The sequence below is a fragment of the Rickettsia endosymbiont of Ixodes scapularis genome (assembly GCF_000160735.1).
Taxonomy (GTDB): domain Bacteria; phylum Pseudomonadota; class Alphaproteobacteria; order Rickettsiales; family Rickettsiaceae; genus Rickettsia; species Rickettsia tamurae.
This window is the reverse complement of sequence record NZ_CM000770.1, coordinates 685,619-743,289: the sequence shown is the minus strand read 5'-3', so window position 1 is coordinate 743,289 and position 57,671 is coordinate 685,619. Positions and strand designations below refer to the sequence as shown.

Below are 57,671 nucleotides of genomic sequence, written 5' to 3'. Positions count from 1 at the left end.
GATTGCAGTAAATTTATCTTCCACTCCTCATCAACAAAACCTGCAAGCTTAGGGTTTGCTCTCATTGCTTTGAAGCTCTCAGGATTTTGTTTCAAGATTACCTTATGCGATGAGTTCTCAAAAGCCTTTTCTGCTGCTGTTCCTTCTTCTCTGAAATAATCAGTTAATTGCTGAGTCGCAAGAGTGATTGAGCCATTATATTTTCTGGCAATTCTACCTGCTTCTTCAATAAATTCTCCTGATCTCTTGCCAGATAATAACTTCCATGCCTCATCAATCATGATTAGAAAGGGACGATCTCTATCACCTTTAACCATTGTTTGGTTAATATGCACAATCATAATTTGTACAATTACAGCAAGTAGAGCTAGGCTACTGCGTAAATGATCAGTTTCAATTACCACAATATCTGAGCTTAACGATAATTTTGCCTTATCGCTAAAAAACTTGCCATATTGCCCATCTCTGGTAAATGGAAATAACATATTACCGAGTTCTTGTGCGTAAGGCTCCTCTCTTTTAAGTAGCCAATCTGCTATGTCAGTAACTTCAGCTCTTGCTCCTTTGTCTTGCCACACAGCTATTAAGGCTTTTTGTAGCATTGGTTGTTGCAAATCATTAGTCCCATACCGCGGAGCTGCCATGGTCGCTAAAATCGATGGAAAACTTGCTAAAAAATCTGCTCTTGCTTCAATTGATTTTTCATTTGTCTCTTCTGGTACCTCAGAAAATGGATTAATTGAAATAGGATTTTTTACATCAAACTCTATATAATTACCACCCAGTAACAAACAAGTTCTTTTAAATGATCTCCCATAATCAAGAACAAATACCTTGCCACCAACTCCAAGCACTGACAGCATTAATTCCTGCATAAAAACTGATTTACCAGAGCCAGGAACTCCTGCTATACAAAGATTAAAATTCTCATTTGGCGTTGAGTTAGTATTGCGTCCTGATTTTGCTATCAAAGCACTACCAAAAGGTGACCAATACATAATCTGTCCTCTTTTGCCTACAAGTAGCATACCAGGAGATATTAAATCGCYTTTCCATTCACCAATAATGGGCAGTAATACTTTACTTTCTGCAGCAATAGTTTTTATGCCTCTACCAAGACTTGATAATGCTACCCCAACTCCTACTATTTTAGGTGATAATATGCCTTTAAATTTGTTGGTCCAAGAATTAGCTGTCACCTCAACTAACTGCATAGGTAAACTTGCAAGAACCACAGCTAAATGATCATATTTGCAAGGAACAAAATACCAACCACTTCTTCGCATATTTGAGCAAAACTGTGATGCTGCAGTCTTAGCTTTATCTGTACTTCCATACATAATAACATTGAAGTGGATGTTTACTACCCGATCACCACTTTGCAGACTTGCTACTGCTCCTGCTAAATCCTCTGCTTCATGTGCTAGATTTGGAAAAAATTTACCCATACCAGCATTAATATTTCTCTCTAAAGCTTCTCTTTTTGTAATTGCTGCTGTTTTAGCTATCATTTGATTAGCTGCTATTTGCAAACCAAAATGCATTAGAAAATTGGATCTAATATATTCATCTCGACGCATTTCATTACCTAAAAATAAATCCATGGCTGATAATCGCCACTATGATGGTCTTTTACTTGCCTCTAAAGATAGAAATATCTGATCGTTATTAAGACGAACAGAATTTTCCTCTTCAAACAAAGAAAAATCACTAGGTAAAATCTGCTGCGATAATATATCATAAGGATTAAGCTCGGGTTGCTCTGCTATATTCCAACCAAAAATTAAACGCATCAATTTTAATAATAATTTGGCATCTACATCTTCAGTTAACATGCCAATTGATTTAAATGTATCTTGCAGTACTTCTTTTCTGCGAATCATTTCATTAATATCAATCTTAAGCGTCGGAATAGTTACTGAAATTAATAAAACTATATCCTTGATACTTCCTTCTTCTGTAGCTTTATCTTGGAGAAACTTTGCTCTTTTATTACTTAACTCAGAAAAGATGCCACCCTTGCGATGTGATTGCCAATTATCTAAATATTCCTTTATATGATCACAGCCAATCATCAGCACTTGAAAACTACTACCTGCTGGTAAATTCTCATCACTTTTGATAAATTCAGCAATCTCACCTTGAGCTAGCAAGCTTGCTCCAACAATTGGTCCGCCAAGCAGTACAAATCCTACTGAAGCTCTATTAAAAAATAAACCGGAATCCTTATCATATGACTCATAAACAAAATGCTTAGAAAGGCTTATGCGAGAAAAATCTTTATGGATATTAGGCTTCATCTAATTACCTTTAAGTTTTTTATTCTTACCTAAACAACATATGTTATATTGTTTATCCGGATCGAATATACCAAGATCTGCCATTTTATTGACTTCATATAAAGATTTACACTTTATCCCTTCAGGAATAGGACAATCAAAGTCGCTACAATATGGCATTAATTTACAGCTGCTGATACTTATGGTGAGTAGTGATAACAATACAATCTTGGATAATCTATTCATTAAAATCCACCTTCTTGTTCTAGGATGTTATTATTGGTTGTAGATTCTTCATCTAATTGATGCTGCCAATTCTCATCATCTTTAAGAAATCGCTCTCTTAATTTTTGATTTGTTTTAGAAAAATTATTATTGCCAAAACTATTAATTCTGTTTGAGCCACTTGGATAATGATTATTATTCTGATGATTGCGATAATTTTCTTGCTGAGTAAAATTACCGCCATAGGCAATTAATTGCTGCTCTTCACCACTATCTATTAAATCAAAACCTTTTCTAAATACTACATCTACTACTCTACCTGATCCGACCACAATTACTGGACTCATGCTTTCTGCTCTCTTTATTGCAAAATCAGCTAATTTTTCTAAGGCATTGCCAGTGCCTGAGTATACTCCTGCTTTTAAACTGATTTTCATACCAGAAGAGACCCAATCTAAATAAAAACCTAAAATGATACCAATTGCTACAATTGCTCCAGCAAGTCGCAAATTTCCCTTTATTACCGCCCAAATGGCAGCTAAAATTGTTGCCCCTGATATTCCTATAGTTTTAAGTTTACCAGTAGAAAGAGTACCAATGCGATCTAACTGACCTTCTAAAGTATCTGCAAATACTATCTCTTGAAATAAGAAGCAGCAAAATGTGATAAATACTACGTAACCTAAATGCTGTTTATTAAATATCGTTCTTATTATTTTATTAAACATATCTCTATTTTTTTACTCCTTTATTCATTTTATATACATTATATGCTGGTAAGTTTTGATGCGTTGGAAGCTTACTAAACTGTGGTGTTTCTGCTGTTTTAAAATTATATTTTAATAATCTTATTGGACTTGGTTTATCTTTAGTAAAACTTAAAACTAAATCCTGCACTACGCCGCTTTCAGCAACTATGCTGACATAAACTTTATTTTTACCTTGTTGTGGCAAAACAAATATGCAGCCTGAATCATGCACTATTATTTCTGCTGCTTCCTTGGGATGGATCATAATATCGTTGATCTTGTCACCTTCGATAGTAATCCTAGTTGGAGAATTTTTTGCAATCTGCAACTCTAATACAGAATCATCATGTAACATATAACCTATAGCATAGCTATTATTAAAGCTTAACAGAGTACCAATGAATAATACCAAAATATGTAGTTTGTATTTAAACCTTATCATTAATTATTTGCCTCCTCTTCTTTAATACCAGTTAGTAATAACAAACGGTTAACTCCTAGTTTATAAGTTAAAAGATAGGTCTTATCAGCGGAGATATGTTTATTCTCAGAAAACCAATAACGAAATGTTCCACTAATTATTACTCCTTGCTCAGTGAGCTTTGTTTTCTTTCTTACTACATGACAATTTTTCATTTTATCATCTTTGGATATTGGAATATCAAGGACAACAGCTGTATCCAACGTACTAATTGAGTAGAAATATTATACAAGATATTAACCAATGTATCTAATCCAACACGAAATATACTATTTTGCCTATAACCATGTTTTTTAATAACTATTGGTTTATCTAAAACTATAATCTCTCCAGTTTGATAAGCTAGGCAAAATGCAATAGACAATATTTGCATCAATGTATCTAATCGTAAATCATTAGTAATATGAGTTGCTTCACAGTTGAATCCTGCTGATTTAAAAGCTTTGAACATTGTTTCAATTTGCCATCTTTGAGCATATAATCTCAGCAGGATTTTTGATCTCATCACTATGTATTAAGACTGCAAGTTCACTCTTCTTATTTCTGATCCCTACTACATTAAATATTTCACCTTTTGTACCAATTCTACGTTGTGACAAACTCACATGCGATCCTATGGCTAGAGGGCGAAATAACTCTTGTATTTTAACCATTTTTCCCCTTGCATTACTGATATATTGTCTATTTTCTCTAACTCGAAAAACGTATCTTATTTGATTTGTTCTAAGCCAAGAGAGCCATTCCTTACCTATAAATTCTCTATCAGCGGTTAATGCTTCAATGCGGTTTTTGTCAAAAACTTCTAAAAAACACTCCATCAGATCAATACGCTCAATATAATCAGAGTTACCACACTTTTTATCACTTAGAAAATTCCAAAAAGGGGGATCGCTATACCATGAAAACTGACAGCTAAATATAAAATATTTATATGTCGTTTACCAAATTTCCAATTCGTTCTATCTAAACACAATACCCATTTTTGCTCCTGCTCAAACCCAGTCATCATGACTAACATAACAGGTAATACTCTCCATGATATTGAGATTTCAGAGATAAATCTTTGCATCCTTCTATACCATGAAGCTGCTTTAATCCCAGACGGCATTCTATTGCATAACAATGACATGTTTACTGTCCTGCTGTTAAGCATTGAAATGATAAATAATCCTAAACATTTTGCTCTTGATAAATTAAGCGAAATATGTTTTTGTAATAATTCGACTAGAGGGGCGGAATGATCTTTCATATGTAAACCAAGTTCTTTCCCCGTTATCATCATGAATTATCAGCAAAATTCAATCCTTTAGTCCTTACATCTCTAAAAATTGTCATGTAGTAAGGTTTTCTTTAAAAAAAATACTGACGATACATTAGAGCCTTTAACAAATTGTAAATGTTCTTTAAAGAACTTATCTAGTTGCTCCGTATTACTAGATACTACTTTCAGATCAGCTATTTGACGCTCTACCTCTTCAGGTGAAGTGGTAAATAATTCTTTCATGACAAAAATAGCCCATTCTCTTAGGTAAGTCTCATGATAGCTTTTTGATGATACTATCATCCTTCTATCTGGCTCTATGGCTGGAATTAACAATAAACGCGAGTTTCGTATTCAAAAAGTCGCTGAATAGCTGATAGTAACTGGGTTACGTGGATCTTAATAATACTGTTTTTGTTATAAAGTGAGTACAAAATACAAATTGCTAATTAAAATATGGTATTTATAGTATTAGAAAAAAGTTTATAGGTTATTGAAAAAACTTTAAGAGCAATAACCTATGATAATGGATTTTACAGAAATATTTTGTTACGTCGATGATTTTTTTCAAGAATTAGACAAGCATACAAATTCAATTACTAACCATAACAACAAATCTGGTCCTAAAAGTCGACTGAACAGAAGTGAGGTAATAACAATTATAATAGGCTACTGGCAGTCATCTTATGATTGTTTTAAGAATTATTGTCTGAAGCAAATATGAATTCATCATCAAAAAGATTTTCAATTAGTAAGTTATAGTCAATTTATAAAAATAATAGGTCCACATTTACCACTATTAGTACTAATATTCAATTCTATTTTGGATCAGTGTGACGGACTCTCTTTTGTAGATTCAAGTAGTATAGAGGTATGTAAGAGATACCGTATTTCAATGAATAAAGTGTTCGCCGGCATAGCAGCAAGCAGTAAGACAACAAAAGGTTGGTTCTATGGACTTAAACTACATCTAATAATTAATAGAGCCGGTGGTATAGTTAAAGCATCTTTTAGCCCTGGCAATAAGGATGATAGAAAACAGCTGGAACTGATAATCAAAAATCTTTTTGGTAAAGTATTCGGAGATCGTGGTTATATTTCGCAACAATTATTTCTACAACTTTTAGAGCAAGGAATTTTTATGGTAACTAGGGTAAAGAAAAATATGAAAAATAAACTTATGTCTATGTTGGATAAAATATTATTGCTTAAAAAAGCATTAATAGAATCTGTGTTTAGTAAAATTAAACTATTGGGGAAGTTTGAGCATTCAAGGCATAGATCAGTTACAAATGCCTTTGTGCATATGGTTGCAGCACTGATAAATTATCAAATGTCTGATAATAAACCTTCTATTACATCTCTCTTGATATGCTAAATCCTATGCTATATTAATTCGAAACTCGCGTATATAAGATATACCACGAATGATTTCTAAATATATTGTTCTTATAACTTCCAATATGTCTTATCATGTTATGATGGTAATTTTACAATATTTTTATTCTTTCTAAATACTATAGATCTCTTATCTTAATAACGGAAGGAATTAATCTTGATTAGTAAGATTGTTATTGACATGTTCTCTAGATAGCCAATTTTGCAAATACTGTCCTGATACTATTGGATCATTGATAATAATTATATTTTCTGCATTCTTATAATCTGCATTTTTACTAAAATTAAAGCTACCAGTAATTACTGTATACTCATCAATAATCATAACTTTGTTATGAGCAATACCAGGCACGTTATCGATCAATACATCAATGCCTGCTGATTTAATTTTAGCCAGCTTAGAATATTTAGAGTATAGATTGCTTTTATCTAATAGGATTTTAACTTTTACACCTCGCTTATGGGCTGCAATTAAGGAATCTGCTATATCAACATCAGTAAAACCATATGCTTGAACATATATAGAGCTGCTCGCTTTATCTATTATCGCAGTAATAACTTTACTACAACCAGATGGGGGAGTAAAGCATGTATCAATTTTACTAGAAGGCATCAAAATTGCTTGTGCATCTTCTTGTATAATTTTACTTGGTATACTAATCTCATTTTTAGTAGAGTGAGCAGTTTGGACATCAGGACTAACTAATAGGTTTAATATAGTATGATCAATTGTTATACCTACAGTAACACCTATAATTAGTGAAATAACTATATTACGGATATTTCGAGATTTTTTAGCTAATTTTACTTTATTTGCAAACATAAAATCTATAATTCCTATGATTGTGTTACACTTTCGGAATCATTGAATCAATTGCCCTTTGCATATATTCTCGAGCAGTATCATTTGCAAGTCTAGTATAAACTGCAGTGGATCTTGGATCCATATGATTAAGTAATTGTCCAATTACATATTGATTTGCTCCAGTCATTGCCATCCAACTTGGAACTGTTCTTCTTAAATCATGAATCCTTAAATTTTTTATGCCTGCTTTTTCACAAATTCTACTCCATGCTTTTTTCGGTTCTTGCAAGTGACCACTGCCGCTGGTCTCACTTGGAAATACCCAACTGCTAGTAGAGTTCTCTTTTCGTGCTTTTAATATTTCTAATGCTTGATCTAATAAAGGTAAAGAATGAGGCTTGCCATTTTTAGTCTCTGGCAGATATAATTGTTTGTCAGTAAAACTTACTTGTTCCCATTTCATAGTAAGTAAATTATCTTTACGTACTGATGTATATAAAGCTATTAAGAAAAAATCCTTCATTACTTCGTTTTTCTCTTCTGCTATTGCTGCAAAAAACTGTGGTATTTCTTCTCTAGTTAAATAACGGTCTCTAGATTGTTCCTGATGCTTTGTTATCCCAATAGCTGGATTTACCTTAATCAATTCCCATTCTATTGCTTTATTAAATACAGGTCTTAATATTTCAAGAAACCTGTTGGCTCCATATTTACCAGTTTTCGTCAATTTATTAAATAATTCTTGAATATCTGCTTTTTGAATGGTTGATATTTTTCTATTATATAAATGTTTTGCATATCTATCTACAGAAGCAGCATAATCTTTCCATCTTTTATTATTAATTTTACTGTATTCATCAAGGTATCTATCATAAAACTCTTTAAAGGTAGGCTCCTTAGATAATCTAGCTTTTTCTTCTATAGGATTATATCCTTGGGCAATTTTCCCTTTTAACTCAGATGCTTTGAGTCTTGCATCAATAATAGATAGATAAGGAAAGACTCCTATTTTGATTCTATGATACTTTTTGCTAAGCACTACCCCTAAATAAAATATTTTACTACCACCGTATGAGACGATTAGCAATAATCCTTTTTCTTTAGTATCTTTATATATATCTCGCTTTGCTTCTGGAGCTTTTATTTCTTGCAGTATCTCTTTAGTAAACAGTAATGATCTAACTGGCATAATATTACCTACCATAGCTTAACTGGAATATATATTTAAAACTGTAGTATGTTTTAATTGTAATAGCAAATTCTATATCAAATATAATTACAATGAACTTGATTATTACTTTTACAATATAAACAACTAATAATTGTAATTATTGATTCATAAATTCAAATGGTCCAAGTAGGTTGCAAGGTAAAAATTGATAATAAAATTTGACTCGCTATATGCTCATTATATCCATATCCTATTTTAAAATTTCTAATATTTTTAAACATTGACAAATAATTGCAACTCTACTACAGTGAGGATAGAATTTAATTGGTATTGAAAAAGTACTATTAACATTAGGGTTATGAGCTATAAATTAGTATATAAGAAAAAAGCAAAAAAATAGGGCGAAATCGACTTTTACATTGACATCGTAAAGGTCAGAGGTTCAACCCCTCTATCGCCCACCAGCATACAGTCAAGCTTTTTGTAATCTACTAATTTTACCTCCCTACTCCATATGCTCACTATATGCTCATCGCATTTTTAAAAATGGTACTCTAATTCTCTTACTACCTTGACTAAACCTGATGTTTAAGTTGAGGTCTTATGCACACTATATGCTCATCACATTTTACTAATGATTGTGTAACACATGATCATGGTAATCAAAATTCAATCATTTTCTACAATTTTGTTGGTAATTTTATTCCTCCTGAATGGAGTAACCTATCCTCTAGTAATGGTAAAATTTTAAGTAAAACCTCAAGACAACTCCTATCTCTAATAGTCTTCCGCTTGCAAATCTACTATAACAATAGTATCGACGAACTTCAGGAAACCTATCATTTCTTTGAAGAACACTTAGGAGTTTGTCAAGAACGTGTCAGACAGTGCCTAATTGAATTAGAAAAGAGTGGTTTCATTAAGTTTTATAAAGCAACTATTATTAAATATGGTATTAAATGCCGCAATACTCCTTGTATTAAGCTGGCTAGAAATTTCCAGCCATTTTCTCAAAAAATTCTCAATGAAAATGAAAAAAATTTGGGCTTAACTCAAAATAAATTTGGGGTGAAACCCAAAGAAATTTTGCCTCAACCCCAAAAAAGTTTGGACCAGTACATATATATAGATAATAATAAAAATATATCTAATAAATCTAGATATAGCAAATCTATAATTTTTCAAAATGAACAAAATGAAACTGTTCAAAATCAACAATTACTACAATATTCACAACAACAAAAGCTTGCACAAGAGTTAAAATTCGCAACAACAAGATCGGCTAATAATCAGCAAGAGAGTGAAAATACCAAAACAGCCAAAAGTGATTTTATCGTTGGTCCATTACAGATTAATAAGGCATTGCAAGCAGTGCTTGATAAGGTGGATAAGGCAAGATGTAAGCAAATAGCATCACCAGCTAATAATGATTCAGCAGTAGAATCTGTAAAGAATAAAGGCTGGTTCAAAAGAAAAAAATTAATAGATTTCCATCCCTTAACTCAAGAAGAGGCCGATTTATTACAGGTAAAATCAAATCGAGAATTTAATCTTAATTTCATCAATAAGCTCTTATTGAAGCTAGCAGAACAATATCCAGAATATCATTTTGGTCATAAGAAAGTCCTACTGAACTATATGGCTAAAGCTTTAGCTCATGAGCTCAGAGAAACTACTAAAGCCAACAGCACTACATTTCAGTTTAAATCTAGCGATGTAAACAAAGCCAAAGACCGACATCTAGATAAGATAGAAAGTAGCCTTGATACTAGCAAGCAAGCTCAGCTAAAACGTAAAATTGTTGGTAGTTTTGATCCTGATACAGCTTATGAATTACTAAGTTCTTGCTACTTTATTGGGGTAGTAGGTAATAGCTATCAAATAAAATTGCTTAAAAACATTACGCTTTCAGAACATAGCCAAGATAAAATACTACAGCAAGTACGAATGATCTATGGCAGTAATATTGGGCAATTACAAATCATACCATTTGCTGAGCTTGAAGCTAAGCATAATAATACTGAAGATGAAAAACAAAATTACCTATTGCAGCTTAGCAAGCAATTAAATCCTAATTCAATATGGTACAGGGCACGGAAATTTCTTATTGAACGTTATAACCAATATATTGATTTTGGGGTATTAAGTAAATTAGTAGTGGTAGAGGAAGATATAGTCAACAACAAGGTAATCCTTAAATCAACAACGGCTTTTAATGATTACTATGTTAGAAATCGTCATATGCAAGATCTAGAAGAAGCTTTTAAGACTCAAGATTATTGCTTTGAATTAATCAAGTTTGAATATAACTAAGCTATTGTGGTAATTGATAATTTGTAATAACTACTTCATCAGATATTTTATTGTGCTCAGGCATAGAATATTTAACCTTAATAGTACTAATATTAAAATTTTTGTATAAGTTTCTAATAAAGGGAGTATTACTATTAGAAACCATTATTTTAACATTTTTATCATTGAGTTCTGTAGCAAAATCTTTAAGTCTCGTTTGCTCATTTTCATCAAAGGGTAATCTGGTATAAAACTTCTCACCTGATTTATGATAAGGAGGATCAAAATAAACAAAATCATTTTTTTGTGGTTCAATGAAAGAAAAATCTATAGCACAAATAGATGTGCCCGATAAAAGCTGACTACACTGTTTTAATCTAAAGGCAAGATCAGATTTACTATAATTCCTACCAGAGAAAGTTTGAGCTGGCTTTCCATCAATATTAATTCGGTAAATGCCTTTAAATGAATATCTATTAAGATAGATAAACCTTGCAGTAATTTTTGCTGGGTCATTACTGTCATTATTACTTCTAACTTGGTAATAATGCTCTTTAGAATGTTTTTCTTTATGAGAGTCTAATAGTTTACTGACCTGCTCTGGATTCTTCTTTATTGTGTTATAGGACGTTACTAGCTCTAGATTAATATCAGATAAATAGCATTGTTTAAATTTATCTCTAACTTGAAAAAATAAAGCCCCACCACCAAGGAATGGTTCATAGTAGTTATTCAGTGTTGATGGAAGAAACTTAATTAATTGATCGGCAATTTTTCTTTTACCACCAACCCATTGTAGGAATGGTTGTGATTTATCTGAGTTCTTTACTGACATGAAATTATTATTAAAATATTTATACTAAATTATAGTATAAAATAGGTTTAAATGCCAGCAAAATACTGTATTACAAGGGATTTTCAAGGAATTCTTGATGTTTTCTGTAACATCATTAATACTAGTTTTGATTTGTATGTAATAGACAAAGATCTGAGCTAACAAATAATAGTAATTTAGCTGTGTCTCATTTATGCAGCTCTTTATTAAATTGTGTAGAAATCTGTCAAAAAAGCTCTTAAATCCTCTGTACTTCATGGAATAGTTAGGATATCTGTCCTTGTTAAGAGCAGCCGTGGTGCAGTTCTAGTTCAGAGGTTAAATTAAAAACTACAAAATTTTAGCACTTTAACCTCTGAGCTGTTTTCTGAACTTTAACAGCAAGGAGATGCTATGACAATTAATAATCAAAATCAACCAAAAGATAATCATAATATTACTAAAACAAATTGGAATCTTCAATTATCTCCCATATCTGTCACATTAATACCATATCAGCAAGAAGAGAATATCATTAACTCGACGATCACAAATTATACTGATATAATTAAATATAAATTAGAGTTACAAGAAGCAAATAATAAATTGAAAGAATCTGAGTTATTTAAAAGAGATGTGGTGCAAAATATGGTACATGGATTAAAGATTCCATGTAATGGGATTTTTTCATTAGTAACAGCCCTTTATGAAATAGAGGATCATCCTGAAAAAAAGGATTATTTAGCTAGTGTGGTAAATTGTGCTGAAGAATTACTGGATTATTATAACAATATACTTAGTTATTTACAGAATAATTCAGGATTACCTCCTATAGTTTTTAATAAGTTTGATCCAAAACAGTTGGTAAATAAGATTATTGATAAAGCGATGCCAATAGCTCAACGTAAGGGATTAAATTTATCTTGTAATTTTCAGTATGATTTAACAAATGCTATAATTAGTGATACTTATCGAATAGGGGCAATATTAGAGCAGTTAATAGATAATTCTATTAACTTTACTAAAGAAGGTAAAGTTGTGGTAACAGTGAACATGTTTGCTATTAGTCCAGCCGTTTCAGAATCAGAACAACAAAACAGAGAAATGGTATTCCAATTTATGGTGCATGATAGTGGTGTTGGTTTGTCTAAAGAAATCAGGCAACATCTTCATGAAAAGATTGATAAATTTGATGTTGCTATGCAATATAATGGACTTGGATCAGGATTAAGTTTTGTAAAGCGTCTAATTAGTGAGCTAAATGGAGAGATTGAAGTAACAAGTGAAAAAGGTAAAAGTACTACTATTGTCTGTAATATACCAATTAAGTTACCTCTTCTTGATGATCTGATTTATGATACATAATGTTGATATTGATAAGGTTTTGATGATTATGTATTAACTAATAATGATGATTTTCTTGATTATTGTACTTCACTTGCTACACTTAAGTAAATTATAGTAAGGAAGGATATATGGCAAGAAGTCAAGAAAATCATCAAAAAACTATAGATCCTATTACAGGAAAGTTAAATTTACCTAAAGGTATAGATCTTGAGCTAGACAAAATAAAAATTACAGATCTATCAAATTGCCGATATAGTAAAAGGCTATTAACGAAGATCATGCTTATTAATAAGATGTCTAAGAACATGGTTGATCTTAATAAAATTAAAAAAGCAATTTATTTTGCTAAAAAGTATCATGGCAGGCAAAAGAGAGAAACAGGAGAATTCTATTACTCACATCCTTTAGAAGTAGCATACATGGTTTCTGATTATTTATTTAGAACAGATATCATAGTAACTAGCATATTGCACGATTGTATTGAAGATACATTACTTACTAAAGAAATGATAGTAAAAGAGTTTGGCTATAAAATCGCAGGTCAAGTTGAAGATTTAACACGAGTTAAAAAGGATAAAAAAATTAGTGCAGCAGAAGTGGTTAAAATATTATATCAGCAGAAGAAAAAAGAGTTGCTATTAATTAAGTTATTTGATCGGCTACATAATGTACAAACAATAGGAGCTAAAACCCATAAAAAAGAACAGAAAACAATTTTAGAAACTTTACAGGTCTTCTTAGCTCTTGCTACTTATCTCAAAATACCAAAAGTTGCAAGACAATTACACACACATTGTTTAAATATAACTACAAATTACAAAAAATTAAATTTATATAATAACACAGTCCCATTCTCTCCTCTTACTCCACAATAACGGTAAATTGTTATTATGCAATAAATATCTTTAATAGTCCGTCCGCCAAAACTCTACAAGCCTTGTAGGCAATAGGGTTGTAAGGCAAAAAGTAATAGTAAAATCCATAAAAAAATGAAGGGTTTTATATCAAAAGCTTATGGAAATAAGAAAAAATCGCAATGGGAAAATTGAGTGCGTTTTGGAAAATATGGTGTTTTTTTGATACAAAAATTTGAAATCAGCCATCAAAATCATAGTAATTTGCTCTAAAATCGCACTATTTTTGGGAATTAGTGCCTAAAGCGATATTTTCTTAAGTTTTAGCGGACGGACTTAATACTCTTTATTATACCTAATTGAATTTACTTAACTATAGAATGCTATTCAATTTTATTGCAGTGATGCTTTAATAGTTTTCTCTTGATTGTTAAGATAATTTAATTTATTGTTAAGATGTAATTTCTCTGCTTGTTGTTTAGCTTTACCACAATATTCCAAAGCTTTGTTGAAATCGCCTTTGCTAAAATAAGCATCTGAATAAGTTATATAAAAAAGCATTTTTATCATGTAATCAGATGTTTGCTCAATTAAGTTATTGTATTTATTAAACTCTATTATTACTTTATCCACTTGGTTAGTTAAAATAAGTAGTTGTCCATACAATCTAATTGATAATAAAAAACCTTTAGTTCTATTAGCTGCCTTAAATAAAATCATTGATTCTTGAATTGATTTAATAGCATTCTCTATTTCTAGTGTATTTATATTAGTTTTATCTGTTTTTTTACTTTTCTCTAAGACAAGATTGGCTTTATGATACACTAATCTTGCCTTCAATATTTTCATATCATTGTCTTTTTCTGAATTATTTATTTTTATATTATTGTACTCATCAAATGCTTTATTTAGTTTTTCTTCAGCCTCATGATAATTACCGATTTTATAAAAATATGCTGAATATAAGGCTAGCATTTCACATTTTAACATTTCTAAGCCGTCAATTTTCTGCAAATATGCATTAACCTGATCAAGTATCTTTAGAAAATCTGTATACTTTTCTTGATAATAGTAGATTGTAGCAACCATCAAATCCATTTTTATAAGATTTTCATTATATTTATCCTGAAATTGAGTTTTAAAGTGCTGACTAGTTTCAATAATTTGTTGAAAAGAATTAGTTAGTTTAAATTCTTGCTCATTATCTATAAAAAATTGTAATAGGGATTCAAACCACCTTAAATTTAAGGTAGGATACATATTATTGTTTTTATTTAGTATCTTATCGAACTGATGACGTAAAACTGTTTGTACTAGACGATGGAGGGAAATATTATTATCGTTATCATAATTGATCATGGAATATTGCCATAATAGAGCAATATGTTTATTTAATGTTAATTCTGGCGATGATAAATCAGGATGAGCAGTTTGCAGCCATGTAAGCAATAGTTTTCGAGAGATTTTGTCTGGTGCTAAGTAAGCACATACTATTAAAAGTTCAATAGCTATTGGTGGTTCATTGTTAATTCTAGTATCTCTAACAATTTCATCTAAGGTAATGTTCCAGGTTACTGCCACTGGGTAACTATAATTATTTGTCTCTTCTAAAAAAGAATTATCTGATAATAATTCTGATTCATACTTCTTGTAAAGGTCTAAATATTCTGGAATAGCAATATGTTTTTGCTTAATATAAGCACTAGCTTGTACTAGTGCTAAGGGTAAATATCCTAAAATTTCTACTAATTCCCTTATAGCATTTTCTTCTTCTAATGCCACATTTCGCTGTATTAAAGTCTTTATTGTTTTAATAGATTCTTCTTCTGTCATGACGTCAATGGGCAATATTGAAAATTTTGTTGGCCAATGACGTTGACGAGTTGTTAAAATTACATGTCCCCCAGTTTCTGGTAAAAATGGTGCAATTTCACGATAGTTATTTACGTTATCATAAATTAAAAGCCATCCTGGATTATCAACTAGCCATTGTTTAACATAAGCGATAATGTTTTCTTTTGTATAGATGTTTTCTGTATATCCTAATAGCTTAGCGAATTCAATATATTTATTATACAAATCATCAATGTTCTCTGCAGGAAACCAAGCTTTAAATGTATACGGATGTTTTGTGTGCGTGACATATTGCAAAGTTAATTGTGTTTTTCCAATTCCTCCAAGTCCAGCACATGCACTAATTGCCACATTACTTATTCCTTCTGGTGTATGATTCTGACGTAATTTATTGTGTAAATTATTCAATAATTTTTCTCTACCAACAAAAACGTTATCTTGTCTAGGTATATTCCAAGTAGTCACATTCTTAGGAAATATTATTGATTCTTGTGGTTTAAGGTAAGGCATTTCTGCTTTTTGACTTTTAACCGTTGTTCTAACAGCTGGGTCAAATATTAAAAGATAAGTACCACAAATAATCAAAACCAATACACCAACTATTGGTAAATAAATATTCCTAACTTTAGCTTGAATATTTTTGTCTGTCAAATAGGAGTGAGGGGCAACTAAACTAGTCTGATTTGACATAATATTATTATATCTTTCCCTGAACTTAACAATAATATTCTCTACATTTGTATTAGAAAAAACTTTTGTGATAATTTCTAAAAAAATAAAATGATATTGTTTGGATAGAGAAAGATTAATATATTCAAAATTAGTTCGCTTAGGTAAAAATTCTAAACCTTGTTTTTCCTGTGTTGTAAGGAAAAATACTTTAGATATATCCTGATCATTAGACATAACAATAGATTGTCGTTTAGGTATATTAGTTTTATTTACAGATAAAACATAGATAGTACATTGCTTTTTATCTTCGCCATGTGTCCCCTTATGCATGAGAACTATAGGAACATTATCAGAATATTCTCGCAGTTCTATAAAAACTGTTATGCCTACAAGTTGTAAATCCCTACGTATCTTATAAATCATCCAGTTTAAATCATTGTTTCCTAGCATCTGCAAAACAATAAAAAAAGATATATTATAAGGCTTTGTTAATATTAAAATTTCCTTTAAGTTTTTTTTAAATTCTTGTTGAATTAATAAACTTAAATAGTAACTTTGTATTAGTTTATATTTATCGGACTTTTCCATAAAGTTTATAATGCCCTCTCGAACATTTGTTCCTATTTTCCGTTTGATGTTAGAAATATGACTTTCAATAGTTCTTGTCTCAACCTGTTTATCCTCATTTGATAAAAAATTAGCTACTCCTTTTATGTTCTTCCCATGCATAATGCATGCTATTACATCTATTTCTCTTGATGTAAATCTAATATTGTTAATTACACGTAAATGTTTTTCATATATTTCTTGCGGACACATAGTCTTTATCTTCCATAAAATCTAATTTATTTAAACTATTATTATTCTATAAGGTTAAAAGACATCGTCATATATGGATCAGTCAAAAATGCCTTCTCTCACATGATCGCTTCTCTTATCAATTACCAGTTACTACCTAACAAACCGTCTATCGACTCTTTCCTTAATTCTTGACTTATTTTAATTCGCTATTCACGTTAAATTATATAATTGTCCTAATAGGATACATTTAAATAACAATCACTCGCTATAACCAATCCTGCCTAAGAGGCTGTCTTGAAAGTGGATTGATAACAACAATAATACACTAATTCATAACAAACAGTTTAAAATCTATATAAAAAACAGTAATTTTGCTAAAACATGTAAATTTTTTAGACATAAAATAGTACTAAAAAAGTAACATGTTGAAGTACTATGTAATTAGATAATTAGTCTTTCAAGACAGGTTCTAAGTCAGATCTCAGTTTACTGTTCTTTAAATAATTACTTACTTGATTCCAGTTAATTATTTGTTCTAACTTAAGTACATTATCTTTACTTAATCTGTCTCTTCCAACAACTGTAAATATATCCATTCTAATAATTCTTAATGATTATAATCTCTTCATTAATATCTCTTTCTTATTATTGACTACTTAATTCAGTTATTTTCAGAGGTCTTTAATAGATAAATTTTTACATTAATATCTACGTGTTTTTTACTTATGTATAATACTTACTGTTTTTTTAAGAGTTGTAATAATTCTAATTTAAGTTTTAATACATTCTACCAAATTAGTAAGGTCAGGGAGTTAAATATTGTACTTAAGTTACTGTAAAATAATCAGCTTTTTCCCTCCATAAATTTAAAAGTAAAGTTCCAAGAGTTATATCTCTTTATGGAGTTTAGTGTACTAATGTGGAGTTAATAGTTAATTACAGGGATCAAAAGCTGATTATTTTATAACAAACGTATTATAATTTATTATAAATGTTAATTATGCAAGGTATAAATACTAATGATTTACATAATATCATAGCTGCTATTAGCACTAAACTATATAAAGCTAATATAGCTGCTGAAATACATTACAGATTAAAATCTCCTTGTTCTGTTTTAAAGAAGATATTTAAAAAAGCTACCACTGTGAAAGAATTGAAGGACCTAATTGCTTTTAGGATTATAGTTAATAAAAAAGAAGACTGTTATAAAGTATTAGATATTATTTACAATATTTATTCTGTTGATGTAAAGAAGTTTAAAGACTATATTACTAATCCTAAGGATAATGGCTACCGTTCCTTACATGTCATAATTAATATCTATAAACGTAATATAGAAATACAAATACGTAGCAGAGAGATGCATAATATAGCAGAATTTGGTACAGCAAACCACGATGAATATAAAAAGACACAGGAAACAAGATTAAGAAAGTTACTCTCTAATTATAGGTTTAATACAGCTTATATTAATATTAACATCAATAATGCCTATAATATTTTGAGTCGATTTAATTGGACTATGTCACAACTCCTTGCATATGAGCAGATACTTGAGAATCTTTGTCATCATTTGGATTGCCGTAACGGAACATGCGAAAAGCGAAAAGTGGACTATCCATCGGATGGCTTTTAGCTGATACGCAATTTTGCTAAATGCGAAACTCCTGAAAGTGTTATGTGTATTAATATCAGCGAACTGTTGAAAAAGTATTTTTGTAGTCATTTTGTTTGTATAAACCACTGTAGTTTTGATAAATAAGCATATATAGTATAACTTTTAATTTATTTTACTATAATGTATTTAAATTACTTAAAACTTTTTCAACAGTCCCATTAAGATAATGGACGTTAATTATTTAATTTTTGATCAAAAATATTTTTGCCGATTTTAGTCCAGTGATCTTGGATATTAGGATTTTGTATTAATTTTTCTTTTAAAGAAACAAAAGCTCCTAGTAAACTGTTAGTGGGTAAATCATCAAGTTTAGCTTTAACAACTAAGCCGCCGATTTCAATTAAACGACGAGTACGAGCTTTTCTTTCTTGAATTTTAAGTCTTGCTTCTTCAGTAATAATTTGAGTTTTTTTTTGTTCTAATTTCAATCTACGTTTTATGACATTATCCATATAGATAGTTTTCATTTTTTATTGTTATAATCATCATGAATCATCAATAAATTGTGGAAGTCAACTTCATAATTATAAGTGCTACAGAAATTCTACAAATTTTTTTCTAAAACAGACTAATGTTGGATACAACTCTAAGATTGCATAGTCTAAGATTAGTGATGGAATAAAAAAGCCATTCAAGATCAAGATAATCCCCATACCTAACCGAACCAGCAAAACTAAGATCAATAAAGACAAATATTTAGTTAAGGAACGTAAGCAACAAAGGTTTCAAAACTTACGCTATGTTATAGCAAATATGCTAAAAACTCTTATTACACAGCAATGTTTTATAGTGAAGCACTTCATAATATCCCTTAATTCATGGGCATTATATCAAACATAGCGTAAGTTTTGGTTTAACAAAGCTCTTTAGAGCGAGGTTAACGCAATATATAAACCTGAAGGTTTATTATTTGCTTATTTGTGCTGATTCAATGGATGATGAAAAACATTCATGCTAATGTAATGCAGGATTGTAATAATCATAAGAAGAATCATGGCAATACAGTTTGCAAGAATAGAAATAGTGAGTAGGAGTTCAGGAGGAAATGCTTGCCTGAAAGCTGCCTATAATGCCAGGCTGATTATTAAAGATGAGAGAACTAACGTTACTTATAATTTTAGCAAAAAAGGCKATAATGTTTACCATGCAGTATTATTGCCTAATTATGTAGATAAAAGATTTAAAGACCCAAGGGTCTTGATGAATGAAGTAGAACGTCTAGAGACAAGAAAAAATAGTCAATTATTAAAAGATATAGTTATAGCACTGCCTGATGATAAAGAGCTAGATTTAAATGATAGGATAGCCATTACTCATGAAATAATCGAAGAGATGGGGTGGGTAAAGAATGGTCTAGGAGTTCAAATTGATATTCATCAGCCACATGATGGAGATAAGAATTGGCATGCCCATTTGCTTGTTACTACCAGAAGATTCACAGAAGATGGTAAATCTTTAGGAGCTAAGGCAGTAGATTTAAATCCTAAATTTGCCAAAGTTAAGGGCAAAGCATTCATTATCCCAGAGGAGGAAATAATACATAAGAGAGTTAAAGAAGTAATCAATAAATATTTTGCTAAGTTAGGTTTAGAAATCCAAGTAGACCCGATAAGTTTTATGCCTCAGCAGCATGTTGGTCCTACTAGAATGCGAAGTATTATCAATGAAATAGCTGAGCAAAATAAAATATGTAAATTAGCTCATCTGGAAATTATTAAAAATAGTGATGGAGTGTTAAATCGTATTATTCGTCATCAAGCTATTTTTACTAAATTGGATATAGAAAAAGCAATAAAAGAGATTCCAGAAGAAGTAGAAAAGTCAAAACTAATAAGGGAGGTATTAAATTCAGATAGGCTGGTAAAACTATATAATGAAGATGGCACGGATACTAAATACTATACTACTAAAGACATAAGGGATGAAGAATTAAGGTTACTTAGAATAGCATATAAGGTAAATAACCAGATTCATTTTAATAATATTATTAAGCTTAAAAGTGCTATCGATAATCTTGCAAGTGTTAATGAAGCACAAAGAGAAAGTCTACAGCATATTTTAATTAATAATCAAGGGATTAGGATTTTACAAGGTAGAGCCGGTACCGGTAAGTCACAAGTACTTGTGCAGGCTTATAAAATTGCCACTAATCATGGGCAAAATATTATAGGGCTTAGTCCTACTCATAAAGCAGCATCAGAGCTTAAAAGTAAAGGTTACCGGCAATGTTATACAGTAAAAGGATTTTTATTTAAATTATATAATGGCAAAGCTGATCTACCAAGAAATAGCCTGCTAGTAGTAGATGAAGCAGGGATGGTAGGTAATAGTGATTATTTAGAATTACTAAAAGTAGCAAGGAGTAACAATTGTAATCTAATACTGGCTGGAGATGAGAGACAACTCACTTCCGTTGAGCGAGGAGGAATGTTTGCAGTATTGGCTAGTAAATTTGGCTCATATGAGTTAAGTAGAATTAGAAGACAGAGTAAAGCATGGGCAAGAGAAATGGCTTCATGCTTTGCAAGATCAGATATTACTGGTGGCTTGCGTTTACTTGCACAACATGATGGTTTAAAGATTGATCATACGCTAGAAGAATCAATGGCAAGATTAATTAATGATTGGAGCAACAGCAAATTTGCTCTAAATGAGCGTTTAATAATTACCATGCGTAATGCTGAAGTAGATAGTATTAATCAAGGCATCAGGGAGTTACTAAAAGCTAGAGGCTTACTTACCGGTAAAGAATATAGACGTTATCTATCATCTGAAAAGCATGAAGATTATATGGCAGGAGATCGTATTTTGTTTAAAAGTACAAATAAAGATTTACAAATAGAAAATGGTGAATTTGCAACGATAACTTCAGTAAGTAATGATAAATTTATTGCTAAAACAGATAGCGGGAAAGAAATAGAATTTAATCCTCAAGATGTAAGCTTTAAACATGGCTATGCTTCTACAGTGTATAAAGCACAAGGAGCCTCAATTAAAAATGTCTATGTATTACATAATTTAGCAGGAAATAGCAGAAATTCTTATGTAGCCATGACTAGACATATAGAAGAGGTAAAACTCTACTATAATAAGGACAGTACAAGAAATATAGCAAGTTTAATATCACAACTTAGTAAAATAGATAATAGGCTATCTAGCATTAACTTTAAAACTTTAGAAGAATTAGTAGCGATTCAAGATCAAGAAAATAAGAGTCCTAATATTATAGATAAAGTAGGTAATTGGTTTAAAGGGATAGTAGAAGATATTAAGGATAGATTACATAGTAATGATAACTATTACCAACCAAAAGTAAAGTCAGAGCCACCGGCTAAAGTACTAGAAATCCTAAGAAGCACTAGCTCAAATTTTGCCACAAGCCATAAAGCCCAAGAAGAGCAAAAAAGCTCTTCTTATAACCTTACGAATTGTAATAAACAAGATACAACAATAAGTGTTAAGTTACAAGAGGATATTATGGTCAAGAAAAAAATAGATTATAATTCTGTTAATAAACAAGAAGCTGTAGAATTAAAGCAAAGATTATCATTTAAAGCAGAAGAAATAGGAAGAAATTTACTAGGTAGTCCAAATAAGCATTTATCAAATAGCCAGTTACTCCGCTGGGAGAAAGATGGCAAAATAGTGATGAAGATACATGGCAGTAAAGCCGGCAGATGGTATGATTTTAGTAAAGGCGAGGGAGGAGATCTATTTACCTTAGTACAAAGAGAAAAAAATTGTGATTTTGTAGAAGCTAAGAAATATTTACAAGATATGGTTGGTATGTCAACCAACGGAGGTAAAGATCTAGCAGCAAATTTAGCAGCAGACAAAAATCAACAAATTAAAACTCAAACAGAGCAATATGCTGAAATAGCAAAAATTAAGAGAGCTATAGGATTATATGAAAAATCAGATTCTATAAAATATGTTATGCCAAATAATGTAGCAAAAAGATATTTATCAGAACATCGTGGAATTAAAGAAGTATTAACAAGATACCAACTAAGTAATGATCTTAGAACCAATATGATRTGGGACAGTAATAGCAAACAATATTATCCTGCATTAATTGCTTTTGTAAGAAATAAAGATGGCAATATTACCGGAGGTCAAGCTATTTATTTAAATAAAGAAACAGGGGCAAAAGCGAGTATAGAAGTTAATAAAYGTTCATTTGGTAGAATCAGAGGTTCTTTTGTTGAAATTAATAAAAATAACGAACAGCAGAACGTACAAAGCAGGAATGTACAAAGCAGTAAAGATGGCAATAATTCAGTTAGTAATATAACGATTATAGCAGAAGGGGTAGAGACGGCTTTAAGCATTGGGGAAGCTGGTATTAAAGGCAAAATTCTTTGTAGTTTAGGTGTAAATAACATCAGGAACTATGAGCCTATCAAAGGAGAGAGAATAATAATTGCTGCCGATAATGACGGCAAAGACGCAGTATCAGTTCGTACCATAATTAAGGCTCAGGACGAATTAATTAGCAAAGGAGCAGCAGTAGCAATAATACGACCACTCGAGACAGGAGATTTTAATGATGTGCTAAAATCTCAAGGAGCAGAATCTATTAGAAATCTTCTAGAGCCTGAAATAGCAAAATTAACAGTAGCTAGCAATGTAGCTGAACTTAAATCATCCTTAAAAGCAAGTGATGATAGAAAATCACAATTTCAGTCTATAGAATTACTATTTTCAAAAATGGTAAATAACGATAATAACGGACTAAATAATTTGCAGCAACAGCAAATACAAGCTTTAGCAAAGTTTGGCACAGCAGAGAATATCAATACCGCAATACAAATCTACAGAGAAAAAGGTATAGATTCTTGTCTGCTCTACAGTAACAAGATTTGCATAGCAGCAATAGAGCAGAAGATACAGAAAGATTTACAAATTATGAAGAATAAATTTAATCCTAATTATAATCTTGGTGATAAGAAATTTTCTGATATAGTAGTATATGATTTTCAAGGCAAAAGCCATCTAGTCCCTGAAGATTACTTAAATGCCATAGGAAGAGATAAACAAGTAATGCAATATGTAAGTCCAAGCTCAGAAATAGGTAAAGAAATAAGAAGTGCGGTAAAGCAAGTATCTGAGATCAAGCTAAATCAAGGAATAAGAGTTTAGAGTGTAGTGTAATAATATTTTACCAATTCAAAAAATGTAAATATATGAGTGAACAAGGAAACCTGCTTGGTGATCCAGATAAGGATAAGAAGAAAGCTAAGCATGATAAGATATTTCGTAAGGCACTTGAGAATCCTCTAGTTGCCCATGAGTTCTTTAATGCACATTTGCCCCCAAATATTAAAAGTTTAATAGATTTTCCTAGTTTAGCAATGGAGAACACCACATTTGTAGAAAGTTCTTTAAAAGATTCTATCTCTGATGTTTTATTCTCATGCAAATTTGATAAACAAGACGGCTACTTATTTTTGCTTGTCGAACATCAATCAAAAGCAGATCATTTTATGGCTTTTAGGCTTTTTAAATATATGATTAATATTTGTGAGCGATATTTAATACAAAATCCTAAAGCTAAGACTTTACCGTTGGTATACCCGATGATATTTTTCAATGGTCAGGAGAAATATAATGTTGCAAGGAATTTGTGGGATTTATTTGCCAATAACAAATTAGCAAGAGAATTATGGATTAATGATTACCAATTAGTGAATGTCCATGAAATACCAGATGAAGAGTTTAAACAAAGAATATGGTCGGGAATATTAGAATTTTTTCTCAAGCATATACATGAGAGGGAATTATTAAAAAGATGGCAAGAAATATCAGATATATTGCCGGAATTAACCAAAATAACGATAGGTTATGATTATCTAGAAATGATATTATATTATACTTTGACAAAGATAGAGCAAGCTGATAAAATAAAGCTAGAGAATTTATTATCAACAAAGTTGAATCCAGAAATAGGAACAAGGCTTATGAGAAGTTTAGCAGAGCATTGGCAACAAGAAGGGAAAGAAATAGGTATTCTTGAAGGCTTACAAGTTGGTGAGGCTAAAGGTATCCAAATTGGTGAAGCTAAAGGTATCCAAATTGGAAAAGCTGAAGGTATCCAAATTGGAAAAGCTGAAGGTAAAGCTGAAGGTAAAGCTGAAGGGGAATATAATAAAGCAGTAGAGGTAGCAAAGAAAATGTTAACTCAAGGTTGTAATGTTTCTTTAATTTCTAGTGTAACCGGTCTTGATGAAGCTTTTATTAGTTCTTTAGAGTAAACATATTTCTTGTAAAATTTACTCTGCTGTTTGAAAAATAATTTATAAAAAATTCTGAAATGACAAAAAAGTTTTTTATACACAGCTTACCTCTAAAACTCGTATACTAAATTAGTCCGTCCGCCAAAACTCAAAAAAATATCACTTGTGGCACTAATTTCCAAAAACAGGGCAATTTTAGAGCAAATTACTATGATTTTGAGGGCTAATTTTAAATTTTTGTATCAAAAAACACACTATGTCCCAAAACGTACTCAATTTTCTCGTTGCCATTTTTTTGTATTTCCATAAGCTTTTGATATAAAACCTTTCATTTTCTTATGGATTTTACTATTACTTTTTGCCTTAAAACCTAGTATCTATAAGGTCTGTAGAGTTTTGGCGGACGGACTAAATTAGCGATTTAAAGGGGCATTATAGTAGGATTTTTCTTTATAAGGTAATCCCCTATCAAACAATTGAAATCTTTTAAAAATACCATTAAAATGGTTTCTATATTTTTGCATTTAAATCAAGTTTGTAAATTCATTTGTAATTTAGTAATTGGGATGTTACCCGCAAGTTTTACATAACAGGTAAGATCTTCTAGATTCATAATTTCAGATGGCATTACTAATAATTTTCTTTTCTCTAAGCTATGCATATTTACTCCATCACGCATGGAGTTAGCACCATAAGAGAGATTCTCTTGAGTTTCAATAATTTCTTGCTCACCAAGCATTAAAGCTGATTTATGTGCTGTTTGTTGATCACTTACCCGAAAAATAAATTTGCTACCAAATAAATCAAGCATTGAAGCTGTTCCAGCAGAACCATATATCTCCTCTAATTGATGAATGTTTTGCATACCTGCAACAACGCAGCCACCATATTTCCTGCTTTCAGCCAAAGCTATAGGGAGTGAAGATATCTTTTGTAAAGCTGGCAGCTCATCAATCACAAACCACATATTACTATGAGTATTATTGATGTTCCTATTCATTAATGCTTTTATCGCTATGCTAATCCATGCAGCAATAAGTGGTCGAAGCATTACTCTTTGATTAGGAGTACTAGTTATAAATAACCAACCTTTGTCCGCAGTAAACCACTTTCTAATACTAAACTCACCTTTAGGCTTTAAATGTTGCAACACTTCAATATTTTTACTAACAGTTGCTTGAATACCTGAAGAAGTCTCAGGGGCACTACTGCTAATTATACCAGATACTGCACTATTTTTAAAACTTTTTGCAAATTCTTTATTATTTGCATAAAGAATAGTATTTATTAGCTTTTTGATGTCTTTACTATCCTGATATAATCTTAATCCTTCAGCGAGTACCAACTCAGCACTTTTAGCAAAAAAATCATCTAATTTGGGATTATAGTTACTAAAGTTACTTGCCATATCATTATAATCCCAAATTTCATGACAATCATTCCAAGGCAACCAATGCTCTGTATTCTCTTGCAAAGGATTAAGTAGCTTATCACATTTGGGATCAAAAAATCGATCAGTAAAGCTACCTGTTAAATCAACAATAATTGCTCTACCTTGCTCTTTTCTAATCTGAGGTAATAGCTCATTTAACATATTAGTTTTACCACTACCAGTAGTACCGGTAATAAGAATATGCCTCCTTTCGCTATTTTTAACTAATGGCAATCCAGAAAAACAAATATTAGCAGCTTGTTTGTTTTTATGAAGCATTCTCGCTAAAGTTTTTGCTTCCACCAAATCTGCTCCCCTGATCTTATCTTGTATAACAGCTTTTTTACCTCGATACATAAAAAAGATGATGGCAGTAAACATGCTAATAGTAAAAACAATAATACCTTCTGGCCAAGCTGAATGCAATAAGAATTGCCCAAATTGATTGATATTATGCGAATGCGGTGTAACATGCCAAAATTTATGCACAAATTCTTCAGCATTACGATAAACCCAAGCTTTTTGTTCTAAATAATAGAATTTAATACCTATTTGGCTTATAGGGTAAAAATACTCTCCTATGGCAAGTTTTAATTGTGCGTATCGCTCTATGATAAAATAATATAAGCTTACTAAGGACAATTTCTGATATGTACGCCACATTAGCCAAACTACAGTAAATATTAATCCAATAGTTAAAGCATTAATACTGCCTTGCCCAAGCATTCTCATCTGATGAGCAAAAATCTGTGAACCACGAGTAAAATTATTTTGATTTTGTTGCATCAAATTACAAATTATCTTGCATTATCTTTAATTTTTCTTCAAACTCGTCAGCCATAAGATCATTACCTAGTTTTCTTAAAGCTTTAATTATTTCTGTATATTCTGTCATAAGATTAGGTTTATATTTAAGAGCTAAGTGAAAATTTACTTTAGCTTCTTTTTCTTTTCCCATGCTAATCAATGTAATTCCTTTTTCTAAGTAACTTTCAGCATAATCAGATTTATACTTAATAGCTAGATCATAGCTATTAATTGCTTCTTGATATTTACCTAATTTTCTAAGAGCTATTCCTTTTTCTAAGTATGATGCTGTATAAGTAGGATCATATTTGATTGCTAAATCACAATTCTCTATTGCTTCATGATATTTTTTTAATATGTTTAAAGAGATAGCCTTGTTATAGTATGCTTCTACACAATGGGGCTGATATTTTATAGCTATATCACAGGTTTCAATTGCTTCTTGATATTTTCCTAAGTTTATTAAAGCTGCACCCTTGTTGTTATAAGCATCTGCATAATCTGATTTATATTTAATAGCTAAATCAAAATTTTTTATTGCTTCTTGATGTTGCCATAAAGACATTAAGGATATTCCTTTATTATAATATGCTTCTGGATATCTTGGGTTATATTTTAAGGCAAGATCACAATTTTCTATTGCTTCTTGATGCTTTCCTAAATTACTTAAAGAATTACCTTTATTATTATATGCTACCGCAAAATGCAAATTATATTTTAGTGCAAGATCAAAATTTTTTATTGCTTCTTGATATCTACCTAATTTATTTAAAGAATTACCTTTATTATTATAGGCTTCTGTAAAACTAGAACCATATTTGATTGCTAAATTATAATATTGTATTGCTTCTTGATATTTTCCTAACTTAGCTAAGACCATTCCTTTATAGTTATAAGCATCTTCGTAGTCAGGTTTATATTTAATAGCTAAATCAAAATTTTTTATTGCTTCTTGATATTTTCCTAATTTATAAAAAGATTTACCAATATTTAAATATTCTTCAGCTAAAATATTTGAATCCTGAATTTTGCTTTGTTGCTCGATTTGTTGTTGTTTTGCATTAGTAGGATTGATCAAGTTTTCTGCAAAAGCACTACTGAAAAATATTAATGATAAGATAAATATGAATGCTAATTTTTCGATGTTTTGCATAAATTTTTTCTCAATTATTTTCATTTTTATGGCCTGGTAATTTAATATTTCTTTTCTTGATCGCTTTGCTACTTATTTCAAGATTATCTGCTATTTGCTGGCCAGTTCTGACAATCGTTGATTCAGGAGTTTTATTAAATTCATCTTCAATTTGTGCCTTCTTATCTTTTACTTTATCAGATAACTGCTCAAGAATCTTTACTTTTTCTATTTCATTATTATCTATACTCTGAATTAGCATTTGTTCTACATTTTTATCATAAACATCATTTCTTCTATCATCAATATTACTAATAGCAGCTTGGTCATTCAACTGTTTAGTATTTTTATCAAAACTTGATCGCAAGTTTTCTTTAGATGGAATATTGATGCTACTTACAGAACTTAAGTCTTGCGGTATAATATTATTGATTTTAGCTATATCTAAAGCGATTTGTTCGGCTTCTTGTTGGTGAGTACTTGCCCACATAGCAGCCTGCTCTTTGCTACTTACTCCAGGAATATTTTTGGCAATTATGCTATTTAATACTGATTCATTTAAATTACGATCAATAGAGGCAGAATTTTGTGCTATATAGTTCATGTTATAGCTTAATTGCTCGATATTTTGTTTAGTTCTAGTTATTTCTTGCCCTACAGATTGTTGCTCAGAGAAGTTACTATTAAGATTATTACTAAGTGATTGCAGATCACTATTTGTATGACCTAATCTGCCATCTTTAGTAGCACTTTTAATCTTAGATAATGCTTCATTATATGATTGCTGTTGATTTACTGATTTTCCTCGTTCTTTTCCTTGATCATTATCTGCTCGAACTGTTACTCCTCCTATGCTAGGTACATTTAAACCTATATTTGCACTAGTACTAGTTCCCTTTCTATTACTGCTACCAGTATGATCAGTAGCAGCGATGCTATCTGAATTCATCTGCTGCAAGGCTAGATACTGGCTATCAGTAATACCTATAGATTTTGCTTCTTCATAGCTTAATCTTTTTCCTATCTCAGTTGCCATAGAATTACCTGTAGTAGTTAAATTACTATATCTATCATTTAATGAGTCAAGATAACTTTGTGAGCTCATAAACTGAGATTGATAACTATCCTGTAATAATTTAGAAGAGCGGTAGTTATTAACAAGTGAGTCTACTGCTTGAGTCAGTACTTGTCTACCACTATCAGTACTGGTTACTCTCATTCCTCCATCATCAATAATTCCTCCTGCCAATTGTAAAGTTGGGGTAAGATTTTGCTGGGCAATTGTTCGATTACCGATGCTATAATTATCCATAGCAAGGTTATTATCAGCAATATTAGCACCAATATTACTTGCAACCGGTACTGGAGAAAATTGATTGGCCAAAGTAGTAGTTGCATGAGCACAAGCCTTTAATACTGCCCAGGATAACATCGGAACTGAAGCTGCTAACATCTGAAATGTTGCAAACTCATGCAACAGAATTTCTGAAAAACTCCCTTGCGATAAGATATTTAAACCAGTAAAGTGACTTGTGCCTTTACCAGCTAGGCTAATCATCCCTAAACAATGAATCACAGTAAAAAATACTGGCCAGCTGGTTACCCAAATGATTAATGTTATCCAAGTTTTAAAGATAGTATAACCACCGGGCAACATTGACATTGGAAATACTACGAAAATGAGACAAATTACCAAAGCAAAAAATACTGATTGTAAGATAGGCATGATATTTGCTGCCATCTCTCCTGCAATCAGGTAAGAAAAGGATTGCTGAAATAACCCGCGGGTCGCATTCATACTAACTAATTGAGGATATATTCTAGAAAGTGAGAATTTTTCTCTTAAATCATCATAAGCTTCACGATTAGCATTAAGTAGCATTGCTTGTCTCATCCACTGATGAATATCTGTTTGTTCTTTTTTAAGATATTTTAGAGTATCAGAGGTCATAGTTTTTAATCTGCTAGATAATATCTCTTGCCTATCAGAGCTAATGCCTATACCATTTGCAAATTTAGTTAATAACCTATCATTTAATTCTTTATTAATAGCTGCCTTAATCAAGGGAGTTACTTGCCTGCAGGTTTTAAAAGAAATAGCAGAATTACTTGGATCCTTATAATAAATACCAAAATTATTGGGCATATTTTGTTCGATAAAAGCAATGATGTCACTTGCTCTTTGTGCTTCTGCTTTTTTACCTAAAATATTACCAATTATATAAGGTTTCATAAAACATTGTCTTAAAAATTCTTTTGTATTGGTCAAAGTTACCGGATCCTCTATTTGAATGTCCTTGATTTTACCAATAGCTTTTGCTCCAAACATAATCCCATTCTTCCTGCTTGATAACCCTTCATCAGGTGGAAGTAAATGCTTTTCGAGCGTCTCTGATAAAGAGTAACTTATTTTTGATGATATAGAAGCAAAAAAAGCAATACCTACTGGGATATTATCAATTTTTACAGGAGCCTGCATTGATATTTCATCTTTAAGCCACACATTTGCTTTTGGAGCAAATAAAAAGATAAAAATAAATAAGGATGGAAAAAACCATTCCATAGCAAAAATACCAATATTACCTCTAAAAATAGCACGAGTTGCTGCCCAAATTCCACCAATTGTCAAAGCAAATTTACCTACTGGTGTAAAATACTCACTATTTGAGGCAAAGACTCTTCCTATGCCATTAAAAACTTGCCATAATATATCTCCTCCACCAAATGTATGTATTACGTAATCTGTCATGTTCTTTTTATATTTTTATCTTCTTTGCTTATTTTTGTACCTGCTTATCTGCTTGCTCATCTAATTTTAATTTATACTTAAGCCCTCTCTTTAGCGATTAAATGTTGTTCTATTAATCTTGCTCTTCTATCAATCTGATCACTACTTGTTAGCATATTACTCCATTTTTCTTGAGCAAAAAGTTGCACTCTATCTAAAGCTTTTAAGTAAGCGGTTAAATGATGATCTGCTACTTGCTTTGATTTGAGCATAGTAACTGCTTTTCTTACCTCTGAGGTTACTTCCTTTAAATGCTGCAGTAAACTGTAACTAGCAACTAATTCTGAAGAACTATCTAAAATAGTAACTCCTGATATTGCTTCTAAAGTAATATAATCATATATTGGAAATGCTTCCCCTATTGAAGATAGGAAAGATATGTCTGCATTACTAAACTCGTTATTACTTGTAAGTTTGCTCTTTAATTCATCTAGTTTTGTTTTAGCCTTGCCTTGATATGATTGATCTAGAACAATAGTAATATTACGTCTTAGATCTGGGTTTAAACAATTACTATTATCACAAGTATAAATTGAGGCAGATTCTCCGCCTTTTAAATGAGCAATCCAGCTCTTTTCATCTTGAGCAAGTGACTCAAGGAAATATACATTATTATCTCGAACTATTATAGTTCCAGTCATGGACATGATGGCACTTCTCATATTTTCAGGGATTCCTGCTTTTTCTGCTGCCTTGATAAAAATATTATAATTTGTCAGCATTAATTCTGGATCTTGATTTTGGATATTCGCTAAAGCTTGTTTCTGCTCTAAATCACTACGACATTTTTTGCCGGCAGCAAAATAATCAAAGCCAGAGCTGGATTGTAAATCTCTGCAAACTGATTCTCTCATGGCTGAATCTTTAGGCAAAATGGAAGCGAAAATAGCTTTAGTCATTTCACAATCGCCCTTAGCAAATTGATTCATTTCCATAGCAAGATTTCTTAAATCTTTTAAGGCATTTTCTATTTGTGGAGCAAAAGTTTTAAGACCCAATGAAAATGCATAAGCTTTTGCTTGCGTACCAATATTTTTCATTAGCTGAACTAGCTCTTCACCTGAAATAATCGAAAAACTACCAAGATAAGAATCTATACCACTACAGCTCATGTTTAACGAGGGAGGGGTAATAGAAATCGGATTAAAAGATGTTTTATTAGTTCTAATAGATAACCCTCCTGCTGCATAATAATAGCCGGCAGCTTGGGATTGATATGAACCAGGTTTAGTGACATTAACGCTCATGCCTTGAAATACATCCTGTAAATCCCAAGCATAAGTTGTTGTTGTTTGTAACAATAAAATTATCATGAGAATATGCATCACATGCTTTATGTAGATTACTCTTCTAAACTTATTGTTACTGATCATAATCATTAACCTTTAGTCTATTATAGTGCTGAATTACCAATAAAATATTTTCAGCAATTTTATCTTCACTAATAATTCCTCTTGCAACTGGATATATTTGTATGCCGCTGCTATCGATTAAATATAATACCGGTACAAGCTTTGCAGGATTTAGTGTTTGTAACAAACCAGTATCTTTAATGGTTGGTATCCCTTGAAATCTAGTTTCACTATTACTTACAAAAATTAATTGAAAGCCATATTTATCTGCAAATTCTCTTACAATAGGGATAAATGCCTGGCAGTAATTACATCCTTGATTTACTTGCAGAATTAATCCCCAATTCTTAGCTAAAAATCTTAGTTTTTGGCTGCTGTCTTTATCTTGTCTTATCTCGTATAATTTTTTATGCAATGAATTTGCAGGTATATTCTCGTTTGTAAGACTATAATCAAGTAAGGTAGCAAGCTGCCACATAGTAGCAAATTTATATGATTTTTCTAAAATTTGTTTGTGTAACCTTTGAGCAATAATGACATTTTCAAGAGTAGGATCATCTAAGGCTTTACGCTTAGCTCTATTAAATTCCTTCTTTAAAGCTTCTATCCTTTGATCATAAAGCTCAAGTTCTGGCTCTTGCTTTTTTTGATCTTGAGAAAATTTTAATATTTCTGGCTTGTAAGCATGATCCTCATTATACCAAAGAAAACCTTTTGGTTGAGTGCTATCTTTTACTTCATTGTTGCTTGCTAAATCTAATCCTATCATTTTATTTATACTATTAGCATTTAAGTCTATAGTACCAGCAAATGCGTGATTTGACCAATCATTGATTAGTAACAATAAAATAATTACTAGTGATGTAATGGCTAGTGATGATTTAGTTATCGTGTTTACTAGCCACTTCATCATTTTAATAGGATAAATTTGAATCAGTATGATTATTATTAAATTTTTGTTGTTGCATTATAGGCATCTGGTTTTTTAGTTGCTGTGGAAAGCTCTTATGCATTTTACTTTTAGCATGATCAAGTAAATCACTAAATAGCTCCTCTAAATCAAATTTAGAAAAATCTATTCTTTGTAACTCTTCTACTGTAAACCCACGACAATTAGCCTGCTGCCCTGTGCCAAAACTAATAGCTAATTGTTTTTTGCCTTGCTCTTGAAATACTCTTGCAAGTTTTGAATAAAAACAACAATAAGTAGATTTTTTAGTAATACATGTCTTAAATATTTTATCTTTCTTAGCACAATATGTCCCAACATAGTAGCACTGACCTTTTGCCCTTTTTAAGGCTAAGGCTTTTTCTTCTGCATTACACTGGCTCAGCCCTAAATCCTTACCCCAACCTTTGAATCCAGAGCAACAATTAAGAAAATTGCCAATATTTGTTTTGCGGCAACTGTTGGCATGACCTTTAAATACTGAAATCGGATTTGTCTGCATATCTTTTTTCATTTCATTTAACATTGCAAGATACCCAACACTCCCCATATCAGTATTTGGCACAATAGTTGCAGTATGACGATTCCCTCCTAAACAAAACATTTGTGATCCTGCTATAGAGGAGCTAAGCTCTTTTTTCTCATTAGAGCATATGTAATCTTTGTGCCATTGCAAACAGATACTAGCAGCTTGCCTAATGCAATTGCTCCTTGCAAGTTCACAACCTTGCTTCTTTAAATGATCACACCCATATTTTGGCTCACTACTACATTGATATTTAATTTGCTCGCTCCAGCATGGACGATTAACATTATATTGATTAAAAAACAACTTATTACCAGCTTCAAGACATATGCGATTTATTTCATGGCATTCATTTTCCTCAACTAAAGCTTCTGAAAGCTCATTTACTATTTGGAAGTACTCACCTTTTTCTCTAAATACTTTAATCTTATCACGATATTTATAAGTAAAAACATATCTATCCCATTTTACTATATCACCATCCCAGGCTTCAGTTAATGCTCCTTCTCCTTGAGGAGAAATGCCGATATATGTATCAATATGATCAAGGGAAGTATTTAACTTAGCAACAATAGCTGCTCTCACTTCTTCCATTATGATCTGATTATTATGCATATGCATGCTGTATATTGTTTTACGCTTACCTAAACGTCTTTTCTTTTTCCAAAAGACAGGATAAAGCCAGTGACGATAACTGTTACTTATCTCAAGACCTGAAAATGCTATTGCTTTATCTTGCCAATCACCCCATTTATCTATTAATTCAGCATCTAGTATAAGATTCCTGATAACATCTATTTCAAATTCTACCCCTTCACAGCAACTCTTATTAATTTTGGTTTTAATTACTTTTTCACTAACATTAAGTGCAGTCCCTTCTGTATGCCTTAATGGCTCTGCCTCAATCTTAGCTGAATTACTAATTACGGGATTGTTAGGATTAAGGTCATATTCTTGCATTGCATTTATTTTCTTCAGCTCACTTTGTTGCAGTAATTGCCCTTGTGCAGAGTTATTTAACATAACACTACCTTGATTTGTTAAGTCTTGATCATTCATTTTACTTAAATTTGATATATTTACCTCTTTATCAAATATTATCTTATTGCCTATTTGATCAGGATTACCAAGCTTAATACTGTGTTCATACTGTCTGGCACTATTATAACTATCCTCCATAGTAGCAGAGTAAGAACTGATCGCATTCATCACTAAAGTAACTAACATAATAATATTAATACTTTGTCTCACATTTGTTCCTCTTGCATTATCTGCAATGCATCATTTAATCCTATATGACCTGCTAGTTTTTTAACTTTGCCTTGGTTATTATCTATCACTACTATCGGTACAGAAGTAATTTGATATTTCTCAAATAGATTTGGATCAATATCAAAGCTAATACCAATTTCATTAGCTTTTGCTTTAGTTTCTAAAAAAGAATTATTTTTTAGACCTCGCATTACAAGTCTTGCTCCTTCTTGTTCTGCTTCAATATAATAACTCTTTAATGCTGAATCAGGCATTGAAAATGAAACAAAAATATAGATATTATTATATGTGTTAGGCTCTAATTTAGGTTGTAGTATATTATGTAATAATACTTCTGGTTGTGCCAAAGAACTTGTTCCACCTAATATTAGTAAACAAGTTAAAATTATTGCCTTTAAGTTAAATTGCATATCTCTATATTTGTAAATTTAGCTTCTACATCATCATTATAAAATCAAAAGAGACAGCAACTGCGTTTACGCCAAATCAAATAACCAAAATCCTCACCTTTAACTGGGAATTCGCGTGCACCCTGCCAGGTAGTTTCAGTCTCACCAATCTTTTTACAAGAATGAATTTCCGTTATAGGATAAGTCATCTGCAGTCTATATTGGCACTTTTTGATTATTGGCATTGGATATTTACCACATAATCCTTCTCTTCCCATATAGCCCCAGAGTAATAATTCTCTATGTAACTTAGCCATAAATTTAGCTACTATTAATGCAGAAGTTCCAACTCCGCCATTATAAGAGCTAGTTGTACCGGTAAAGGGATAAAGAGAACCTTGACAGCCTGAACACCAAAACATCCCATCATTAGAAAGACTACCAGAACTAGAGCTCATGCAATCAGCTATACATGCACTTTGAGCTGCAATATTGCCAAATAATAAACTCTCAGGATTTAATATTGCAGATTTAGCATCATCTCCCCATAACAGATCAAATTCAGTTAAATATGCTACGTCAACTTGTGACATCTCTAAACAAGCAAAATCAAGTAATATCTCAAGCCAGTAAATAACCGGATATATATACCAATGTACATGATAAAAGCTACTTCCCTCTATATCATCCTTAACTCCTTTTTGCATGCTAGTACCAAGGTTAATACCACCAAGGCTTACCATACACATAGGAGATTTCGTTACATCAACTAACCGCACGGGCTCCCAGAATCCAATTGGAATACCAGGAATTGGCATAGGAATGCCGGCTTTAGGGCAAAAACAAATTATTTGCCTTGGGTTATTAGTATCAGCCATAGGGCTTGGCACTACTTTTACTCCTCCGATAGTAATTGGAAATAAACATTTCCAGCAAATATCAGTTATTGGATTTACAAATCTTCCTACGCAGCCAATCGATGCATAACTATAATTACCAAGCAAAATAATTATAATAAACATTATTAACTTCATTATTACTTGTATATTTCAGAAGTTATTAAATCTGTATTTGCTTGACAACCTACCTTTGCTTGCTCTGCTATCATATTATTTTTCTCACCTGCGATTAGATATACTACTTCTCCACTAGATTTTACTATTGCATGCACCTTACCTTGTAATACATGATCTATTATCTTTTCTAAATTTTGCTTTGCTTCTGATAATTGCCACTTCTTCATAGATTACCTCCGGATTTTATCAGTTTTTATTCACACCTTAATTTTTACTTAAATACTATAACATTTTAATTAATCTTGATTTCGCTAATTTTAAGTAATTTACCTTCCTGCCGGGCAATAGCCGGTACTGCTTTTATTTTAAAACGAGTAGTAAGCACGCCACCTTGATCAAAAAACACTGGCTTATTTAACTTTTGTGCTAGCTTAATAGGATTGCCACTCGTGAGTACTAATTTTCCTATTTTTGATTTAGCCCACTTAACTTGCTGCTCATCATCACCATCAATAAATATTAAAGCTTCTCCCCAGCTTATTTTCTCCAAAGGATTTACATTTGTGCCAACTTTTACTATGATGTTTCCTGCTTGATCTTTTACATCTGTCTTTTGTATAAAGCTCGGATCATAGTGCCAATTTCGGTTTATGCTTGCTTTTGCTAGAGCCAATACCGGAGTTGGTCTTGATATTTTTTGCTGTACCTTATTTTTAAATTCTTCCTGCATTTTCTCTAAAACGCCATTTTGTTTTGCTATTTGAAGTTTAGCCATAATGACCTCTAGTAATGACTCTTCAATAATTGGAAATACATGACCTTGGACTTCATAATCTCTAATTTCTATTTTAGAATTATTATCTATGCTTATAGCCAAATTATTATTGTGTGCATTTACATAACTTACCTTCAACATAATAACAAATAAAACAAAGGAACTTATAATAATAATTTTTAGATCTAAATACCCTGTCATATTTTGCCACGTTTTTAAGCTGTTAGCAACGGAAGTAAAATGATACAGAACAACGGATAAAAATTGATACAGTATTATCATTCAAAATTTATGCTATGTTGCTCCAAGATGATTTTAACCCCTATAAAAGTATATTTTGATAAGGAATAACTGTAATAATATCTCAATATTAAGCAATTAATTATTCAACATAGCATAGTGTGTGCTGTATTAATTTTCAACCATTGTAATATTAGAAATCTGTATCATTTTTCAGCCGGTATTGACAAAAAAAACTCTCTCATCCAGTATATTATTGATGGCATCTGTAACGCTCATTCCTGCGATCATTCTATCTTCTATGGCTTGGTAATCCCTAGCATTAGTAGATGTTAGCATCAGAGTAAATGGGTCTAACATTAACCTTGCTACAACTCCGTTAACACTTGGTCCATAAATCGCTGCTTCACTATAATGCGGCGGGTTTGAATGAATTGATTGTAGTAAATTTAGCTTCCAGTCCTCATCGACAAAACCTGCAAGTTTGGGGTTTGCTCTCATTGCTTTAAAGCTCTCAGGATTTTGCTTAARAATAACTTTATGTGATGAGTTCTCAAAAGCTTTTTCAGCAGCWGATCCTGCTTCYCTAAAGTAATCAGTTAATTGCTGAGTAGCAAGGGTWATTGAGCCGTTGTATTTTCTAGCTATTCTTCCTGCTTCTTCAATAAATTCTCCAGATCTCTTGCCAGATAGTAATTTCCATGCTTCATCAATCATGATTAGAAAGGGACGCTTCCTATCACCTTTAACCATTGCTTGGTTAATATGAACAATCATGATTTGTACAATTACTGCAAGTAGTGCCTGGTTACTGCGAAGATGATCAGTTTCAATTACTACTATATCTGAGCTTAAGGATAATTTTGCCTTACCACTAAAAAACTTGCCATATTGCCCATCACGGGTAAATGGAAATAGCATATTACCAAGTTCTTGCGAGTAAGACTCTTCTCTTTTAAGCAACCAATCTGCTATGTCAGTTATCTCAGCTCTTGCTCCTTTTGCTTGCCAAACAGCTATTAAGGCTTTTTGTAGCATTGGTTGCTGTAAATCATTAGTGCCATACTGAGGAGCTGCCATAGTTGCTAGAATCGATGGAAAACTTGCTAAAAAATCTGCCTGTGCTTCAATTGAGCCTTCGCTGCCGTCTGCTGGAATTTCTGAAAATGGATTAATAGAAATAGGATTTTTTACATCAAATTCAATATAATTACCGCCCAGTAGCAAACAGGTTCTTTTAAATGATCTACCATAATCAAGAACAAACACTTTGCCGCCAGTGCCTAAGACCGATAGCATTAGTTCTTGCATAAACACTGACTTACCAGAGCCTGGCACTCCTGCTATACAAAGATTAAAATTTTCATTTGGAGTTGCAGCTGTGCTATATAAATTTGAGCCAATTAATGCTGAGCCAAAGGGAGACCAATACATTATCTGTCCTCTTCTACCAGTAAGCAGCATTCCAGGAGAGCTTAAATCCCCTTTCCATTCACCAATAATAGGAAGTAACACCTTACTTTCTGAAGCAATAGTTTTTATGCCTCTACCAAGATTTGATAATGCTATGCCAACTCCCCGAGTCTTTTTATTAAATATGTTATTGAATCTATTAAATTTACCCACTAAAGAATTAGGTGCTGCTTCAACTAACTGCATCGGTAAACTAGCAAGTACCACCGCTAAATGATCATATTTACAAGGGACAAAATACCAACCACTTCGACGAAGCTGTGAGCAAAACTGTGATGCTGCCCCTTTGGCTTTGTTCTTCTTATCCCACATAATGACATTTAAGTGGATATTTACTACTCTATCGCCACTTTGCAAGCACGCTACTGCTCCTGCTAAATCTTGTGCTTCACTAGCTAAGTTAGGAAAGAATTTACCCATCCCAGCATTAATATTTCTCTCTAAAGCTTCTCTTTTAGTAATTGCTGCTGTTTTTGCTATCACTTGATTAGGCACTATTTGCAAACCAAAATGAATCAGAAAATTTGATCTAATATATTCATCTCGTCTTAGCTCATTACCTAAAAACAAATCCATGGCTGATAAAAGCCACTCTGCCGGTCTTTTTCCTGCCTCTAAGCTTATAAATATTTGATTATCATTAAGACTTACATAATCTTCCTTTTCATATAAAGAAAAATTACCAGGTAAAATCTGCTCAGATAATATTTCATAAGGATTAAGTTCAGGATGTTCTTCTTCCCTCCAACCAAATATTAAACGGACAAATTTTAATAGCAATGTTGCCTCAACATTGTAAGTAGCAAGCCCAATTGATTTAAATGTATCTTGCAATACTTCTCTTCTTCGTATCATCTCATTAATATCAATCGTCAGCGTCGGAATAGTTACGGAAATTAATAACACGACATCTTTGATATTCCCCTCTGCCTTTGCTTTTTGCTCTAAAAATTTTGTTCTTCTACTACTAAGCTCAGCAAAAATTGTCCCTTTTCTATGTAATTGCCAGTTATCTAGATATTCTCTTATATGATCAGAGCCAATCATCAATATTTGAAAACTACTTCCTGCCGGTAAATTCTCATCACTTTTTAAAAATTCAGCTATCTCTCCTTGAGCTTGCAAGCTTGTCCCAACCAGTGGCCAGCCAAGCAGGACAAATCCTACTGAAGCTCTATTAAAAAACAAGCTACTCTCCTCATCATATGATTCATAAACAAAATGTTTAGCTAGTCTTTCCCGAGCAAAATCTTTATCAATTCCTGATATCATTATTATACCTTCCAAAGCATCTAGTAGAGCATATCGATTTAAAATTAGGCTTGTCATTATTATTATTTGGATTAAACATATTCTGATCAGCCATTTTATTTACTTCATATAAAGCTTTACATTTTAGTCCTTGGGGCAGCGGGCAATCAAAATCGCTTCTATATGGCATCAACTTACAATTAGCAACGCTAAAGCTTAACATCGATAACAAAAGCAGATTAATTATTTTATTATTCATTAAAAATTACCCGGATGTTGTTGTTCTGACTGCAAATCAATATCCGTCATCTCATAATCATCATTATCCCGAGTAAAACGTTCTTGCAATTTAGTTTTTGCCTTAGTAAAACTTGTCACTTTATTCCCGGCATAATTTTGATAATTACTATAATTTGCTTCCTTTTGCGAATAATCAGTAGTAGTTGGTGGTAGTACTCTATCTACTTTAGCAGCTTCTTTATTCTCTCTTAAATTAAAACCTTTTCTAAATACAACATCTATTACTCTACCTGAAGTGACAACAATTACCGGACTCATACTTTCTGCTCGTTTAATTGCAAAATCAGCAAGCTTTTCTAAAGCATTACCGGTACCGGAATAAACACCGGCTTTAAGAGAGTCAGCAGCTTTTAAGGCATTTTGCTGACCGGTAATCGGTGACACCGGAAATATGCCATTGCTTGCCTGGTTCTGAAAAAATTGTGCTATCCCGCCAAGTACGCCGTTAAGCACCGCCATCCTTGCTACATCTGATGATCTATCAACAACTATCCCTTTAATTCCAGGTCTACCATCTTCTCCTATTAACCATCCTTCTACCGGTTTTTCAATGATCTCTCCATTACTATTTAGTAAAGATACCGTCTCTAACCGGCATTTAGCCCGCTCCGATGATATATCCCCGCTGCAAGAACCAATTAAAATTGCTTCTTTGATTTGCTCCGTTTTATAGCCTTTAGAAAAAATAGCTGTATCAACAAGCCTTATCATTATGGGCTCAGGCGAAGCTGCATTATTAGTGCCAGTTCCAACCACCACACCAGTAAGCAGCACCCCCCGTGCAAAGCTACCAGTAGTAATATAATCTTTAAAATCTTTTTTGAGTTCCACATCAGCTCTTTTTACGTAACCAAGTAATCTTTTTACTGGAGCAGTAGGAGCAGCAGCAATGCTTTGCTCAAAGTTATTATCTAATAAATCTTCTATCTTTTGATCATTATTAAAATCATTGCCATCATATAATATAGTTTCTTTAAGAGGCTTCTCTAATGATTCTAACTTTTGACTAAAATCATCAATTTTAGTTTTAGTTTCTAAATATTTATTCTCTATTAGCTTTTCCAAATGATTCTGCATGTTTTTGACTTCATTTAATATTTCTGCAGTCCATTTAGCCCTTGGATCTATTGCCTGCTCTATCCCTGATATTTCCCTTGATTGTCTATCTTCTTGTAAACCTCGGGAAGTTTTGACCTCATTTTCGGCAAATTCATAAAATACCAAAACCATTATCACGCCTATGCAAGCTAAAGTTACTAATGGTCTGTTTTTAATTATCTCTATGAGTTCTGATAATCTTTTACTAAATGTAGATGGTAATTTATGATCCTCTACTGTACTTTGTAATTCTTCCTGCTTATTGAACTCTTGATCCATTGCTTTTAATCAATATCCTAATTATCTAACTGATTTTCATACCACTAGAGACCCACTCTAAATAAAACCCTAAAATAATACCAATAGCAACGATTGCTCCAGCAAGCCTTAAATTACCCCTGACCACTGCCCAGATTGATGACAAAATCGTTGCTCCTGATATCCCGATAGTTTTCAGTTTACCGGTAGAGAGTCCACCAATGCGGTCTAACTGTCCTTCTAATGTTTCTCCTAAAGCTACTTCAGATAGTATCACATTTACACAAAAAATTAATAATACCGGCAATAAAGGATATATTATTCTTAAACACTGTTTTTTATTTTCTTTTTCTATTACATCTTTGTTTTTTACATTCATGATGCTTCTCTTCTTTGTTATTAGTTAACTTTATTACTTCTTGTTCTAAACCAAACTTAATAAGTCTAATTGGTGTTGGTTTGATTTTAGTAAAATTCAACATTAAATCTTGGACCGTACCATTTTCTCCAATTAGAGTGAGATACAGTTTACTGCTATCTTGCTGTGGCAAAATAAATAAACAACCTGAATTATGCACTGCTACTTCTGCGGCGATTTGAGGATGAATAAAAATATCATTGATCTTTTCTCCTTCTATGTTAATTCTAGTTGGAGCATCTTTAGCTATTTGCAGCTCTAACAAAGAATCAGCATGTAACATATAGCTTATCCCATAAGCATTACTACTAAAGCTTGCAAGCATTATTCCAATAAACACTACTAAGATTTGTAACTCTGACTTCAAACTTTTCATTACTTATTTACCTCTTCTTCTTTAATTCCTGTAAGTAATAATAAATGATTTGCTCCTCGCTTATAGGTTAACAAATAAGTTTTATCAGTTGCTATATGCTTATTCTCAGAAAACCAATAACGAAATGTTCCATTAATTAATACTCCATCCTCAATGACTTTTACCTTTTTAGGAAAAAATACTGAGCAAATTCCAGAGCCCTTAACAAAATCTAAATGTTCCTTAAAAAATTTATCCAGCTGCTCTGTATTACTAGACACCACCTTCATATCTGCTATTTGCCTCTCTACTTCCTCAGGCGAAGTAGTAAATAATTCCTTCATTACAAACACTGCCCATTCTTTAAGATAAGTCTCATGATAGCTTTTGGATGATACTATCATCCGACGATCTGGCTCTATTGCTGGAATTAATAACCATTTTTCTTCCGTGCTAATTGTTTTAATCATCCCAAGAAGACTCGTAACTGCAAGCAGCAATGTAATAAGCAATAATCTCTTATTATATTTAACTAGCTGCTGAACCCCGCTTTGCTTAAATAAATGATCCATTACTTACCTACCTTTTTACCAAGTAAATTAGGATAAGAAGTAGGAGCATATAGCCATTTCTTAGCGACTAAATAACTCTTAAGTACAAAATATTCCGATAATTTTTTAAACTTCTTAAATGCATAACAAAGTACAACTCCAGCTATAATGCATATCATCCCAAGCTTAGCATGTCCGCTATTCAGTAACACTATCCCAGGTACTATACCAAGTAAGATAACTAACCACTCATCTAAGCTTAAGGCCATATATTTTAGGGGAGTAGAGAGTGACCAATATAATCTTTGATTAGCACAATTATTATTCATATTAATTAAGTGATATTTCCATTAATAGATAAGTTTTGCTAGTCATGACATTAACATCCTAATTTTTACATTGCCAGTGGAGTTTTAAGCCATAATAAAAAAAACTGTAATTCATATAAAACTGTGGATATCTGGAGATAGAATCTATAGCTCTATCCATGAATTTGTTGATAACTAGCAGTAATTTTGCTAATATTAACGAAATAAATTATTGGTGAGTTGTGTATGTTTAGAAATGATGTAGAGTTAAAACTAGAATGTTTAAAACTTGCTATCCAGTCTTGCTGTAGTTATGATGCTGTGGATATTGCAAAACAATATTATCGTTTCCTTATAGAAAATAATGAAAATGTACCAATTCAATTTTCTATCAATAAAGTAAGTTTAAATTAGGTTTATTATTAATTTTACTTAAAAGATTCTGATCCTAACAAATCTATAATTTCCTGTACACCATCAATTTCTTGATGACTTTGATAATAAGCAATTATTTCTTCTTTTTTATTCGGTTCAAGCTGTTCATTATATAAAGGCATACTATATTTATCTAACATCTTGTAAATATATGGATGTAAAATTTCCTGGTTTTCATCTACATAATATAATACCCTATGTAATAATAGATTTTGAACAATATCATACAGTTTCATATCTTCAAATTGCTTTACAAGATTTACATAGTTATAATTGTCAAATAATTCTACTAAATCCGGTAATTTACTATCAATAAATGTATTAAATTTGTTCGGCATTATTGCTATAAACTCATTAATCTTGTTCATTATATTAAAATCATAATCATTACCATGATCCTTTTTACACATCATATCGAAAATATGTACCTTAGAATTTGGATTATCATTTAAAATTCTAACCAAAAAAGCATATTGATCAATATCAACATGAGGGTATGTATTCTTTCTAGGTACAATAAATTCAAACTCATTACTCATAGGATCTAGTGATACTAATTCTTTAAATACATTACGTATTTCATATGCAATAGAAGTAGTATTTCTTGGTATGCTATAAGGCCATAGTTTGGTTCCTTCTTCTAATCCTGTCTCTATATTATTGCAATGTAAATTAACCCAAGATATATTGGTATTATCAACAACATCAATAAGATATTGATATCCTGCATATTCAATCATATTGCCATGAAGATGAATACCAGTGACTTGGCTATATGGCAAACCATCTGCTAGATATCTAGCACCATCAGCTCCTATACTATTATTGCACAAATCTATAAAAAGAATTTTAGAATTTTGTAAGATTTCAGCTAAATATCTAGCTCCTTCAGCTTCTATATCATCCCAAGCAAGATCAATATACATAATGTCACTATTTTTAAGTGCTGGTGCTAAATATTTCATACCTTCATCTCCTATGTAATTTAGACGAAGATCAAGATCTAAAACTTTAACCTCTTTTAAAAATTCAGCTAAATACTTAACACCTGTAGTTCTTATTTTTTCTGCATGTACATTTAACTTGGCAATTTGACTATCTTTAAATGCTTGAACTAAATATTGAATACCATTAAGTTGCATAATATGATTGTAAGACATTTTAAGCTCACTAATTTTAGTATCTTTGAAAGCTTGAGCCAGATATTGAGCATCATCGGCTTCTAAGTTTTGACTATCAAGTGTAAGCTCAGCAATTGCAATATTTTGAAAGGTTTTATTTAGATATTGAGCACCCTTAATGCCTATTTTATTATTATGGATAGTAATATGAATATTCTTAATATCACAATATGATCTTTGAGATATATACTTATTAACATCACCATCTTCTGTGTAATGGATATCAAGATAAAGAGACCTCATTTTAGTATTACTCAGCATCTTATTTAAGTATTGTGCTGCATCGCTTCCAATTTTATTTTCACTCAAATCAAGTTCAGTAATTTGTATTTCTTTTAGAGATTCAGTAAGATATTTTACACCTTCATCCATTATATTATTATTTTTAAGATTAAGTGTGGTAATTTGAGTGTCTCTCAAAATTTGAGTTAAATACTTAAGACCATTACATCCTATGTTATTATTACTAAGATCAAGTCTAGTAATTTGAGTACCTTTTAGAGCTTGAGCTAGAGATTTAACATCGCCTTCTCCTATATTACTAAGAGATAAACTGTGATTATCTTTTAAGTTATCAATCATTGTTTTATATGGCATATATGTACCCTCCTAGCTATATAAGTTTTACTATATTTATTACTGTTGAACTGTAGAGATCATTTCATTAATGGCTCTTTGCATATATTCTCGAGCAGTATCAGTGGCAAGTCTAGTATAAACTGCCGTTGATCTTGGATCTCTATGATTTAGAAGCTGTCCTATTACATATTGATTTGCTCCGGTCATTGCCATCCAGCTTGGTATTGTTCTTCTTAAATCATGGATTCTTAAATTTTCTATTCCTGCCTTTTTACAAATCCTCTTCCATGCTTTCTTTGGTTCTTGCAAATGACCACTACTGCTTGTCTCACTTGGAAATACCCAAATGCTATCAGATTGCTCTTTCCTGGCTTTTAATATTTCTACTGCCTGATCTAATAAAGGTAAACGGTGAGGATCACCATTCTTAGTATCTGGAAGATATAACTGTTTATCAGCAAAACTAATCTGTTCCCAACGCATAGTAAGTACATTATCCTTACGAACTGATGTATACAAAGCTATTAAGAAAAAGTCCTTCATTACCTGGTTTTGCTCTTCTGATATTGCTGTAAAAAATCGTGGTATTTCTTCCCTAGTTAAATATCGATCTCTAGATTGTTCCTTGTGCTTCTTTATGCCAATAACTGGATTTACTGTTAATAATTCCCATTCTATTGCTTTACTAAATACAGGACTTAAAACTTCAAGAAATCTATTAGCTCCATATTTACCAGTTTTCGTCAATTTATTAAATAATTCTTGAATATCTGCTTTTTGAATGGTTGATATTTTTCTATTATATAAATGTTTTGCATATCTATCTACAGAAGCAGCATAATCTTTCCATCTTTTATTATTAATTTTACTGTATTCATCAAGGTATCTATCATAAAACTCTTTAAAGGTAGGCTCTTTAGATAATCTAGCTTTTTCTTCTATAGGATTATATCCTTGAGCAATTTTCCCTTTTAACTCAGATGCTTTGAGTCTTGCATCAATAATAGATAGATAGGGAAATACTCCTATTTTGATTCTATGATACTTTTTACTAAGTACCACTCCTAAATAAAATATTTTACTACCACCGTATGAGACGATTAGCAATAATCCTTTTTCTTTGGTATCTTTATATATATCTCGCTTTGCTTCTGGAGCTTTTATTTCTTGAAGCATTTCTTTAGTAAAAAGTAATGATTTAACTGGCATAATATTACCTACCATAGCTTAACCGAAATATATATTTAAAACTGTAGTATGTTTTAATTGTAATAGCAAATTCTATATCAAATATAATTACAATGAACTTGATTATTACTTTTACAATATAAACAACTAATAATTGTAATTATTGATTCATAAATTCAAAAGGTCCAAGTAAATTGCAAGGTAAAAATTGATCATAAAATTTGACTCGCTATATGCTCATTATATCCATATCCTATTTTAAAATTTCTAATATTTTTTAAAGATTGACAAATTATTGCAACTCTACTAAAGTTAAAGCATAGTATTGGTAGTAAGAAAAAACCCTTAACATATAAAGAGTTGTGAGGTATAAATTGGTTTATAAGAAAAAGGCAAAAAGTAAGGTAAAACGAACCGTTACATTGACATCGTAAAGGTCAGAGGTTCGAATCCCCTATCGCCCACCACCTTACCTCCAAGCTTTTCTTAAGCTGCTAATTTTACCTCCCTACGCCATATGCTGCTTATATGCTCATCGCATTTTGAAAAATGGTATCTTAATTGCTTTGTTACCTCGATTAAACCTGATGTTTAAGTTGAGGTCTTATGCACACTATATGCTCATCACATTTCACTCCTGATTGTCTAACACATGATCACAATGATAATAGTGCAATCATTTTCTACAATTTTGTTGGTAATTTTATCCCTCCTGAATGGAGTAATCTATCCTCTAGTAATGGTAAAATTTTAAGTAAAACTGCAAGGCAGCTTCTATCTCTCATAGTCTTTCGCTTGCAAATCTATCATAATAATAGCATTGATGAACTTAATGAAACCTATCATTTCTTTCAAGAACATTTAGGAGTTTGTCAACGAAGAATTAGACAATGTCTACTTGAATTACAACAAGCTGGCTTTATCTATCTCTCTACTACAACAATAATTAGATACGGTATAAAATGTCGTAATACTCCTTGTGTAAAATTAGCAAAAAATTTCCAACCTTATAATCATAAATCTTCAGCTGAAAACGAAAAAAATTTCAGCCATACACGAAAAATTTTTCGCTCTAACCCGAAAGAAATTTCAGCTCAACCTGAAAAAAATTTCGCTAACTACTTATATATAGATAATAATAAAAATATATCTAATAAATCTCTCACTACATGACAATTTTTCATTTTGCTATCTCCGTATGAACAAATATTGAGCACAAAAGCTACATCCAATGGGCTGATTGGTTAGAAATATTATAAAAGATAGTCACCAATGTATCTAATCCGACACGAAATATACTGTTTTGTCTATAACCATGTTTTTTTATAATTATTGGTTTATCTACAACTACAATCTCTCCAGTTTGATAGGCTAGACAAAAAGCAATAGACATTACTTGCATTAATGTGTCTAATCGTAAATCATCAGTAATATGAGTTGCTTCACAGTTAAAACCTGCTGATTTAAAAGCTTTGAACGGATAATAATTGTGCTAATCAAAGATTATATTGGTCACTAACTACTGCCTTAAAATATATGGGACTGAGCTTAGATGAGTGGTTAGTGATCTTACTTGGTATAGTACCTGGGATAGTGTTACTGAATAGCGGACATGCTAATCTTGGGGTAATATGCATTATAGCTGGTATTGTACTTTGCTATATATTTAAAAAGTTCAAGAAACTATCAGAATATTTTGTGCTTAAGAGTTATTTAGTCGCTAAGAAATGGCTATATGCTCCTACTTCTTATCCTAATTTACTTGGTAAAAAGGTAGGCAAGTAATGAATCATTTATTTAAGCAAAGCGGGGTTCAGCAGCTAGTTAAATATAATAAGATATTATTGCTTATCGCATTGCTGCTTGCAGTTACGAGTCTGCTTGGAATGATTAAAACAGTTAGCACGGAAGAAAAATGGTTATTAATTCCAGCCATAGAGCCAGATCGTCGGATGATAGTATCATCCAAAAGCTATCATGAGACTTATCTTAAAGAATGGGCAATTTTTGTCATGAAAGAATTATTTACTACTTCGCCTGAGGAGGTAGAGAGACAAATAGCGGATATGAAGGTGGTGTCTAGTAACACAGAGCAATTAGATAAGTTTTTTAAAGAACATTTAAATTTTGTTAAGGGCTCTAATATTTCATCAGTATTTTTTCCTAAAAAAGTAAAAGTAATTGCAGATGGAGTAATAATTAGTGGCACATTTCGTTATTGGTTTTCTGAGAATAAGCATATAGCAGCTGATAAAACTTATTTGTTAACTTACAAGCGAGGAGCTAATCATTTGTTGTTACTTACTGGTATTAAGGAAGAAGAGGTAAATAAGTAATGAAAAGTTTGCAGTCAGAGTTGCAGATCTTAGTAGTTTTTGTTGGCATAATGCTGGCAAGCTTTAGTAGTAATGCTTATGGAATAAGCTATATATTACATGCTGATTCTTTATTAGAATTACAAATTGCCAAAGATGGTCCAACTAGGATTAATATCGAAGGAGAAAAGATTAATGATATTTTTATTCATCCGGGGGAAGCTGCAGAAGTAGCAGTGCATGATTCTGGTTATTTATTTATTTTGCCGCAGCAAAATAGCAGTAAACTTTACTTAACCCTGATTGGTGAAAATGGTACGATTCAAGATTTAATGCTGAATTTTACTAAAAGCAAACCAGCACCGATTAGATTGATTAAGTTTGATTTAGAACAAGAAGTAACAAAATTAACTAATAATAAGGAAGAGAAATATCATGAATGTAACAAACAAAGATGTAAGAGAAGAAGAAAATAATAATGAGGTTATTAAGGAGGTGATTTTAGTACTACAAAAGTATCGAGGATTAACCTACCCATTATTGCCAATATTATTAATTTTTTGTGTAAATGTAATACTATCTGAAATCGCTTTAGGAGAAACATTGGAAGGACAGTTAGATCGAATTGGTGGGCTCTCTACTGGTAAACTTAAAACTATCGGGATATCAGGGGCAACGATTTTATCCTCAATCTGGGCAGTAGTCAGGGGTAATTTAAGACTTGCCGGAGCAATTGTAGCTATTGGTATTATTTTAGGATTTTATTTAGAGTGGGTCTCTAGTGGTATGAAAATTAGTTAGATAATTAAGATATTGATTAAAAGCAATGGATCAAGATTTCAATAAGCAGGAAGAAGTACAAGGTAAAGTAGAGGATCATAAATTACCATCTGCATTTAGTAAAAGATTATCAGAGTTTATAGAGATAATTAAAAACAGACCATTAGTAACTCTAGCTTGCTTAGGAGTAATAATGGTTTTGGTATTTTATGGATTTGCAGAAAGTGAGGTAAAGACTTCTTTAGATTTACAGGAAGATAGACAATCAAGGGAAATATCAGGGATAGAGCAGGCAATAGATCCAAGGGCTAAATGGACTGCAGAAATATTAAATGAAGTTAAAAACATGCAGAATCATTTAGAGAAGCTAATAGAGAATAAATATTTAGAAACTAAAACTAAAATTGATGATTTTAGTCAAAAGTTAGAATCATTAGAGAAGCCTCATGAAGAAACTATATTATATGATGGCAATGATTTTAATAATAATCAAAAAATAGAAGATTTACTAGATAATAACTTTGAGCAAAGCATTGTTGCTGCTCCTACTGCTCCAGTAGAAAGATTACTTGGCTATGTAAAAAGAGCTGACTTAAGGATAAAAAAAGATGTTAAAGATTATATTACTACTGGCAGCTTTGCAAGAGGGGTGCTGCTTACTGGAGTAGTAGTTGGAACCGGCACTAATAACTCAGCATCTCCTGAGCCAATAATGATAAGGCTTGTTGATACAGCTATTTTTTCTAAAGGATATAAAACAGAGCAAATCAAAGAAGCAATTTTAATTGGTTCTTGCACTGGGGATATTTCATCAGAGCGGGCTAAATGCCGGTTAGAGACAGTATCTTTACTAAATAGTAATGGAGAGATAATTGAAAAACCGGTAGAAGGTTGGTTAATAAGAGAAGATGGTAGGCCCGGCATTAAGGGTATAGTAGTTGATAGATCATCAGATGTCGCAAGAATGGCGGTGCTTAACGGCGTACTTGGCGGGATAGCACAATTTTTCCAGAACCAGGCAAGCAATAGCATATTTCCGGTGTCACCGATTACCGGTCAGCAAAATGCCTTAAAAGCTCAGGATTCTCTAAAAGCTGGTGTTTATGCCGGTACCGGTAATGCTTTAGAAAAGCTTGCTGATTTTGCAATTAAACGGGCAGAAAGTATGAGTCCGGTAATTGTTGTAGCTTCAGGTAGAGTAATAGATGTCGTATTTAGAAAAGGTTTTGATTTAAGGAATAATAAAGATGCTGGCAAAGTAGATAGATTACTACCACCAACTACTACTGATTATTCTCAAAATAGAATAAATTATAGTAATAATCAAAATTATTCTAGGAATAAAGTGACAAGTTTTACTAAGGCAAAAACTAAATTGCAAGAAAATTTTACTCCGGATAATGGGACTTATAAAATGACAGATATTGATTTGCAGTCAGAACAACAACATCTTGGTAATTTTTAATGAATAATAAAATAATTAATCTACTTTTGTTAGTGATGTTAAGTTTTAGTATTTCTAGTTGTAAATTGATGCCATATAGAAGCGATTTTGATTGCCCGCTGCCCCAAGGACTAAAATGTAAATCATTATATGAGGTAAATAAAATGGCTGATTTTGATATGTTTAATCCAAATAATAATAATGATAAGCCTAATTTTAAATCGAGAGGCTCTGCTAGATGCTCTGGAAGGTATAATAATGACATCAGGAATTGATAAAGATTTTGATCGGGCAAGACTATCTAAACATTTTGTTTATGAATCATATGATAAGGAGAGTAGTTTGTTTTTTAATAGAGCTTCAGTAGGATTTGTACTACTTGGTTGGCCGTTAGTTGGAACAAGCTTGCAAGCTCAAGGAGAGATAGCTGAATTTTTAAAAAGTGATGAGAATTTACCGGCAGGAAGTAGTTTTCAAATATTGATGATTGGCTCTGATCATATAAGAGAATATCTAGATAACTGGCAATTACATAGAAAAGGTACAATCTTTAMTGAGCTTAGTAGTAGAAGAGTAAAGTTTCTAGAGCAAAAAGCAAAGGAAGAGGGAAATATCAAAGATGTAGTTTTATTAATTTCAGTCACTATTCCGACGCTGACGATTGATATTAATGAGATGATACGAAGAAGAGAAGTGCTGCAAGATACATTTAAATCAATTGGCCTTACTACTTACAATGTTGAGGCAACATTGCTATTAAAATTTGTCCGTTTAATATTTGGCTGGAGGGAAGAAGAACATCCTGAACTTAACCCTTATGAAATATTATCTGAGCAGATTTTACCTAGTAATTTTTCTTTATATGATAAGGAAGATTATGTAGGTCTTAATGACAATCAAATATTTATCGCTCTAGAGGCAGGAAAAAGACCTTATGAGTGGCGATTATCAGCAATGGATTTGTTTTTAGGTAATGAGCTAAGACGAGATGAATATATTAGAGCAAATTTTTTAATTCATTTTGGTTTGCAGATTATACCAAATCAATTAGTTGCAAAAACAGCAGCAATTACCAAAAGAGAAGCTTTAGAGAGAAATATTAATGCTGGGATTGGTAAATTCTTTCCTAATCTGCAACTAGAAGCACAAGATTTAGCAGGAGCAGTAGCGTGCTTACAAAATGGTGATAGAGTAGTAAATATCCACTTAAATGTCATTATGTGGGATCAGAAGAATAAAGCCAAACAAGCAGCATCACAGTTTTGCTCACAGCTTCGTCGAAGTGGTTGGTATTTTGTTCCTTGTAAATATGATCATTTAGCGGTGGTACTTGCTAGTTTACCGATGCAGTTAGTTGAAGCAGCACCAAATTCTTTCACAAACAAGTTTAAAGGAATATTGTCCCATAAAATAGCAGGAATTGGCGTAGCATTATCAAATCTTGGTAGAGGCATAAGGACTATTGCCTCAGAAAGTAAGGTGTTACTGCCTATCATTGGTGAATGGAAATGGTAAGGCAAAATTATCGTTAAGCTCAGATATAGTAGTAATTGAAACTGATCATCTTCGTAGTAGCCCGGCATTACTTGCAGTAATTGTACAAATCATGATTGTTCATATTAACCAAGCAATGGTTAAAGGTGATAGGAAGCGTCCCTTTCTAATCATGATTGATGAAGCATGGAAATTACTATCTGGCAAGAGATCTGGAGAATTTATTGAAGAAGCAGGTAGAATTGCAAGAAAATACAACGGCTCAATAACCCTTGCTACTCAGCAATTAACTGATTACTTCAGGGAAGCAGGATCAGCTGCTGAAAAAGCCTTTGAGAACTCATCACATAAAGTTATTCTTAAGCAAAATCCTGAGAGCTTTAAAGCAATGAGAGCAAACCCCAAACTTGCAGGTTTTGTCGATGAAGATTGGAAACTAAATTTACTGCAATCAATTCATTCAAATCCACCGCATTATAGTGAAGCAGTGATTTATGGACCAAGTGTTCATGGAGTTGTGGCAAGATTAATGTTAGATCCATTTACTCTAATGCTGACCTCTACTAATGCTAGGGATTACCAAGCCATAGAAGATAGGATGAATTGGGGAATGAGCGTTACAGATGCCATCAATAATATACTGGACGAGAGAGGCTTGGTTTAAAGTTTTATGGGAAAATATGATTTGGGGTATTTAGATCTAAAAATTATTGCCATCAGTTATATTATTCTATTTTTAGTTATATTACAGGTAAGTAATGTTAATGCAATTAGTACAGTGACAGATAGAAATGCTAAAGTAAAAATTAAAGATTATGAAGTCAGAGGCCATGTATTTCCAATTATTGAAGAGTCATTATTAGAGGTCATTATGGCTAAACTTCAAACTGTAAAACACAATGGCGTTTTAGAGAAAATGCAGGAAGAATTTAAAAATAAAGTACAGCAAAAAATCTCTAGACCAACTGCTATCTTAGCTTTAGCAAAAGCAAGCATAAACCGAAATTGGCACTATGATCCGAGCTTTATACAAAAGACAGATATAAAAGATCAAGCGGGGAACATCATAGTAAAAGCTGGCACAAATGTAAATCCTTTAGAGAAAATAAGCTGGGGAGAACCATTAATATTTATTGATGGAGATGATGAGCAGCAGGTTAAGTGGTCTAAATCACAAATAGGAAAATTAGTACTTACTAAAGGAAACCCTATAGAGCTTGGGCAAGAATTAAACAAGCAAATATTTTTTGATCAAGGTGGCGTGTTTACTACTCGTTTTAAAATAAAAGCAGTGCCAGCTGTAATAGAGCAAGAAGGGATTTTATTAAAAATTAGTGAAATAAAGATTAATTGAAATGTCATAGTATTTAAGTAAAAAATTAAGGTGTGAATAAACACTGATAAAATCCGGAGGTAATCTATGAAAAAGTGGCAATTATCAGAAGCAAAGCAAAATTTAGAAAAGATAATAGATCATGTATTACAAGGTAAGGTGCATGCAATAGTAAAATCTAGTGGAGAAGTAGTATATCTAATCGCCGGTGAGAAAAATAATATGATAGCAGAGCAAGCAAAGTTAGGTTGTCAAGCAAATACAGATTTAATAACTTCTGAAATATACAAGTAATAATGAAGTTAATAATGTTTATTATAATTATTTTGCTTGGTAATTATAGTTATGCATCAATTGGCTGCGTTGGCAGATTTGTTAATCCCATAACTGATGTTTGCTGGAAATGTTTATTTCCAATTACTATTGGAGGGATAAAAATTGTATCAAGTTCTATTGCTGATACTAATAACCCAAGGCAAATTGTTTGTTTTTGCCCTAAGCCTTCGATTCCGATACCAGTTCCCGGTATTCCAATTGGATTTTGGGAGCCGGTAAGACTGGTAGATGTAACTAAATCCCCTATGTGCATGGTAAGTCTTGGAGGCATTAATCTTGGAACTAGCATGCAAAAAGGTGTTTGGTATATCTATCCGGTTATTTACTGGCTTGAAATATTACTTAATTTTGCCTGTTTAGAGATGTCACAAGTAGATATCGCATATTTAACTGAATTTGATCCATTATGGGGAGATGATAACAAGGCTGCTATATTAAATCCTGAAAGTTTATTATTTGGAAGTATTGCAGCTCAATCGGCTTGCATAGCTGATTGCATTAGCTGTAGTTCTGGTAATCTCTCAAATGATAAGATGTTTTGGTGCGGGGGATGTCAAGGTTCTCTTTATCCCTTTACCGGTACAACTAGCTCTCATAATGGCGGAGTTGGATCTTCTGCATTAATAGTAGCTAAATTTATGGCTAAGTTACATAGGGAATTGTTACTCTGGGGTTATATGGGGAGTGGCGGATTATGTTCTAAATATCCAATGCCAATAATCAAAAAGAGCCAATATAGACTGCAGATGACTTATCCTATACCAGAGGTGCATTCTTGTAAAAAAATTGGTGAGACTGAAATTACCTGGCAGCAGGGAAGAGAATTTCCTGTTAAAGGTGAAGATTTTGGTTATTTGATTTGGAGGAAAAGAGCCTGCTGCCTCTTTTAAGGCTATAATGATATGACAAGATACAGAAAAATATGCAATTTAACCTAAAAACAATAATTTTAACTTGTTTACTAATATTAGGTAGCACAAGTGCTTTGGCACAACCAGAAGTATTGTTACATAATATAGTACAACCTAAATTAGAGACTAAAACATATAATCAAATCTACATTTTTGTCTCATTTTCAATGCCTGATTCAGCATTAAAGAGTTATTATATTGAAGCAGAACAAGCAGGAGCAAGACTTGTAATGCAAGGTCTAAAAAATAATTCTTTTTTAGAAACTAAAGCAAAAGCTGATGAAATTAATATTAGTTTTGATATTGATCCCAATCTATTTGAGGAATATCAAATTACTTCTGTACCAGCAATAATAGTGAATAGTGAAGGCAAGGGAGTAAAAAGACTAACTGGTCACATATCATTACATGATGCTTTAGAAATTATGAACAAAGAAAATTCATGAGGTTCACGTTTTTATCAATGATTATTGTATTGTTCAGTTTTAATGCAATTGCTAACATTCAAGATAGTTATAATAGAGCTAAACAATATGAAAATAGTATCAGGCTTGGCAATCCTGATCAAATGGGCAATAAAGTAATATTTGATAAAGACGCAGATATTTCAAATTTAAGTAATATGAGTGATCAAGATTTAACAAAGCAAGGCGGTCAAATGTTAAATAATAGTTCAGCAGGTCAATTACTACAACAAAGTGAGCTTAAAAAAATAGATGCTTCTCAAGAATATGACATTAATCCTAAAAACCCTTTGATTATTAATTCAGTTAAAATTGAGGCAGATCCTTTAAGACATACAGAAGGAGATAGTTTTTCTAATAGTGAAACAATTACCAAAACAAAAATTGCTAAGAGTTGTATTGAAGGGGTAGATTTTACGGTTGATATAATGAGGAAGCTATATTTAGAAACAGAATTAATAGATAAATGGGGAGCATGGCAAGATAGAACTATTGATATATCTGGAGAGGAGATATGTAGGTTACATTACCACTTGCTATATCCGGTTTATTGGAAAAAGAAACGATATGGTATGCATATGCGTAGTGATATTAACACTCAAAATGAAGTAAGAAGTATTATTGCCCAAAAGCTAGGAGTAAATTTAGAACAAATTAGTGAAGAAATTGGCATTAATCCAAAGGGAAGCGGAAATTTAACGGAATGTAGAAGACATGAAGTGAAGTGGGATAAATATAATTTTAAATATAGATTTAGAGAAAAGGAAAAAGAATTTAAGGAAAAAGGAGAATATTGGCTTTTTTATCCAGAAGAATTAGAATCATTAATAGAGCATAATGAATATCATGAGCTAGGTACGGTATGTTTAGAAAGAGGAGAGAAGATATTTTATGATCAATATCGGGTTAATCGTCCATGCTTTCGAGAGCAAATTAAATATCAATGTAGTAGCGAGCCAAAAGATGGGTGTCATCATTTAAAGAAGCAAGGTTGTGAATTAAAAAGTAGTAACTGTATTAAGCAAGCCTCTAGTATATGTTTGCAGTGGAGTCGAAATTATAGCTGTTACATTGAGAAAAAGAACTCAGCTCTTCTCTTGCTGGAGCTCAAATGTTTTGTTTAGGAGGGGATTGTCATACTGCAACTATTGTGCCTAATACTGATATGGGGAATGTTGGGTATCTTGCAATGTTAAATGAAATGAAAAAAGATATGCAAACAAATCCGATTATGGTTTTTAAAGGTACAAGTGATAGTTGTCGTAAAACAAATATTGGTAATTTTCTTAATTGTTGTTCTGGATTCAAAGGTTGGGGTAAGGATTTAGGATTAAGTAGGTGCAGTGCAGAAGAAAAAGCTTTAGCCTTAAAAAGAGCAAAAGGTCAGTGCTACTATGTTGGTACATATTGTGCTAAGAAAGATAAGGTATTTAAGACATGTATTACTAAGAAATCTACTTATTGTTGTTTTAATTCAAAACTTGCACGAGTATTTCAGGAACAAGGCAAAAAAACAATTATCTATTAGTTTTGGTACAGCACAACATGCTAATTGCAGGGGTTTTACAGTAGAAGAGCTGCAAAGAATAGATTTTTCTAAA

Annotated in this window: 48 protein-coding genes and 6 pseudogenes (1 of these 54 cut by a window edge); 20 read left to right on the top strand and 34 right to left on the bottom strand. The window is 31.9% G+C overall.

Going from position 1 to position 57,671, the window contains the following annotated elements; genetic code table 11:
* The 9 genes and pseudogenes from REIS_RS03815 to REIS_RS14110 form a co-directional block, all read right to left on the bottom strand.
* Positions 1 to 2,300: pseudogene (locus REIS_RS03815) on the bottom strand (TraC family protein); it reaches 211 nt to the left of the window's first position.
* Positions 2,301 to 2,525 carry a conjugal transfer protein TraV gene (locus REIS_RS03810; protein ID WP_008579944.1) on the bottom strand — a complete coding sequence of 75 codons (225 nt, stop codon included), beginning with the start codon at positions 2,523 to 2,525 and terminating at the stop codon, positions 2,301 to 2,303.
* Positions 2,525 to 3,130 (bottom strand): annotated as a pseudogene (locus REIS_RS17100) (TrbI/VirB10 family protein); the annotation flags it as partial. The gene REIS_RS03810 and the pseudogene REIS_RS17100, both read right to left, overlap by 1 nt.
* A 106-nt stretch (positions 3,131 to 3,236) precedes the next feature.
* The gene (locus tag REIS_RS03800) at positions 3,237 to 3,608 is read right to left on the bottom strand and encodes a type-F conjugative transfer system secretin TraK (protein ID WP_241760918.1); all 372 of its coding nucleotides are present in this window, start codon (positions 3,606 to 3,608) and stop codon (positions 3,237 to 3,239) included.
* A gap of 86 nt (positions 3,609 to 3,694) precedes the next feature.
* Positions 3,695 to 3,847, bottom strand: a pseudogene (locus tag REIS_RS03795) (conjugal transfer protein); the annotation flags it as partial.
* A gap of 38 nt (positions 3,848 to 3,885) precedes the next feature.
* The gene (locus REIS_RS16385) at positions 3,886 to 4,185 is read right to left on the bottom strand and encodes a hypothetical protein (RefSeq protein WP_008579488.1); all 300 of its coding nucleotides are present in this window, start codon (positions 4,183 to 4,185) and stop codon (positions 3,886 to 3,888) included.
* 4 nt (positions 4,186 to 4,189) lie between these two features.
* Positions 4,190 to 4,552 (bottom strand): transposase, encoded by a 363-nt coding sequence (locus tag REIS_RS16380; RefSeq protein ID WP_008579487.1) that lies wholly within the window; start codon positions 4,550 to 4,552, stop codon positions 4,190 to 4,192.
* A gap of 47 nt (positions 4,553 to 4,599) precedes the next feature.
* The gene (locus tag REIS_RS03785) at positions 4,600 to 5,016 is read right to left on the bottom strand and encodes a hypothetical protein (protein ID WP_008579269.1); all 417 of its coding nucleotides are present in this window, start codon (positions 5,014 to 5,016) and stop codon (positions 4,600 to 4,602) included.
* Between the two features lie 63 nt (positions 5,017 to 5,079).
* Positions 5,080 to 5,331 (bottom strand): annotated as a pseudogene (locus REIS_RS14110) (TraE/TraK family type IV conjugative transfer system protein); the annotation flags it as partial.
* Between the two features lie 388 nt (positions 5,332 to 5,719).
* Between REIS_RS14110 and REIS_RS11010 the strand changes: the two are divergent.
* Positions 5,720 to 6,373 carry an IS982 family transposase gene (locus tag REIS_RS11010; protein WP_083787757.1) on the top strand — a complete coding sequence of 218 codons (654 nt, stop codon included), beginning with the start codon at positions 5,720 to 5,722 and terminating at the stop codon, positions 6,371 to 6,373.
* 171 nt (positions 6,374 to 6,544) lie between these two features.
* On the opposite strand, the gene REIS_RS03770 is transcribed toward REIS_RS11010, so the two are convergent.
* Both REIS_RS03770 and REIS_RS03765 read right to left on the bottom strand, forming a co-directional pair.
* On the bottom strand, positions 6,545 to 7,216 hold the full coding sequence (locus tag REIS_RS03770; protein WP_008579939.1) for a phospholipase D family protein: 672 nt from the start codon (positions 7,214 to 7,216) through the stop codon (positions 6,545 to 6,547).
* Positions 7,217 to 7,241: 25 nt separating this feature from the next.
* Positions 7,242 to 8,402, bottom strand: coding sequence for a tyrosine-type recombinase/integrase (locus REIS_RS03765; protein WP_008579938.1), 1,161 nt, complete (start codon positions 8,400 to 8,402; stop codon positions 7,242 to 7,244).
* A 570-nt stretch (positions 8,403 to 8,972) separates the two neighbouring features.
* Here REIS_RS03765 and REIS_RS03760 point away from each other — a divergent pair.
* Entirely contained in the window at positions 8,973 to 10,682 is a 1,710-nt protein-coding gene (locus REIS_RS03760; protein WP_008579937.1) for a hypothetical protein, read from the top strand.
* 1 nt (position 10,683) lies between these two features.
* On the opposite strand, the gene REIS_RS03755 is transcribed toward REIS_RS03760, so the two are convergent.
* On the bottom strand, positions 10,684 to 11,496 hold the full coding sequence (locus REIS_RS03755; RefSeq protein ID WP_008579936.1) for a DNA adenine methylase: 813 nt from the start codon (positions 11,494 to 11,496) through the stop codon (positions 10,684 to 10,686).
* Between the two features lie 393 nt (positions 11,497 to 11,889).
* On the opposite strand from REIS_RS03755, the gene REIS_RS03750 reads away from it, so the two are divergent.
* Together REIS_RS03750 and REIS_RS03745 are read left to right on the top strand one after the other, a co-directional pair.
* Positions 11,890 to 12,840 carry a sensor histidine kinase gene (locus REIS_RS03750; RefSeq protein ID WP_008579934.1) on the top strand — a complete coding sequence of 317 codons (951 nt, stop codon included), beginning with the start codon at positions 11,890 to 11,892 and terminating at the stop codon, positions 12,838 to 12,840.
* A 110-nt stretch (positions 12,841 to 12,950) separates the two neighbouring features.
* Positions 12,951 to 13,697 (top strand): HD domain-containing protein, encoded by a 747-nt coding sequence (locus REIS_RS03745; protein WP_008579933.1) that lies wholly within the window; start codon positions 12,951 to 12,953, stop codon positions 13,695 to 13,697.
* Positions 13,698 to 14,069: 372 nt separating this feature from the next.
* Here the strand turns inward: REIS_RS03745 and REIS_RS03740 are convergent, their stop codons facing one another.
* On the bottom strand, positions 14,070 to 17,021 hold the full coding sequence (locus REIS_RS03740) for an NB-ARC domain-containing protein (protein WP_008579932.1): 2,952 nt from the start codon (positions 17,019 to 17,021) through the stop codon (positions 14,070 to 14,072).
* 982 nt (positions 17,022 to 18,003) lie between these two features.
* Here REIS_RS03740 and REIS_RS03735 point away from each other — a divergent pair.
* A complete protein-coding gene (locus tag REIS_RS03735; protein WP_228368755.1) occupies positions 18,004 to 18,642 on the top strand; it encodes a bifunctional (p)ppGpp synthetase/guanosine-3',5'-bis(diphosphate) 3'-pyrophosphohydrolase in 639 nt (212 codons plus the stop codon).
* A 215-nt stretch (positions 18,643 to 18,857) separates the two neighbouring features.
* On the opposite strand, the gene REIS_RS03730 is transcribed toward REIS_RS03735, so the two are convergent.
* Complete coding sequence (locus tag REIS_RS03730) at positions 18,858 to 19,136, bottom strand: conjugal transfer protein TraD (protein ID WP_012152049.1); 279 nt, start codon at positions 19,134 to 19,136, stop codon at positions 18,858 to 18,860.
* A 541-nt stretch (positions 19,137 to 19,677) separates the two neighbouring features.
* Here REIS_RS03730 and REIS_RS03725 point away from each other — a divergent pair.
* Positions 19,678 to 23,826: an AAA family ATPase gene (locus tag REIS_RS03725; RefSeq protein ID WP_008579928.1), complete on the top strand. Its 4,149-nt coding sequence runs from the start codon at positions 19,678 to 19,680 to the stop codon at positions 23,824 to 23,826.
* A gap of 44 nt (positions 23,827 to 23,870) precedes the next feature.
* Positions 23,871 to 24,938, top strand: coding sequence for an Rpn family recombination-promoting nuclease/putative transposase (locus REIS_RS03720; RefSeq protein ID WP_008579927.1), 1,068 nt, complete (start codon positions 23,871 to 23,873; stop codon positions 24,936 to 24,938).
* 511 nt (positions 24,939 to 25,449) lie between these two features.
* On the opposite strand, the gene REIS_RS03715 is transcribed toward REIS_RS03720, so the two are convergent.
* The 19 genes from REIS_RS03715 to REIS_RS03625 all read right to left on the bottom strand — a co-directional run bounded on the left by REIS_RS03715 (position 25,450) and on the right by REIS_RS03625 (position 47,029).
* The gene (locus REIS_RS03715; RefSeq protein WP_008579926.1) at positions 25,450 to 27,138 is read right to left on the bottom strand and encodes a type IV secretion system DNA-binding domain-containing protein; all 1,689 of its coding nucleotides are present in this window, start codon (positions 27,136 to 27,138) and stop codon (positions 25,450 to 25,452) included.
* 4 nt (positions 27,139 to 27,142) lie between these two features.
* Entirely contained in the window at positions 27,143 to 28,312 is a 1,170-nt protein-coding gene (locus REIS_RS03710) for a tetratricopeptide repeat protein (RefSeq protein WP_371256136.1), read from the bottom strand.
* A 10-nt stretch (positions 28,313 to 28,322) separates the two neighbouring features.
* On the bottom strand, positions 28,323 to 31,040 hold the full coding sequence (locus REIS_RS03705) for a conjugal transfer protein TraG N-terminal domain-containing protein (RefSeq protein ID WP_008579923.1): 2,718 nt from the start codon (positions 31,038 to 31,040) through the stop codon (positions 28,323 to 28,325).
* A gap of 77 nt (positions 31,041 to 31,117) precedes the next feature.
* Entirely contained in the window at positions 31,118 to 32,452 is a 1,335-nt protein-coding gene (locus REIS_RS03700) for a conjugal transfer protein TraH (RefSeq protein WP_008579921.1), read from the bottom strand.
* Positions 32,442 to 33,344: a conjugal transfer protein TraF gene (locus REIS_RS03695; protein WP_011477109.1), complete on the bottom strand. Its 903-nt coding sequence runs from the start codon at positions 33,342 to 33,344 to the stop codon at positions 32,442 to 32,444. The genes REIS_RS03700 and REIS_RS03695 overlap by 11 nt, the downstream gene beginning before the upstream one ends.
* Before the next feature lies 1 nt (position 33,345).
* A complete protein-coding gene (gene traN / locus REIS_RS03690) occupies positions 33,346 to 35,133 on the bottom strand; it encodes a conjugal transfer protein TraN (protein WP_008579919.1) in 1,788 nt (595 codons plus the stop codon).
* A gap of 20 nt (positions 35,134 to 35,153) precedes the next feature.
* Entirely contained in the window at positions 35,154 to 35,588 is a 435-nt protein-coding gene (gene trbC, locus REIS_RS03685) for a type-F conjugative transfer system pilin assembly protein TrbC (protein ID WP_008579918.1), read from the bottom strand.
* A gap of 44 nt (positions 35,589 to 35,632) precedes the next feature.
* Entirely contained in the window at positions 35,633 to 36,601 is a 969-nt protein-coding gene (gene traU / locus REIS_RS03680; protein WP_008579917.1) for a conjugal transfer pilus assembly protein TraU, read from the bottom strand.
* Between the two features lie 2 nt (positions 36,602 to 36,603).
* Positions 36,604 to 36,810: a type II toxin-antitoxin system prevent-host-death family antitoxin gene (locus REIS_RS03675; protein ID WP_008579916.1), complete on the bottom strand. Its 207-nt coding sequence runs from the start codon at positions 36,808 to 36,810 to the stop codon at positions 36,604 to 36,606.
* 65 nt (positions 36,811 to 36,875) lie between these two features.
* Positions 36,876 to 37,559 (bottom strand): type-F conjugative transfer system protein TraW, encoded by a 684-nt coding sequence (traW, locus tag REIS_RS03670; protein WP_037214304.1) that lies wholly within the window; start codon positions 37,557 to 37,559, stop codon positions 36,876 to 36,878.
* A gap of 252 nt (positions 37,560 to 37,811) precedes the next feature.
* Positions 37,812 to 40,343, bottom strand: coding sequence for a TraC family protein (locus REIS_RS03665; RefSeq protein ID WP_008579914.1), 2,532 nt, complete (start codon positions 40,341 to 40,343; stop codon positions 37,812 to 37,814).
* Positions 40,327 to 40,581, bottom strand: coding sequence for a hypothetical protein (locus REIS_RS03660; protein ID WP_008579913.1), 255 nt, complete (start codon positions 40,579 to 40,581; stop codon positions 40,327 to 40,329). Before REIS_RS03660 ends, REIS_RS03665 begins: the two co-directional genes overlap by 17 nt.
* Positions 40,581 to 41,999 (bottom strand): TraB/VirB10 family protein, encoded by a 1,419-nt coding sequence (locus tag REIS_RS03655; RefSeq protein ID WP_008579912.1) that lies wholly within the window; start codon positions 41,997 to 41,999, stop codon positions 40,581 to 40,583. The genes REIS_RS03660 and REIS_RS03655 overlap by 1 nt, the downstream gene beginning before the upstream one ends.
* 25 nt (positions 42,000 to 42,024) lie before the next feature.
* Entirely contained in the window at positions 42,025 to 42,357 is a 333-nt protein-coding gene (locus tag REIS_RS03650) for a hypothetical protein (protein WP_008579911.1), read from the bottom strand.
* Positions 42,317 to 42,772, bottom strand: a complete 456-nt coding sequence (locus tag REIS_RS03645) for a hypothetical protein (protein WP_011477114.1) — start codon at positions 42,770 to 42,772, stop codon at positions 42,317 to 42,319. Before REIS_RS03645 ends, REIS_RS03650 begins: the two co-directional genes overlap by 41 nt.
* Positions 42,772 to 43,323: a TraE/TraK family type IV conjugative transfer system protein gene (locus tag REIS_RS03640; protein ID WP_008579909.1), complete on the bottom strand. Its 552-nt coding sequence runs from the start codon at positions 43,321 to 43,323 to the stop codon at positions 42,772 to 42,774. Before REIS_RS03640 ends, REIS_RS03645 begins: the two co-directional genes overlap by 1 nt.
* A complete protein-coding gene (locus REIS_RS03635; RefSeq protein ID WP_008579908.1) occupies positions 43,323 to 43,631 on the bottom strand; it encodes a hypothetical protein in 309 nt (102 codons plus the stop codon). The genes REIS_RS03640 and REIS_RS03635 overlap by 1 nt, the downstream gene beginning before the upstream one ends.
* A gap of 407 nt (positions 43,632 to 44,038) precedes the next feature.
* The gene (locus REIS_RS03630; RefSeq protein WP_008579905.1) at positions 44,039 to 45,823 is read right to left on the bottom strand and encodes a hypothetical protein; all 1,785 of its coding nucleotides are present in this window, start codon (positions 45,821 to 45,823) and stop codon (positions 44,039 to 44,041) included.
* Between the two features lie 39 nt (positions 45,824 to 45,862).
* Positions 45,863 to 47,029, bottom strand: coding sequence for a tyrosine-type recombinase/integrase (locus REIS_RS03625; RefSeq protein ID WP_008579904.1), 1,167 nt, complete (start codon positions 47,027 to 47,029; stop codon positions 45,863 to 45,865).
* A 570-nt stretch (positions 47,030 to 47,599) separates the two neighbouring features.
* Between REIS_RS03625 and REIS_RS03620 the strand changes: the two are divergent.
* Positions 47,600 to 48,154: pseudogene (locus tag REIS_RS03620) on the top strand (hypothetical protein); the annotation flags it as partial.
* 61 nt (positions 48,155 to 48,215) lie between these two features.
* Here the strand turns inward: REIS_RS03620 and REIS_RS03615 are convergent.
* Positions 48,216 to 48,386, bottom strand: coding sequence for a transposase (locus REIS_RS03615; protein WP_160142964.1), 171 nt, complete (start codon positions 48,384 to 48,386; stop codon positions 48,216 to 48,218).
* 143 nt (positions 48,387 to 48,529) lie between these two features.
* On the opposite strand from REIS_RS03615, the gene REIS_RS03610 reads away from it, so the two are divergent.
* The 12 genes and pseudogenes from REIS_RS03610 (at position 48,530) to traN (REIS_RS17090) (ending at position 57,598) form a co-directional block, all read left to right on the top strand.
* A complete protein-coding gene (locus tag REIS_RS03610) occupies positions 48,530 to 48,778 on the top strand; it encodes a hypothetical protein (protein WP_050755359.1) in 249 nt (82 codons plus the stop codon).
* Positions 48,778 to 49,329: a TraE/TraK family type IV conjugative transfer system protein gene (locus REIS_RS03605; RefSeq protein WP_008579899.1), complete on the top strand. Its 552-nt coding sequence runs from the start codon at positions 48,778 to 48,780 to the stop codon at positions 49,327 to 49,329. Before REIS_RS03610 ends, REIS_RS03605 begins: the two co-directional genes overlap by 1 nt.
* Positions 49,329 to 49,784, top strand: a complete 456-nt coding sequence (locus REIS_RS03600; RefSeq protein ID WP_008579898.1) for a hypothetical protein — start codon at positions 49,329 to 49,331, stop codon at positions 49,782 to 49,784. The genes REIS_RS03605 and REIS_RS03600 overlap by 1 nt, the downstream gene beginning before the upstream one ends.
* The gene (locus tag REIS_RS03595) at positions 49,744 to 50,109 is read left to right on the top strand and encodes a hypothetical protein (protein ID WP_037213955.1); all 366 of its coding nucleotides are present in this window, start codon (positions 49,744 to 49,746) and stop codon (positions 50,107 to 50,109) included. Before REIS_RS03600 ends, REIS_RS03595 begins: the two co-directional genes overlap by 41 nt.
* Before the next feature lie 25 nt (positions 50,110 to 50,134).
* Positions 50,135 to 51,553 carry a TraB/VirB10 family protein gene (locus REIS_RS03590; protein ID WP_008579896.1) on the top strand — a complete coding sequence of 473 codons (1,419 nt, stop codon included), beginning with the start codon at positions 50,135 to 50,137 and terminating at the stop codon, positions 51,551 to 51,553.
* 237 nt (positions 51,554 to 51,790) lie between these two features.
* Positions 51,791 to 53,690 (top strand): annotated as a pseudogene (locus REIS_RS03580) (TraC family protein).
* A gap of 6 nt (positions 53,691 to 53,696) precedes the next feature.
* Positions 53,697 to 54,380 (top strand): type-F conjugative transfer system protein TraW, encoded by a 684-nt coding sequence (gene traW, locus REIS_RS03575; protein ID WP_008579893.1) that lies wholly within the window; start codon positions 53,697 to 53,699, stop codon positions 54,378 to 54,380.
* A 66-nt stretch (positions 54,381 to 54,446) separates the two neighbouring features.
* Positions 54,447 to 54,653, top strand: coding sequence for a type II toxin-antitoxin system prevent-host-death family antitoxin (locus tag REIS_RS03570; protein ID WP_008579892.1), 207 nt, complete (start codon positions 54,447 to 54,449; stop codon positions 54,651 to 54,653).
* Between the two features lie 2 nt (positions 54,654 to 54,655).
* Positions 54,656 to 55,585: a TraU family protein gene (locus tag REIS_RS03565; RefSeq protein ID WP_008579891.1), complete on the top strand. Its 930-nt coding sequence runs from the start codon at positions 54,656 to 54,658 to the stop codon at positions 55,583 to 55,585.
* Between the two features lie 32 nt (positions 55,586 to 55,617).
* Complete coding sequence (gene trbC, locus REIS_RS03560) at positions 55,618 to 56,052, top strand: type-F conjugative transfer system pilin assembly protein TrbC (protein WP_008579890.1); 435 nt, start codon at positions 55,618 to 55,620, stop codon at positions 56,050 to 56,052.
* 17 nt (positions 56,053 to 56,069) lie between these two features.
* Complete coding sequence (gene traN, locus REIS_RS17095) at positions 56,070 to 57,194, top strand: conjugal transfer protein TraN (protein WP_371256135.1); 1,125 nt, start codon at positions 56,070 to 56,072, stop codon at positions 57,192 to 57,194.
* Positions 57,182 to 57,598, top strand: a complete 417-nt coding sequence (gene traN / locus REIS_RS17090; protein ID WP_371256134.1) for a conjugal transfer protein TraN — start codon at positions 57,182 to 57,184, stop codon at positions 57,596 to 57,598. Before traN (REIS_RS17095) ends, traN (REIS_RS17090) begins: the two co-directional genes overlap by 13 nt.
* Positions 57,599 to 57,671 lie beyond the last annotated feature (73 nt).

Excerpts from the sequence above, each read along its gene's own strand:
- REIS_RS03810 (WP_008579944.1), bottom strand. The coding sequence starts at position 2,525 with ATGAATAGATTATCCAAGATTGTATTGTTATCACTACTCACCATAAGT.
- REIS_RS03800 (WP_241760918.1), bottom strand. The coding sequence starts at position 3,608 with ATGTTACATGATGATTCTGTATTAGAGTTGCAGATTGCAAAAAATTCT.
- REIS_RS16385 (WP_008579488.1), bottom strand. The coding sequence starts at position 4,185 with ATGTTCAAAGCTTTTAAATCAGCAGGATTCAACTGTGAAGCAACTCAT.
- REIS_RS16380 (WP_008579487.1), bottom strand. The coding sequence starts at position 4,552 with ATGGAGTGTTTTTTAGAAGTTTTTGACAAAAACCGCATTGAAGCATTA.
- REIS_RS03785 (WP_008579269.1), bottom strand. The coding sequence starts at position 5,016 with ATGATGATAACGGGGAAAGAACTTGGTTTACATATGAAAGATCATTCC.
- REIS_RS03770 (WP_008579939.1), bottom strand. The coding sequence starts at position 7,216 with ATGTTTGCAAATAAAGTAAAATTAGCTAAAAAATCTCGAAATATCCGT.
- REIS_RS03765 (WP_008579938.1), bottom strand. The coding sequence starts at position 8,402 with ATGGTAGGTAATATTATGCCAGTTAGATCATTACTGTTTACTAAAGAG.
- REIS_RS03760 (WP_008579937.1), top strand. The coding sequence starts at position 8,973 with ATGCACACTATATGCTCATCACATTTTACTAATGATTGTGTAACACAT.
- REIS_RS03755 (WP_008579936.1), bottom strand. The coding sequence starts at position 11,496 with ATGTCAGTAAAGAACTCAGATAAATCACAACCATTCCTACAATGGGTT.
- REIS_RS03750 (WP_008579934.1), top strand. The coding sequence starts at position 11,890 with ATGACAATTAATAATCAAAATCAACCAAAAGATAATCATAATATTACT.
- REIS_RS03745 (WP_008579933.1), top strand. The coding sequence starts at position 12,951 with ATGGCAAGAAGTCAAGAAAATCATCAAAAAACTATAGATCCTATTACA.
- REIS_RS03740 (WP_008579932.1), bottom strand. The coding sequence starts at position 17,021 with ATGTGTCCGCAAGAAATATATGAAAAACATTTACGTGTAATTAACAAT.
- REIS_RS03735 (WP_228368755.1), top strand. The coding sequence starts at position 18,004 with ATGCAAGGTATAAATACTAATGATTTACATAATATCATAGCTGCTATT.
- REIS_RS03730 (WP_012152049.1), bottom strand. The coding sequence starts at position 19,136 with ATGGATAATGTCATAAAACGTAGATTGAAATTAGAACAAAAAAAAACT.
- REIS_RS03720 (WP_008579927.1), top strand. The coding sequence starts at position 23,871 with ATGAGTGAACAAGGAAACCTGCTTGGTGATCCAGATAAGGATAAGAAG.
- REIS_RS03715 (WP_008579926.1), bottom strand. The coding sequence starts at position 27,138 with ATGCAACAAAATCAAAATAATTTTACTCGTGGTTCACAGATTTTTGCT.
- REIS_RS03710 (WP_371256136.1), bottom strand. The coding sequence starts at position 28,312 with ATGCAAAACATCGAAAAATTAGCATTCATATTTATCTTATCATTAATA.
- REIS_RS03705 (WP_008579923.1), bottom strand. The coding sequence starts at position 31,040 with ATGACAGATTACGTAATACATACATTTGGTGGAGGAGATATATTATGG.
- REIS_RS03700 (WP_008579921.1), bottom strand. The coding sequence starts at position 32,452 with ATGATCAGTAACAATAAGTTTAGAAGAGTAATCTACATAAAGCATGTG.
- REIS_RS03695 (WP_011477109.1), bottom strand. The coding sequence starts at position 33,344 with ATGATGAAGTGGCTAGTAAACACGATAACTAAATCATCACTAGCCATT.
- traN (WP_008579919.1), bottom strand. The coding sequence starts at position 35,133 with ATGTTAGTTACTTTAGTGATGAATGCGATCAGTTCTTACTCTGCTACT.
- trbC (WP_008579918.1), bottom strand. The coding sequence starts at position 35,588 with ATGCAATTTAACTTAAAGGCAATAATTTTAACTTGTTTACTAATATTA.
- traU (WP_008579917.1), bottom strand. The coding sequence starts at position 36,601 with ATGAAGTTAATAATGTTTATTATAATTATTTTGCTTGGTAATTATAGT.
- REIS_RS03675 (WP_008579916.1), bottom strand. The coding sequence starts at position 36,810 with ATGAAGAAGTGGCAATTATCAGAAGCAAAGCAAAATTTAGAAAAGATA.
- traW (WP_037214304.1), bottom strand. The coding sequence starts at position 37,559 with ATGACAGGGTATTTAGATCTAAAAATTATTATTATAAGTTCCTTTGTT.
- REIS_RS03660 (WP_008579913.1), bottom strand. The coding sequence starts at position 40,581 with ATGAATAATAAAATAATTAATCTGCTTTTGTTATCGATGTTAAGCTTT.
- REIS_RS03655 (WP_008579912.1), bottom strand. The coding sequence starts at position 41,999 with ATGGATCAAGAGTTCAATAAGCAGGAAGAATTACAAAGTACAGTAGAG.
- REIS_RS03650 (WP_008579911.1), bottom strand. The coding sequence starts at position 42,357 with ATGAATGTAAAAAACAAAGATGTAATAGAAAAAGAAAATAAAAAACAG.
- REIS_RS03645 (WP_011477114.1), bottom strand. The coding sequence starts at position 42,772 with ATGAAAAGTTTGAAGTCAGAGTTACAAATCTTAGTAGTGTTTATTGGA.
- REIS_RS03640 (WP_008579909.1), bottom strand. The coding sequence starts at position 43,323 with ATGGATCATTTATTTAAGCAAAGCGGGGTTCAGCAGCTAGTTAAATAT.
- REIS_RS03635 (WP_008579908.1), bottom strand. The coding sequence starts at position 43,631 with ATGAATAATAATTGTGCTAATCAAAGATTATATTGGTCACTCTCTACT.
- REIS_RS03630 (WP_008579905.1), bottom strand. The coding sequence starts at position 45,823 with ATGCCATATAAAACAATGATTGATAACTTAAAAGATAATCACAGTTTA.
- REIS_RS03625 (WP_008579904.1), bottom strand. The coding sequence starts at position 47,029 with ATGGTAGGTAATATTATGCCAGTTAAATCATTACTTTTTACTAAAGAA.
- REIS_RS03615 (WP_160142964.1), bottom strand. The coding sequence starts at position 48,386 with ATGTCTATTGCTTTTTGTCTAGCCTATCAAACTGGAGAGATTGTAGTT.
- REIS_RS03610 (WP_050755359.1), top strand. The coding sequence starts at position 48,530 with ATGGGACTGAGCTTAGATGAGTGGTTAGTGATCTTACTTGGTATAGTA.
- REIS_RS03605 (WP_008579899.1), top strand. The coding sequence starts at position 48,778 with ATGAATCATTTATTTAAGCAAAGCGGGGTTCAGCAGCTAGTTAAATAT.
- REIS_RS03600 (WP_008579898.1), top strand. The coding sequence starts at position 49,329 with ATGAAAAGTTTGCAGTCAGAGTTGCAGATCTTAGTAGTTTTTGTTGGC.
- REIS_RS03595 (WP_037213955.1), top strand. The coding sequence starts at position 49,744 with ATGAATGTAACAAACAAAGATGTAAGAGAAGAAGAAAATAATAATGAG.
- REIS_RS03590 (WP_008579896.1), top strand. The coding sequence starts at position 50,135 with ATGGATCAAGATTTCAATAAGCAGGAAGAAGTACAAGGTAAAGTAGAG.
- traW (WP_008579893.1), top strand. The coding sequence starts at position 53,697 with ATGGGAAAATATGATTTGGGGTATTTAGATCTAAAAATTATTGCCATC.
- REIS_RS03570 (WP_008579892.1), top strand. The coding sequence starts at position 54,447 with ATGAAAAAGTGGCAATTATCAGAAGCAAAGCAAAATTTAGAAAAGATA.
- REIS_RS03565 (WP_008579891.1), top strand. The coding sequence starts at position 54,656 with ATGAAGTTAATAATGTTTATTATAATTATTTTGCTTGGTAATTATAGT.
- trbC (WP_008579890.1), top strand. The coding sequence starts at position 55,618 with ATGCAATTTAACCTAAAAACAATAATTTTAACTTGTTTACTAATATTA.
- traN (WP_371256135.1), top strand. The coding sequence starts at position 56,070 with ATGATTATTGTATTGTTCAGTTTTAATGCAATTGCTAACATTCAAGAT.
- traN (WP_371256134.1), top strand. The coding sequence starts at position 57,182 with ATGTTTTGTTTAGGAGGGGATTGTCATACTGCAACTATTGTGCCTAAT.